The 57671-nt window shown below is 70.4% G+C and carries 52 protein-coding genes (1 of these 52 running past the window's edge); 26 read left to right on the top strand and 26 right to left on the bottom strand.

Annotated features, from left to right (window positions below):
* Positions 1-17, top strand: partial view of a hypothetical protein gene (locus VGN50_RS08560; protein ID WP_327444328.1) — the 3' end only. 169 nt of this gene lie to the left of the window's left edge; the window shows 17 of its 186 coding nt (coding positions 170-186); its start codon lies off the left edge, out of view; it ends in the stop codon at positions 15-17.
* Between the two features lie 18 nt (positions 18-35).
* Here VGN50_RS08560 and VGN50_RS08555 read toward each other — a convergent pair whose 3' ends face one another.
* Genes VGN50_RS08555 through VGN50_RS08545 form a run of 3 tightly spaced genes read right to left on the bottom strand, consistent with a single transcriptional unit; the run spans position 36 to position 2684 of the window.
* Entirely contained in the window at positions 36-914 is an 879-nt protein-coding gene (locus VGN50_RS08555; protein ID WP_327444326.1) for an inositol monophosphatase family protein, read from the bottom strand.
* Position 915: 1 nt separating this feature from the next.
* Positions 916-2052: a ferrochelatase gene (locus VGN50_RS08550; protein ID WP_327444325.1), complete on the bottom strand. Its 1137-nt coding sequence runs from the start codon at positions 2050-2052 to the stop codon at positions 916-918.
* A complete protein-coding gene (locus VGN50_RS08545; RefSeq protein WP_327444324.1) occupies positions 2049-2684 on the bottom strand; it encodes a trimeric intracellular cation channel family protein in 636 nt (211 codons plus the stop codon). The genes VGN50_RS08550 and VGN50_RS08545 overlap by 4 nt, the downstream gene beginning before the upstream one ends.
* 93 nt (positions 2685-2777) lie before the next feature.
* On the opposite strand from VGN50_RS08545, the gene sepH reads away from it, so the two are divergent.
* Positions 2778-4049, top strand: a complete 1272-nt coding sequence (gene sepH, locus VGN50_RS08540) for a septation protein SepH (protein WP_327444323.1) — start codon at positions 2778-2780, stop codon at positions 4047-4049.
* A 26-nt stretch (positions 4050-4075) separates the two neighbouring features.
* On the opposite strand, the gene VGN50_RS08535 is transcribed toward sepH, so the two are convergent.
* The 4 genes from VGN50_RS08535 to VGN50_RS08520 are packed head-to-tail and all read right to left on the bottom strand — an operon-like array spanning position 4076 to position 9258.
* Positions 4076-4750: a thymidine kinase gene (locus tag VGN50_RS08535; protein WP_327444322.1), complete on the bottom strand. Its 675-nt coding sequence runs from the start codon at positions 4748-4750 to the stop codon at positions 4076-4078.
* Between the two features lie 36 nt (positions 4751-4786).
* On the bottom strand, positions 4787-5935 hold the full coding sequence (locus VGN50_RS08530; protein ID WP_327444320.1) for an alkaline phosphatase family protein: 1149 nt from the start codon (positions 5933-5935) through the stop codon (positions 4787-4789).
* A 17-nt stretch (positions 5936-5952) separates the two neighbouring features.
* Positions 5953-6552 carry a DUF5998 family protein gene (locus VGN50_RS08525; RefSeq protein ID WP_327444319.1) on the bottom strand — a complete coding sequence of 200 codons (600 nt, stop codon included), beginning with the start codon at positions 6550-6552 and terminating at the stop codon, positions 5953-5955.
* Positions 6553-6594: 42 nt separating this feature from the next.
* Complete coding sequence (locus tag VGN50_RS08520; RefSeq protein WP_327444318.1) at positions 6595-9258, bottom strand: GNAT family N-acetyltransferase; 2664 nt, start codon at positions 9256-9258, stop codon at positions 6595-6597.
* Between the two features lie 64 nt (positions 9259-9322).
* Here VGN50_RS08520 and VGN50_RS08515 point away from each other — a divergent pair, with 64 nt between their 5' ends.
* The 8 genes from VGN50_RS08515 to VGN50_RS08480 all read left to right on the top strand — a co-directional run bounded on the left by VGN50_RS08515 (position 9323) and on the right by VGN50_RS08480 (position 18419).
* The gene (locus tag VGN50_RS08515; protein WP_327444317.1) at positions 9323-9946 is read left to right on the top strand and encodes a nitroreductase family protein; all 624 of its coding nucleotides are present in this window, start codon (positions 9323-9325) and stop codon (positions 9944-9946) included.
* A gap of 54 nt (positions 9947-10000) precedes the next feature.
* Positions 10001-12448, top strand: a complete 2448-nt coding sequence (locus VGN50_RS08510) for a DNA topoisomerase IV subunit A (protein WP_327444315.1) — start codon at positions 10001-10003, stop codon at positions 12446-12448.
* A gap of 19 nt (positions 12449-12467) precedes the next feature.
* A complete protein-coding gene (locus VGN50_RS08505) occupies positions 12468-13478 on the top strand; it encodes a sucrase ferredoxin (RefSeq protein WP_327444314.1) in 1011 nt (336 codons plus the stop codon).
* 193 nt (positions 13479-13671) lie between these two features.
* A complete protein-coding gene (locus tag VGN50_RS08500; protein ID WP_327444340.1) occupies positions 13672-14940 on the top strand; it encodes an ABC transporter substrate-binding protein in 1269 nt (422 codons plus the stop codon).
* Positions 14941-15084: 144 nt separating this feature from the next.
* Complete coding sequence (locus tag VGN50_RS08495; protein ID WP_327444313.1) at positions 15085-16143, top strand: sugar ABC transporter permease; 1059 nt, start codon at positions 15085-15087, stop codon at positions 16141-16143.
* A gap of 1 nt (position 16144) precedes the next feature.
* Positions 16145-17056, top strand: a complete 912-nt coding sequence (locus VGN50_RS08490; RefSeq protein ID WP_327444312.1) for a carbohydrate ABC transporter permease — start codon at positions 16145-16147, stop codon at positions 17054-17056.
* 24 nt (positions 17057-17080) lie between these two features.
* On the top strand, positions 17081-17305 hold the full coding sequence (locus VGN50_RS08485) for a hypothetical protein (protein ID WP_327444311.1): 225 nt from the start codon (positions 17081-17083) through the stop codon (positions 17303-17305).
* A gap of 40 nt (positions 17306-17345) precedes the next feature.
* Complete coding sequence (locus tag VGN50_RS08480) at positions 17346-18419, top strand: LacI family DNA-binding transcriptional regulator (RefSeq protein WP_327444310.1); 1074 nt, start codon at positions 17346-17348, stop codon at positions 18417-18419.
* Between the two features lie 43 nt (positions 18420-18462).
* Here VGN50_RS08480 and VGN50_RS08475 read toward each other — a convergent pair whose 3' ends face one another.
* A complete protein-coding gene (locus tag VGN50_RS08475) occupies positions 18463-20610 on the bottom strand; it encodes a DNA topoisomerase IV subunit B (protein WP_327444309.1) in 2148 nt (715 codons plus the stop codon).
* Positions 20611-20956: 346 nt separating this feature from the next.
* On the opposite strand from VGN50_RS08475, the gene VGN50_RS08470 reads away from it, so the two are divergent.
* Complete coding sequence (locus tag VGN50_RS08470; RefSeq protein WP_327444308.1) at positions 20957-21178, top strand: DUF7455 domain-containing protein; 222 nt, start codon at positions 20957-20959, stop codon at positions 21176-21178.
* Between the two features lie 34 nt (positions 21179-21212).
* Positions 21213-21698 carry a DUF456 domain-containing protein gene (locus VGN50_RS08465; RefSeq protein WP_327444307.1) on the top strand — a complete coding sequence of 162 codons (486 nt, stop codon included), beginning with the start codon at positions 21213-21215 and terminating at the stop codon, positions 21696-21698.
* A gap of 75 nt (positions 21699-21773) precedes the next feature.
* Here the strand turns inward: VGN50_RS08465 and VGN50_RS08460 are convergent, their stop codons facing one another.
* From VGN50_RS08460 to VGN50_RS08435, 6 genes are all read right to left on the bottom strand, one after another.
* On the bottom strand, positions 21774-22175 hold the full coding sequence (locus VGN50_RS08460; protein ID WP_327444306.1) for a DUF3040 domain-containing protein: 402 nt from the start codon (positions 22173-22175) through the stop codon (positions 21774-21776).
* Positions 22176-22324: 149 nt separating this feature from the next.
* Positions 22325-23608, bottom strand: a complete 1284-nt coding sequence (gene dinB / locus VGN50_RS08455; RefSeq protein WP_327444305.1) for a DNA polymerase IV — start codon at positions 23606-23608, stop codon at positions 22325-22327.
* Between the two features lie 9 nt (positions 23609-23617).
* Positions 23618-24391 (bottom strand): methyltransferase domain-containing protein, encoded by a 774-nt coding sequence (locus tag VGN50_RS08450; RefSeq protein WP_327444303.1) that lies wholly within the window; start codon positions 24389-24391, stop codon positions 23618-23620.
* A 101-nt stretch (positions 24392-24492) separates the two neighbouring features.
* Positions 24493-28371 carry a DNA polymerase III subunit alpha gene (locus tag VGN50_RS08445; RefSeq protein ID WP_327444302.1) on the bottom strand — a complete coding sequence of 1293 codons (3879 nt, stop codon included), beginning with the start codon at positions 28369-28371 and terminating at the stop codon, positions 24493-24495.
* The gene (locus tag VGN50_RS08440; protein WP_327444301.1) at positions 28358-28870 is read right to left on the bottom strand and encodes an SAV_6107 family HEPN domain-containing protein; all 513 of its coding nucleotides are present in this window, start codon (positions 28868-28870) and stop codon (positions 28358-28360) included. The genes VGN50_RS08445 and VGN50_RS08440 overlap by 14 nt, the downstream gene beginning before the upstream one ends.
* Positions 28871-28879: 9 nt before the next feature.
* Entirely contained in the window at positions 28880-29230 is a 351-nt protein-coding gene (locus tag VGN50_RS08435) for a DUF6504 family protein (RefSeq protein ID WP_327444300.1), read from the bottom strand.
* A 260-nt stretch (positions 29231-29490) separates the two neighbouring features.
* On the opposite strand from VGN50_RS08435, the gene VGN50_RS08430 reads away from it, so the two are divergent.
* On the top strand, positions 29491-30024 hold the full coding sequence (locus tag VGN50_RS08430) for a YbaK/EbsC family protein (RefSeq protein WP_327444299.1): 534 nt from the start codon (positions 29491-29493) through the stop codon (positions 30022-30024).
* 106 nt (positions 30025-30130) lie between these two features.
* On the opposite strand, the gene VGN50_RS08425 is transcribed toward VGN50_RS08430, so the two are convergent.
* A complete protein-coding gene (locus VGN50_RS08425; RefSeq protein ID WP_327444298.1) occupies positions 30131-30523 on the bottom strand; it encodes a VOC family protein in 393 nt (130 codons plus the stop codon).
* Between the two features lie 151 nt (positions 30524-30674).
* Here VGN50_RS08425 and VGN50_RS08420 point away from each other — a divergent pair, with 151 nt between their 5' ends.
* Positions 30675-31496 (top strand): HAD-IIA family hydrolase, encoded by an 822-nt coding sequence (locus tag VGN50_RS08420; RefSeq protein WP_327444297.1) that lies wholly within the window; start codon positions 30675-30677, stop codon positions 31494-31496.
* Here VGN50_RS08420 and metF read toward each other — a convergent pair.
* Positions 31452-32351 (bottom strand): methylenetetrahydrofolate reductase [NAD(P)H], encoded by a 900-nt coding sequence (gene metF / locus VGN50_RS08415; protein WP_327444296.1) that lies wholly within the window; start codon positions 32349-32351, stop codon positions 31452-31454. The two genes, VGN50_RS08420 and metF, sit on opposite strands and share 45 nt — an antisense overlap.
* A 176-nt stretch (positions 32352-32527) precedes the next feature.
* On the opposite strand from metF, the gene VGN50_RS08410 reads away from it, so the two are divergent.
* Positions 32528-33613, top strand: a complete 1086-nt coding sequence (locus VGN50_RS08410; RefSeq protein WP_327444295.1) for a polyprenyl synthetase family protein — start codon at positions 32528-32530, stop codon at positions 33611-33613.
* 29 nt (positions 33614-33642) lie between these two features.
* Here the strand turns inward: VGN50_RS08410 and VGN50_RS08405 are convergent, their stop codons facing one another.
* Positions 33643-34083: an Rv2175c family DNA-binding protein gene (locus VGN50_RS08405; protein WP_327444294.1), complete on the bottom strand. Its 441-nt coding sequence runs from the start codon at positions 34081-34083 to the stop codon at positions 33643-33645.
* Positions 34084-34262: 179 nt separating this feature from the next.
* Between VGN50_RS08405 and VGN50_RS08400 the strand changes: the two genes are divergently transcribed.
* The 3 genes from VGN50_RS08400 (at position 34263) to VGN50_RS08390 (ending at position 38545) form a co-directional block, all read left to right on the top strand.
* Complete coding sequence (locus tag VGN50_RS08400; RefSeq protein WP_327444293.1) at positions 34263-35636, top strand: LysM peptidoglycan-binding domain-containing protein; 1374 nt, start codon at positions 34263-34265, stop codon at positions 35634-35636.
* Positions 35637-35728: 92 nt separating this feature from the next.
* Positions 35729-37618, top strand: coding sequence for a Stk1 family PASTA domain-containing Ser/Thr kinase (pknB, locus tag VGN50_RS08395; protein WP_327444292.1), 1890 nt, complete (start codon positions 35729-35731; stop codon positions 37616-37618).
* Positions 37619-37630: 12 nt separating this feature from the next.
* Positions 37631-38545 carry a DMT family transporter gene (locus VGN50_RS08390; protein ID WP_327444290.1) on the top strand — a complete coding sequence of 305 codons (915 nt, stop codon included), beginning with the start codon at positions 37631-37633 and terminating at the stop codon, positions 38543-38545.
* On the opposite strand, the gene VGN50_RS08385 is transcribed toward VGN50_RS08390, so the two are convergent.
* On the bottom strand, positions 38533-39609 hold the full coding sequence (locus VGN50_RS08385) for a GntG family PLP-dependent aldolase (protein WP_327444289.1): 1077 nt from the start codon (positions 39607-39609) through the stop codon (positions 38533-38535). The two genes, VGN50_RS08390 and VGN50_RS08385, sit on opposite strands and share 13 nt — an antisense overlap.
* A 14-nt stretch (positions 39610-39623) precedes the next feature.
* The gene (locus tag VGN50_RS08380) at positions 39624-41030 is read right to left on the bottom strand and encodes a class II 3-deoxy-7-phosphoheptulonate synthase (RefSeq protein WP_327444338.1); all 1407 of its coding nucleotides are present in this window, start codon (positions 41028-41030) and stop codon (positions 39624-39626) included.
* Between the two features lie 466 nt (positions 41031-41496).
* On the opposite strand from VGN50_RS08380, the gene VGN50_RS08375 reads away from it, so the two are divergent.
* From VGN50_RS08375 to VGN50_RS08355, 5 genes are read left to right on the top strand one after another with little or no spacing between them, the layout of a single operon-like run.
* Positions 41497-42054: a hypothetical protein gene (locus VGN50_RS08375; RefSeq protein WP_327444288.1), complete on the top strand. Its 558-nt coding sequence runs from the start codon at positions 41497-41499 to the stop codon at positions 42052-42054.
* Complete coding sequence (locus tag VGN50_RS08370; RefSeq protein ID WP_327444287.1) at positions 42054-42566, top strand: hypothetical protein; 513 nt, start codon at positions 42054-42056, stop codon at positions 42564-42566. Before VGN50_RS08375 ends, VGN50_RS08370 begins: the two co-directional genes overlap by 1 nt.
* A 26-nt stretch (positions 42567-42592) precedes the next feature.
* Positions 42593-44653, top strand: a complete 2061-nt coding sequence (locus VGN50_RS08365) for a hypothetical protein (RefSeq protein ID WP_327444286.1) — start codon at positions 42593-42595, stop codon at positions 44651-44653.
* Positions 44654-44667: 14 nt separating this feature from the next.
* Complete coding sequence (locus tag VGN50_RS08360; protein WP_327444285.1) at positions 44668-46833, top strand: hypothetical protein; 2166 nt, start codon at positions 44668-44670, stop codon at positions 46831-46833.
* A 19-nt stretch (positions 46834-46852) separates the two neighbouring features.
* The gene (locus VGN50_RS08355; RefSeq protein ID WP_327444284.1) at positions 46853-50053 is read left to right on the top strand and encodes a patatin-like protein; all 3201 of its coding nucleotides are present in this window, start codon (positions 46853-46855) and stop codon (positions 50051-50053) included.
* A gap of 21 nt (positions 50054-50074) precedes the next feature.
* Here VGN50_RS08355 and VGN50_RS08350 read toward each other — a convergent pair whose 3' ends face one another.
* Entirely contained in the window at positions 50075-50980 is a 906-nt protein-coding gene (locus VGN50_RS08350) for a lysophospholipid acyltransferase family protein (RefSeq protein ID WP_327444283.1), read from the bottom strand.
* Positions 50981-51098: 118 nt separating this feature from the next.
* Between VGN50_RS08350 and VGN50_RS08345 the strand changes: the two genes are divergently transcribed.
* Both VGN50_RS08345 and VGN50_RS08340 read left to right on the top strand, forming a co-directional pair.
* Positions 51099-51842 (top strand): alpha/beta hydrolase, encoded by a 744-nt coding sequence (locus VGN50_RS08345; protein ID WP_327444282.1) that lies wholly within the window; start codon positions 51099-51101, stop codon positions 51840-51842.
* A 37-nt stretch (positions 51843-51879) separates the two neighbouring features.
* Positions 51880-52416: a hypothetical protein gene (locus VGN50_RS08340; protein ID WP_327444281.1), complete on the top strand. Its 537-nt coding sequence runs from the start codon at positions 51880-51882 to the stop codon at positions 52414-52416.
* On the opposite strand, the gene VGN50_RS08335 is transcribed toward VGN50_RS08340, so the two are convergent.
* Genes VGN50_RS08335 through VGN50_RS08310 form a run of 6 tightly spaced genes read right to left on the bottom strand, consistent with a single transcriptional unit; the run spans position 52413 to position 57248 of the window.
* A complete protein-coding gene (locus VGN50_RS08335) occupies positions 52413-53093 on the bottom strand; it encodes an endonuclease/exonuclease/phosphatase family protein (RefSeq protein WP_327444280.1) in 681 nt (226 codons plus the stop codon). The two genes, VGN50_RS08340 and VGN50_RS08335, sit on opposite strands and share 4 nt — an antisense overlap.
* Positions 53090-54082: an ROK family glucokinase gene (locus tag VGN50_RS08330; RefSeq protein ID WP_327444279.1), complete on the bottom strand. Its 993-nt coding sequence runs from the start codon at positions 54080-54082 to the stop codon at positions 53090-53092. The genes VGN50_RS08335 and VGN50_RS08330 overlap by 4 nt, the downstream gene beginning before the upstream one ends.
* Positions 54079-55035: an ROK family glucokinase gene (locus VGN50_RS08325; RefSeq protein WP_327444278.1), complete on the bottom strand. Its 957-nt coding sequence runs from the start codon at positions 55033-55035 to the stop codon at positions 54079-54081. The genes VGN50_RS08330 and VGN50_RS08325 overlap by 4 nt, the downstream gene beginning before the upstream one ends.
* Entirely contained in the window at positions 55032-55568 is a 537-nt protein-coding gene (locus VGN50_RS08320; RefSeq protein ID WP_327444277.1) for a hypothetical protein, read from the bottom strand. The genes VGN50_RS08325 and VGN50_RS08320 overlap by 4 nt, the downstream gene beginning before the upstream one ends.
* Complete coding sequence (locus VGN50_RS08315) at positions 55561-56790, bottom strand: ArsA family ATPase (protein ID WP_327444276.1); 1230 nt, start codon at positions 56788-56790, stop codon at positions 55561-55563. Before VGN50_RS08315 ends, VGN50_RS08320 begins: the two co-directional genes overlap by 8 nt.
* A 26-nt stretch (positions 56791-56816) precedes the next feature.
* On the bottom strand, positions 56817-57248 hold the full coding sequence (locus VGN50_RS08310; protein ID WP_327444275.1) for an SRPBCC family protein: 432 nt from the start codon (positions 57246-57248) through the stop codon (positions 56817-56819).
* Positions 57249-57325: 77 nt separating this feature from the next.
* Here VGN50_RS08310 and VGN50_RS08305 point away from each other — a divergent pair.
* Positions 57326-57671, top strand: a 346-nt coding sequence (locus tag VGN50_RS08305) for an AMP-binding protein (protein WP_327444274.1), incomplete at its 3' end; no start/stop codon positions are given.

Genomic DNA, 57671 nt, shown 5'->3' with positions numbered 1-57671 from the left:
GCTACACCGCCGCCTGAGCGCCCCCAGCCGATCGCCTAACCGATCTCTGCACCCACTGCCTCGACGGCAGCACGAAGCACCCTCTCTAGCGCACCGTGCAGCAGCGGTGCACCAGCCACGACCATGGCGCCCGAGGGCGGAGCTCCGGCGAGCCCGGTGACCGCGCCGCCTGCCTCGGTGACGACCAGCCAGGCAGCTGCCATGTCCCAGGCGTTCAGACCCCTCTCGAAGTAGCAGTCGAGACTGCCCGCCGCCACCGCGCAGAGGTCGAGGGCCGCGCTCCCGATCCGGCGGATGTCGCGCACCTGTCCGATCACCTCGGCCAGCACTCGCCCCTGCCAGACGCGTCGCCGCGCGTCGTACCCGAAGCCGGTCCCGACCAGTGCCTGGCCCAGCTCGGGCGGCTCCCCGAGGCGCAGCGCCTCGTCCGGACCCGAGGCCACGCGTCGCCAGGCCCCACCGCTCAGCCGGGCGTGGAACGACTCCGCGGTGACGGGGTTCACCACCGCTCCCGCCACCGGGCGCCAGGCGCCGGCCGTGGCGGGGTCGCCGACGACGGCCGCGACCGACACGGCATACGAGGGGATGCCGTAGAGGTAGTTGACGGTGCCGTCGATGGGGTCGACCACCCACGTGATCTGCGACCGGGTGTCGGCACCGCCCTCCTCCTCGCCCAGGAACCCGTCCTGCGGCCGGGCGGAGTGCAGCCGGGAGCGGAGCAGGTCCTGAGCCCGCTGGTCCATGACGGTCACGATGTCGGTGGCTGTGGACTTGGTGTGCGACACCCCGAGGTCGTCCGGTCGCTCGTCGACGATGAGCCGACCCGCCTCGAGGGCCAGCTCCAGGGCCAGCCCCTCGAGCTGCTCGAGCTCCTGCGCCGAAGGCACGGCGAGGTCGGCCGCTCCGGTCCCCATCTCAGCCCTCCCCGCACAAGGCGGGCTTCGCCTCGCGCAGGTTGGGGCAGCAGCCGACCGGACACCTGGACGGCAGGGCCCTGCCCTTCGGCCAGGCCGGACGGGACGGGTCCTCCCCCCTGGCCTCGGCGGCCCGCTCCTCGAGCAGGTCGACCAGACCGGACACGAACTCGTCGTCGACCCCCACCGTCGGCACGCGCGCCAGCCGCAGCCCCAGCCGCTCGGCCGTCGCGGCCGCCTCGGTGTCGAGGTCGTAGACGACCTCCATGTGGTCGGAGACGAAACCGATCGGGGCCAGCACCACCGCCACGGCACCCTCGGCGGCCAGCTCCTCGAGCCGGTCGTTGACGTCCGGCTCGAGCCAGGGCTGGCTGGGCGGACCGGACCGCGAGCAGAACACCAGCTCGCCGTCGAGGTCAGTGTCCAGCGTGGCGTTCACCTCGCCGGTGATCGCCGCACCCAGCGCGACGTGCTGGCGGGCGTACGCGTTGCCCTCGGAGTCGCCCGGCCCGGACGTGTCGTCCATCGCCGTGGGGATGGAGTGGGTCACGAACAGCAGCCGTATGCCGGACGGGTCGACTCCCTCGCGCAGCAGGCCGCGCACGGCGTCGGTGACCAGTCGGGTGTTGGCCCGCGCGAAGCCCGGGTGGCTGACATAGGGCCGCACCTTGTCGATCTCGACGCGGTGGCCCTGCTCTGCCGCCTGCTGCTGGGCCGAGGCGAGGTCCTCGCGGTACTGGCGGCACGAGGAGTAGGACGAGTAGGCGCTGGTGATGATGGTGACCAGCCGGCTCAGGCCCTGCTCGGATGCCTCGACCAGGGCGTCGACCGTGAACGGGGTGAAGTTGCGGTTTCCCCACACCACAGGCGTGTCGATCCCGCGGCGGTCGAGCTCGGCGCGCAGCGCGGCGATCAGGGCGCGGTTCTGGTCGTTGATCGGGCTGCGGCCCCCGAAGCCGTAGTAGTGCTCACCGACCTCCTCCAGACGCTCGTCCGGGATGCCCCGGCCCGCGGTCACCGTGCGCAGGAAGGGCAGGACGTCCTCCGGCTTCTCTGGGCCGCCGAAGGAGAGCAGCAGGATGCCGTCGTAGGGCTCGAGGGGGCGCTCGCCATCGTTGCTCGCGTCAGGGGTGCTCATCTGGCTTCTCCGGTTCGTAGAGGCTTGGGGGCGTGGACATCGAGGAGGACGGCCACCATCCGCAGGGCGAACACGAGCGCGACGCATCCCCACAGGACCAGCGGTGAGACAGGGCCGAAGTGATGGGCGGTGACGACCAGGGTCGATCCGAGCAGGGCCGGCAGCGCGTACATCTCACGGCGCAGCACCTCCGGCACCTGGCCCGCGAGGAGGTCGCGCACGATACCGCCGCCGACCGCTGTGATCCCACCGACGATCACCGAGGCGAGGGGGCCCATCCCCGCCGCGAGGGCCTTCAGGGACCCGCTGACCGCGAACACCGCCAGGCCCGCCGCGTCGAGCACGCGCACGAACCGGGAGATGCGCTCGACGCCCGGGTGGTAGACGAAGGTGACCAGGCCCGCGACGACGGCCGAGCAGATCAGCCGCCAGTCCGAGATACCCACGGGCGGTCGGGCCCCGATGAGGACGTCGCGCAGGACTCCCCCACCTAGAGCCGCCGCGCCGGCCAGCACCAGGACGCCGAAGAGGTCCAGCCGCTTCTTGACGGCGACAAGGCCGCCGGACAGCGCGAACACGAACACTCCGACCAGGTCGAAGGCCAGCTGGAGGTTCGAGTCGTAGGTGATCATCGCGAGTCAAAAGTACCGTCGCGGCGTGGTCGCTTTCGCGGGGAGGCCCGGGATGGCAGAGTCAAGGGCGATGTGGCGATACGGGAGAAGGCAATGCGCGATCTGCGGCTGATCGGTGTCCATGAGGACGGCCAGCACCTGCTGCTGTCCGATTCCGAGGGCGAGCGGTACCGCGTGCTTCTGGACGAACCGCTTCGGGCTGCGGCCCGACGCGACCGTCCGCGGCTCGGCCAGCTCCAGATAGAGATCGACGGGGGTATGCGGCCCCGCGACGTTCAGGCGCTGATCCGGGCCGGGCTATCGGCCGAGGAGGTCGCCGACCGGGCCGGGTGGACCGTCGAGAAGGTGCGGCGCTACGAGGGCCCCATCCTTGCCGAGCGCGAGCACGTCGCCGGCCTGGCGCGCGGGGTCCGTCTGCGTGGGCGCGGCGTGAGTGGCTCGAGCGCCCCCACCCTGTCGGCTCGGGTGAGCCAGCGCCTATCCGGGCGCGGGGTCGACCCCGCCAGCGCCGAGTGGGACTCGGCCCGCAGCGAGGGCGGGGACTGGACCGTGGTGCTGACGTTCCCCGCCGGTGGCAGGGAGCGGCAGGCGCGGTGGGCGTTCGACCTGCAGTCCCGCATGGTCTCGGCCGTGGACGACGAGGCTCGCTGGCTCAGTGAGGATGACACCGCGGCGGCCGCATCGCCCTTGCCCGCACCACACCTGGTCTCCGCTCCGGTGCGTGCCACGACCGTCTACGACGTCGAGGCCGAGGGCGGTGTCGAGGGCAGCGGCCGGCGGCGCCCCCCGGCCGTGCGGACCGAGGAGCCGGTCGACCTGATGACGGCCATGCGTGAGCGGGCCTCACACCGGGGCCGGCCACGGCGCCGCAGGGAGGCCGCTACGCACACGCCTCTGGACGCAGCACCCCGCGAGGATGCCCTGCCGCTGGAGGAGCTGGCCTACGACCCCGAGTCCATGCCCCCGCCTCCCGGCGCGCGCGGACCACACCCGCTCGATGACCCCTCAGCCGAGACCGACGCGGGTCCGGCGGAGCCCTCCGAGTCGGCTCAGCCTTCCGAGCCCTCCCAGGCGGTCGCGCCTGCGCCGGAGTCGGGAGGGACCGAGACCGACGACCCGGCCGCTCCCGACTTCGGCGACGACGTGCTGCCTGCGGCCGACGACCCGCGACCTGAGGATGCCTCACCACCGGCGGACCACCGCCGCGCCACTGAGTCGGCCGGCACTGCCGAGCCCTCCCCCACAGCCTCCCCAACACCCCCCGCGAGGCAGGGCGCTGCGACCAAGCGGCCCGCCAAGAAGAACGGCCGCCGTAGCGTGCCCAGCTGGGACGACGTCATGTTCGGGGCCAAACCCCAGGACTGACCCGACCCTGCGGAAGCCCGCGCCCGCTACTGCTGGGGCAGGGGGCAGACGTCCAGGTCGAACGGCAGCACCTCGGGCGAGGAGGCGGCAGCGCGGGCCGCCGCGGAGTTCATCCGGCGCATGAAGTGCCGACGGCACAGCACCTCGTACTCCACGACCGTCTTCGGGCCGGAGACCGTGTCTCCCACGACCACCTGCTCGCCCTCGACGACCATGGCACCGTCGACGATCCGAGCGTTGTGGGTCGCGCGGCGGCCGCACCAGCACAGTGCCTCCACCTGGAGCACCTGTACACGGTCGGCCAGCTCGATCATCCGGCGCGACCCGGGGAACAGCTGGGTGCGGAAGTCGGCGGTGATCCCGAAACAGAAGACATCGATGCCCATCTCGTCGACGAGCTTGGCCAGCTGCTCGACCTGCGCAGGCGCGTAGAACTGCACCTCGTCGCAGATCAGGTAGTCGACCCGGTGACCCGAGGTCGCATGGTCGACGACGGCGTCCCAGAAGTCGAGGTCGTCGGACACCTCACGGGCGGGTGTCGACAGACCCAGCCGCGAGGAGAGCACCTCGCTGCCCGCGCGGTCGAGCTTGGTGTAGATCAGCCCCGCACGACCCCGCGCCCGGTGGTTGTGGTCCATCTGGAGCGCCAAGGTGGACTTCCCGGAGTCCATCGTGCCGGAGAAGAAGACGAGCTCAGCCACGAGAGGACACCCTAGGCGCTGGCCGGTTCGACGCGGTCACCCGCTGTCTCGAGCCGCCACGTGGAACAGGGGGACGGCCGACTCCTCGGCGGTGAGCGACCCGTGCAGCCCCACGAGTGCCAGCAGCTGGGGCCGCGCCCGCCGCGAGTCGACGATGGCGAAGTTGTCGCGCATCGCCACGACCACGTCGCCGATGCGCGCCAGGTTGTCCGGACCGACAGGGCCGAACCAGCCCTGCGCGACGGCCTGGTCGCGGCTCCGGATCCAGGCGCGCTCGCCCACCCGCTCCCGCCAGGTCTGCTCGACATCGGCGGCGGCGCCGGGCTCGCAGTAGAGCTGCAGTGCCCGCGCCTCCCCGCCGGCGTGACGGATGCCGGCTGCGAGCTCCGCGTCATGGGCCAGGTCGATCCGCAGGGCGTGCGGGGCATCGACCATGCCGTGGTCGGCCGTCACGTAGACCGCGGTGTCGCTCGGCACCGAGCGCACGAGCCGCGCCAGCTCGCCGTCGATGGCGGCGAGCTCCTCACCCCACTCCCACGACTGGCAGCCGTGCACGTGCCCGACCTTGTCGAGGTCGCCCCAGTAGAGGTAGACGAGCGCGCGACGATCTGCCCTCAGGGCGGTCAGGGACGCGTCCACCCGGGCCGCGAGGCTGTCGGCCGCCCGGAACCGTCCGCCGCGCACGGCGGCCTGGGTCAAGCCGGAGCCGTCGAAGAACCCCGGCCCCACCCGGGTCACCGCCACCCCGTCGCTCTGCGCGACCTCGAACACGGTCGGATGGGGCTGCCACGCAAGGGGGTCGGGGCCGTCCTCCCACGAGAGCTCGTTGACGAGCCGGTCCTCCCCCGGCACCAGCACCTCGTAGCCGAGGAGCCCGTGACCACCAGGGGGAAGCCCGGTGCCGAACGTGCCCATCGACGTGGCCGTCGTCGACGGGAACCCCGCCGTGAGCCGGTATGCCGCGGGCAGCAGCGAACGCAGGAAGGGCGCGTGGCCGCCCCGGCGGCGGATCAGCTCGTAGCCAAGGCCGTCCACGAGCACCACCACCGCGCGTCGCGCCGAAGCGAGCGCCAGGCCGTCACCCTCGGCATACCTCGTGACCCCAAGGCTGGCCGCGATCGCCGGGAGGACGGCAGCCAGGCCCCACTGGTCGTAGCGCGGTGGCAGCAGGCCGTCGTGTGGCATCGAGCTCGGCACTGGCCCTAACGGCCGATGCTGGCGGACAGCTCGCGGGCGAAGTCGAGCGCCTGCCGGAAGGCGGCCTCTCCCTCGGCATCCGCGCTGATCCGCAGCGAGATGTCGTCGGAGGCGATGCTGCCCTCGTAGCCATGGTCGGCATCGCAGTCGGGGTCGGCGCACGACGCCGGCACGAGGTCGAGCCGGCTGACCGCTCCCCAGCCGAGGGTCAGGGTGATCTCACGGCCGAGCGACCCCGGACGGTAGTCCTGGGGGTTGGCGACGACATGGGTGAGCATGACGCCCCGGACCGCGCTCAACGGGACGCTTTCGGTCGTGGCGGTGGCGAGGTCCTCGTGCTCGGGACGGTCGTCGGTGTGGTCGTCGGCATGGGCGATGACGAGCCGCGTGCCGGTCACGGCCAGGACGGTGATGTGGCGGCGGACGGCGTCCTGGTCGAAGGTCGTCTCCTGGTGGACGAGGTGAGAGACGACCAGCTCGTCGCCCAGCGCGGCCTGCACGACATCGGTCACGAGCGCGGGGTAGTACCCGGCGCTGTCGATGGCGCGCAGCAGTTCGTCAGGCAGAGGCGCCAGTGACGCTCGGGCGGAGGAGGTGGAACCCATGGGTCCATCTTGCCCTAGGTCCTCGTCCCAAGCCGCCGACACCTAGGTCAGCGACCGCCGGCCCGGGTCCTTGCGCCGAGGCGCAGCGGACAGAACGATCTCGGCGTCGAGCACATCCACTCCGCCCGGATGCGCGTTGACCGGGTTGAGGACCAGGCTGGCGACATCGGGCAGGTTGTCGGCCAGCACCGAGGCGCGGGCGATCAGGTCGGCGAGCGCGGCCCGGTGCACTGGAGCGGCCCCGCGGTGACCATGGAGCAGGGGCGAAGCCTTGACTGACGAGATGAGGTCGGACACGTCGACGTCGGTCAGCGGGGGGATGCGGTGGCCGATGTCGCCCAGCAGCTCGGTCGGCGGCCCGGCGATGCTGAACGACACCACCGGCCCGAAGAGCGGGTCCTCGTCGGTGCGGACCACGCAGGAGACGCCGGGGTTGGCCATCCGCTGCACGACGAACTCGTTGGCGGCCAGGGGCGCCAGGCGGTCGTGGAGGGTGGCGTACGCCTCGCGCAGCTGGCCGGCCGAGCCCAGGTCCACGCGGATGCCGGACAGCCCGGGCTGGTGGCGCAGCGACGGTGCGACCGACTTCAGCACGACCGGATACCCGAGCCCGTCCGCAGCCCGGACAGCGTCCTCGACGCTGCCCACCGGCACGCTGGGCCACACCTCGATGCCGTACGCGCCGAGGAGCTCGGTCACCTCCGGCGGCTCGAGTCGACGGCCCTCAGGCGCCTCGGCGAGGACCCGTTCGACCACAGCCTCGGCGGCCTCACGGTCGATGCCCACCGGACGAACCGGAACGCCACGGTCGCGGGCCCGCCATTCGGCATACCGGGTGGCAGCCGCCAGCGCCCGCACCGCGTCCTCGGGCATGGCGTAGGCAGGGACCGCCCTGAGCTGACCGTCCTCGCGCGTCCCGGAGAGGCGCTCGACCACTCCGCGCATGCCGAGAAACGTTGCCAGACAAGGCTTCTGGCCGGCTGCCGCGGCGTCACGGACCGCGGAGGCGACCTCCTCATCGAGAGTCACCAACGGTGGGATGAAGCAGGTGACCACGCTGTCGACCTCGGGGTCGGCGAAGGCCGCTGCCAGGGCCTCGGCGAACTGCTCGCCGCGCGCCTCGCTGGGCAGCGAAACCGGGCCGTGCGCCACCTCGAGATCCCAGCTGATGCAGGCCTCAGCCGTCAGCGCACCCAGCGCGTCGGAGTTCCCGACGATGGCGACGCGGTTGCCCTTGGGGAGGTCCTGGTGGGCCAGGAGCTGGGCCACGTCGAACATCTGGTGGACGTTCTCGACGCGGATGACGCCCGCCTGGCGGAGCATCGCGTCGAACGCCTCGGGTCGCACCCGGGTGGGGCGAGCCCGGTGGCCGGGCGGCACTCCATAGGACGAGACCCCGGACTTGACCACGATCACCGGTTTGGTGGAGGCGAGGCGGCGGGCGATCCGCGAGAACTTGCGAGGGTTGCCCATGGACTCCAGATAGAGCCCGACGACATCGGTGTCCTGGTCGTCGATCCAGTACTGCATGAAGTCGTTGCCGGAGACGTCGACGCGGTTGCCCGCTGAGGCGAACACCGAGATGCCGAGACCGCGGCGGGCCGCCGACGCCAGCACGGCGATGCCCAGGGCGCCACTCTGCGCGAACAGCCCCATCCGGCCCGGCGGCGGCAGCTCGGGCGCGAGCGAGGCGTTGAGCCGCACCGCCGGGTGGTTGTTGATGACACCGAACGAGTTCGGACCGAGGACCCGCATGCCGGCCCCGCGGGCCGCCGCCAGCAGCCGGGTCTGCAGCTCCTGGCCGGCCGGTCCCGCCTCGGCGAAGCCCGCGCTGAGGACCAGGAGCGTCTTCACCCCGGCCCGGGCACAGTCCGCGACCACGTCGGGGACCTCCTCGGCGGGGACCGCCACGACGGCCAGGTCGACCTCCTCGGGGATCTCGCTGACCTTGGCGTAGGAATGCAGCCCCAGTACCTCCATCGCCTCCCGGTTGACGGCATAGACCGTGCCGTTGAAGCCACCAGCCTGGATGTTGGACAGGATGTGGTGCCCGATGGAGTCGGTGCGCCGACTGGCCCCGACGACCGCGATCGAGTCGGGGAAGAGCACCGAGTGCATGCTGACCGACTCGGCCCGGTGCTCCCGGGAGAGCCGCACTGCCTCGGACCGCTCGGTCGGCTGGATCTTGAACCGCAGGGTCACCACGCCGTCCTCGAAGCGGCGGTCGACCTCGTAGCCGGCATCGGAGAAGACCGAGATCATCTTGCGGTTCTGCGGGAGCACCTCGGCGGTGAACTCCTCGACGCCGGCCTCCCACGCGATGACCGCCAGATGCTCGAGCAGGACCGACCCGATCCCCTTGCCCTGGTAGGCGTCGGAGATGTTGAACGCCACCTCGGCGGTGGTCGGCGTGATGCGGTCGTAGCGCCCGATGCCGATGATCTGCCCGTGCACGGTCGCCACGAGGGCGACCCGGTCGTGGTAGTCCACGTTGGTGAACCGGGTGACGTCACGGTCGCTGAGGCGGCGCAACGGGGCGAAGAACCGCAGGTAGATGGACTCGTCCGACTGCCCTGCGTGGAACCGGTGGACCGCCTCTGCGTCAGCCGGGGTGATCGGCCGCAGGTGCGCCACGGACCCGTCCCGCAGCACGACGTCCGCCTCCCACCGTGCCGGGTAGCCGGGTGGGTGGGCCACCTGTGTCATGGGGAAACGATCTCATGGCCGGACCCTGCGACGCGCCGGGATCCCACTGCCGCAGGATGGGCCCATGGAGTTTCGGGAGGTCGTCCGCCGTCGGCGCATGGTGCGCAGGTTCGACGACTCGCGTCCGGTGCCTCCCGAGGTGCTCAGGCGGGCTCTGTATGCCGCCCAGCGGGCTCCCAGCGCGGGGTTCAGCCAGGGGTGGGACTTCGTCGTCCTGGCCGAGCAGGCCGGTCGCGAAAGGTTCTGGGTGGCGGCCACGGAGCCCGAGCGGCCGCCCGACGCGTGGCTTCGGGGCGTACGGGCGGCTCCCGTCCTCGTGCTGTGCCTGTCCGATCCCGACAGCTACCTCGACCGGTATGCCGAGCCGGACAAGGGCTGGTCCGATCGCGACCCGGGCCGGTGGCCGGTCCCGTACTGGGACGTCGACACCGGCATGGCCGCGATGCTCATGCTGCTCACTGCGGTGGACGAGGGGCTCGGCGGGCTGTTCTTCGGCGTGCCGGTCGAGCGGCACGAACCGGTCCGTGAGGCACTCGGCATACCGGCGAACCGCCGCCTCGTCGGTGTGGTCGCCCTGGGCTACGAACGAGAGCGGACCCTCTCGCCGAGCCTGCGGCGAGGTAGGCGAGCCGAGCGCGATGTCGTGCACTGGGGCCGGTTCGGCGAGTCGGAGCAGACCCCCTCCTAGGCGTGGGAGAGGATGAGGCGTTCGCCCGGCTCACACCAGGAGTTGCACCCACGTATGGCCCGCAAGACGCTCACGCCGCCCGCTGACGACGCCGACTTCGTCGAGCGCGTCGTCGACATCGACGTCCAGGAGGAGATGCAGGGGGCGTTCCTCGAGTACGCGGTGTCCGTGATCCACTCCCGTGCACTCCCGGACGCCCGCGACGGTCTGAAGCCGGTGCAACGGCGAATCCTCTACTCCATGAGCGAGATGGGCCTTCGCCCGGACCGCGGCCACGTGAAGTCCTCGCGCGTCGTCGGTGACGTGATGGGCAAGTACCACCCCCATGGCGACAGCGCCATCTACGACGCCCTGGTCCGGATGGCCCAGCCCTTCACGATGCGGCTGCCGCTCGTCGACGGCCATGGCAACTTCGGCTCCCTCGACGACGGGCCCGCCGCCTCCCGATACACGGAGGCGCGTCCGGCTCCTGCCGCGCTGCTCATGACGGCCGGTCTCGACGAGGACACCGTCGACTTCGTCCCGAACTACGACGACCAGCTCACCCAGCCCGGCGTGATGCCTGCGGCCTTCCCCAACCTGCTGGTCAACGGCGTCAGCGGAATCGCCGTCGGGTTCGCGACGAACATGCCGCCGCACAACCTGGTCGAGGTCATCGGCGCCGCACGGCACCTGCTCGCCAACCCGACCTGCTCCCTGGACGACCTCATGAAGTTCGTCCCGGGGCCCGACCTCCCGCTCGGTGGGCGCATCGTCGGTCTCGAGGGCATCCGCGACGCCTACCTGAACGGCAAGGGCAGCTTCCGGACCCGCGCCACGTCCCGCATCGAGAAGGTCACGCCTCGGCGCCAGGGCATCGTGGTGACCGAGCTGCCCTATCTCGTGGGCCCCGAGAAGGTCATCGAGAAGATCAAGGACGCCGTCCAGTCCAAGAAGCTCCAGGGCATCTCGGACGTCAAGGACCTCACCGACCGCAAGCACGGCCTGCGGCTGGTCATCGAGATCAAGAACGGCTTCAACCCCGAGGCGGTGCTCGAGCAGCTCTACAAGCTCACGCCGATGGAGGACTCGTTCGCCATCAACAACGTCGCGCTCGTCGACGGCCAGCCGCGCACGCTCGGTCTCAAGGACCTGCTGCGCGTCTATGTCGACTTCCGCACCGACGTCGTGCGCCGCCGCACCGAGTTCCGGCTCGGGAAGCGCAAGGACCGCCTCCACCTCGTCGAGGGGCTGCTCATCGCCATCCTCGACATCGACGAGGTCATCCAGGTGATCCGCACCTCCGACGACGCGGGCATCGCCAAGGCCAGGCTCATCGACGTCTTCGACCTCAGCGACGCCCAGGCGACCTACATCCTCGACCTCCAGCTGCGGCGGCTCACCAAGTTCAGCCGAGTCGAGCTCGAGAACGAGAAGGCCGAGCTGGAGCGCCAGATCGAGGAGCTCGAGGCGATCCTCGGAGACGAGAAGCTCCTGCTCAAGACGGTGTCGACCGAGCTGGCCGAGGTGGCCAAGGCGCACGGCACGCCCCGGCGCACCGTTCTGCTGGAGTCGGCCGGCGTGCCGGCGACGACGAGCACGCCGATGGAGGTCGCCGACGACCCCTGCTGGGTGCTGCTCTCCTCCACGGGGCTGATGGCCCGGACCACCACCGACGAGCCACCGGCCGCCGAGGGGTCGCGGAGCCGTCACGACGCCATCGTCGGCGCCGTCCGGACCACGGCGCGAGGGGAGGTCGGCCTGGTCACCTCGCGTGGCCGGCTGGTGCGCCTGTCCGTGCTGGAGCTGCCCACGCTGCCGCCCACCAACGGGGCCCCGAGCCTGTCGGGTGGCGCTCCCCTGGCGGCCTACGTGGACCTGCCACGAGGCGAGGAGCCACTGACCATCGTCTCGCTGTCGCCCGACTCCCCCGGCATCGCGCTGGGGACCGCACAAGGCGTCGTCAAGCGCGTGTCCACCGACTATCCGGCCCGCGCGGACTTCGAGCTGATCGGGCTCAAGGACGGCGACGAGGTCGTGGGCGCCGCGCAGCTCCAGACCGGCTCCGAGGACCTGGTCTTCATCACGTCGGACGCCCAGCTGCTCCGCTTCGGCGCGGGCTCCGTCCGGCCGCAGGGCAGGCCGGCCGGCGGGATGGCCGGGGTCAAGCTCGCGGCCGGCCAGCGGGTCGTGTTCTTCGGAGCGGTCGACCCGCAGGGAGATGCCGTCGTCGTCACCTCCAGCGGGTCCTCGGGCGCGTTGCCCGGCACCGAGCCCGGCTCGCTCAAGGTGACCCCGTATGCCGAGTACCCGGCCAAGGGGCGAGCGACCGGTGGGGTGCGGTGTCACCGGTTCCTGCGCGGGGAGGACACCCTCGTGCTCGCGTGGGCCGGAGCCACTCCGGCACGTGCGGCAGGCGCCAACGGCGTGGCGATCGAGCTGCCGGAGGCCACGGGCCGTCGCGACGGCTCTGGCACCCCGGCCGCCGCTCCCATCGCCCGGGTCGCCGGCCCACCGCGATGACCTCGGGCGTGCCCGCTCGATGACCACCGGCCACGGCATCCCAGCGGCCGGCTCCTGCTCCGTCGCGTTCGACGAGGCGGGCGTGAGCGCCTACGGCACGGCCGCCCTCGCCCGGTTCTTCGTCGCCGTGGAACAGCCCGGGCCATGGGGGCGGGACGCGGCGACGCAGTCACACCTCCCCGCCGAGCTGGGCCGCGCTCTCGGCCAGGCCTGCGGGGAGCGCGGTGGCCGGCTCACGCTGCTGCGGCGCCCGGGCCGCCACGCCGACGACCACGCCGCCCACACCCACGGGGCCAGCGCCGCAGACGCGGGTCGCATCACGGCATACGCCGCCTGGGCCGGGGCCACGCCCTGGCTGCTGGAAGCGCGCCTGGACGATCCGGCGGTCCTCCTGGACCTCGACTACGACGCACTGGCCGAGGGCGACCAGGACGCGGTCACGGCCTCGCTGCGCGGTGCGTCTCCTGCCGCGCCGGTGCTGCTGGTGTGCACCAACGGCCGCCGGGACGTGTGCTGCGCGGTGCGCGGGCGGCCGGTGGCGCTCGAGGCCTCGGCCCAGGCGCCCGGACGAGTCTGGGAGGCCTCGCACACCGGAGGCCACCGGTTCGCACCGACGGGCGTCCTGCTTCCCTTCGGGGCCACCCTCGCCCGCCTCGACCCCACCCTGTGCCTCGACGTGCTCTCCCGCGCCGACACCGGCGAGCTGCCCGAGCGCGCCCTAGGACCGCTCCACGACCGCGGCCGCAGCAGCCTGGAGCCCGGGGCGCAGGTGGCGGAGTCCCACCTGCGTCACGTGCTTTCAGAGACCTCCCTGACCGCGCTGTCCACGCGGCCGCTCGCCGCCTCGGACCAGCTCGGGCTCGACGCCTCGGCGACCACAGGCACCCACATCTACCTCGTGACCCACCGCGACGGGCGTTCCTGGCAGGTCCAGTGCACCTCTGTCGCTCAGGACCCGCTGCCCGAGTCGTGCGGCAAGGCTCCGGTCCCCGTCAAGGCCTGGTCCGTCACCGTCGCGGCCTCCTCCTGACCCTCGCCAAACCGGCACTTCGGGCACCAGGGCGTTCGCCAGCCCCGAGTTATGCAATCGTTACCGCGAACAGTCCACGTTCGGATTGCGGCGCAGGAGCGTAAACGTTTACATGAGGACGGTTACCCTCAGCGCTGAGGCACGTCCGCCTCAGCACTACGCGAGAAATGGAGGCGGGCGTATGGCCCTCCGAATGCACAAGCGCCGCACCCTCATGGTGATGGCAGGGGCAGTGTCCGTGGCGGTGAGCGTCGCGGCCTGTGGCGGTGGTGGCAGCAGCTCCGGCAGCTCTGGGTCCGCCGACAACGCCCGCGGCCCCATCACCTATGTCCAAGGCAAGGACAACAGCAACGTCTTGGCCCCCCAGGCGGCGCGTTGGAACGCTGCCCACCCCACCGAGAAGGTCACGGTCAAGGAGCAGTCCGACCAGGCCGACCAGCAGCACAGCGACCTCGTCCAGCACTTCCAGGCCAAGGACTCCGGCTACGACGTGGTCTCTGTCGACGTGGTGTGGACGGCCGAGTTCGCCGCCAAGGGCTGGCTGACGCCGCTCACGGGCAAGCTCGCTCTGCCGACCACCGGGTTCCTCGCTCCGACCGTCAAGGCAGCGACGTACAACAACACGTTGTTCGCCGCCCCGACGTCCTCGGACGGCGGCCTGCTCTACTACCGCAGCGACCTCGTCAAGACGCCGCCGAAGACCATCGACGAGATGTGGTCGATGTGCTCGATCGCCAAGGCGCACAACATGGGCTGCTTCGCCGGCCAGTTCGCCAAGTACGAGGGGCTGACCTGTAACGCCACCGAGTGGATGAACGCTTACGGCGCCAAGATGGTCGACTCGGCCGGCAAGCCGACCGCGGACTCCCCCGAGGCCGCCAAGGGTCTGCAGGCGCTCGCCGACCACTACAAGAACGGCGACATCCCCAAGGAAGCCATCACCTACCAGGAGGAGCAGAGCCGCGCAGCGTTCCAGAGCGGCAAGCTGCTGTTCCTGCGCAACTGGCCGTACGTCTACAACCTGGCCAGCACCGATGCCTCGTCGCAGGTCAAGGGCAAGTTCGCCGTCGCCCCGCTGCCTGGCCTGACCGGCCCGGGCACCTCGACGCTGGGTGGTCACATGGCCGCCATCAGCGCCTACTCCAAGCACAAGGCCACGGCTCTGGACTTCCTGAAGTTCCTCACCAGCCCGGCCGAGCAGAAGACCAACATGGAGAAGGCCTCCCTCGCCCCGGTCATCGAGTCGATCTACACCGACCCGGCACTGGTGTCGAAGTACCCCTACCTGCCGGTCCTCTTGACCTCGATCAAGAACGCGGTGTCGCGCCCGGTGACGCCGTTCTACCCTGGGATCACCAGCGCCATCCAGGAGAACGCCTACGCGGCCATCCAAGGTCAGAAGTCACCGCAGCAAGCCGTCAAGGACATGCAGGCGGCCATGGTGGCTGCCTCGGGCGGCTGATCGCCAGCACGATCGTCCCAAGCGCTGTGGGGGTGGCCCACACGGGCCACCCCCACAGCGCTAGTACGGATCTCCCCATGCAGGGCTGAACACCACCAACCCGAACCGATGTCGGGGGCGCATCCTTTTCGTCAAGGAGCAGGCATGAGCGCAGTCGCGGAAAGAACACCACAACCGGTCGACAACAAGCCGGCCAAGAAGAGCAAGGGACTCAACGCGGGTCAAGGGCGTCGCGGGCTGCTGCTGGTCACCCCGACGATCATCTTCCTCGGCGTCATCATCATCTTTCCGCTGCTGAAGGCCGTGCAGCTCTCCTTCTCCAAGGACCCCGGCCTGGACAAGGCGACGGGACTGTTCGTGCAAGGCGGCGCTGCCGGCATCTCGAACTACACCCACTGGCTACTGCAACAGTGTGGCAATGTCAGCTGCCCCCCGGGCACCCTCGGCAACCAGTTCTACAACGCCCTCTGGGTGACGCTCTTCTTCACCGTCACCAGCGTGATCATCGAGATCATCCTCGGCATCTGGTTCGCCATGATCATGAACCGCGAGTTCCGAGGGCGTGCCCTGGTGCGCGCAGCCATCCTCGTGCCGTGGGCCATTCCCACCGCGGTCACGGCCAAGCTCTTCTACTTCATGTTCGCCTACGACGGGATCGTCAACCACCTGATCGGCGTTGTCGGCATCAGCCCGCAGCTGTGGACCAGCGACCCGTGGGCCGCCAAGTTCGCGATCGTCATCGCCGACGTCTGGAAGACGACCCCCTTCATGGCGCTGCTCATCCTCGCCGGCCTGCAGCTCATCCCGGGTGACGTCTACGAGGCAGCGCAGATCGATGGCGCGAGCAAATGGCAGACCTTCACCAAGATCACCCTTCCGCTGGTCAAGACGCCGCTCATGGTCGCCGTGCTGTTCCGCACCCTCGACGTGCTCCGCATCTACGACCTGCCGGCCATCCTCACCGGCGGCGCAGGTGGCACCACCTCCCTGTCCATGCTGGTGATCAAGCAGAAGGACCAGGGTTTCGACAGTGCCTCCGCCCTGTCGACCATCGTCTTCCTGCTCATCGCGTTCACCGCGTTCTTGTTCATCAAGTTCGGCGGTGCGGACGTGATCAAGCGGCCGCCTTCGAGCGACAAGAAGGCCGTCGCCCCCGCACCCACCAACCCGGTCGCCGCGAACGCCACCACCCCGGGAGCCTGAGATGAGCACGACTACCACCGCCACCACGGCCCCTCCCGCCAGCGGCAGGACCGAGGCCCAGGAGATCCACTTCAAGAGCGACCGCAATGCCAAGCTCCGGATGTATATCGGCCTGGCTGTGCTCGTGATCTGGGGTCTCTCGCCGTTCTACTGGATGGTCGTCACGGCCTTCCGCGATGTCGGTTACACCTTCGACAGCACCCCGTGGCCCACCCACGTGACGTTGGACAACTTCAGGACGGCCTTCTCCACCGACCGAGGCAACCACTTCGGCGCGGCCCTCGTGCACTCGCTGATCATCGGTATCGCCGTGACCGCCGTGGCCATGCTCGTCGGCGTCTTCGCGTCCTATGCTCTGGCCCGCCTGGACTTCCCAGCCAAGTACGCCGTCCTCGGAGTCATCCTCGGCGCCTCGATGTTTCCCGGTGTCGCCCTGGTCTCGCCGCTGTTCCAGATGTTCACTGACTTCGGATGGATGAGCGGCGCGAACTACCAGGCGCTGATCATCCCCGACATCTCGTTCGCCTTGCCGTTGACGATCTACACCCTCACGGCGTTCCTCTCCGAGATGCCATGGGAGCTCGAGGAGTCGGCACGCATCGACGGCTGCACGCCCGGTCAGGCGTTCCGCAAGATCATGCTCCCGCTCGCGGCGCCCGGTCTGTTCACCACGGCGATCCTGGCGTTCATCGCCAGCTGGAACGAGTACCTGCTGGCCCAGCAGTTCTCGACCCCACAGACCCAGACCGTCACCGTGGCCATCGCCCAGTTCACGGGCGCACAGCCGCACCAGGAGCCCTACACCGCCGTCATGGCCGCCGGAACCATCGTCACCGTGCCGTTGATCATCATGGTGCTGATCTTCCAGCGTGCGATCGTCTCGGGCCTCACGGCGGGGGGTGTCAAGGGCTAGCCATCAGGCCAGCCCTGACCTCCCATGGGACTTTTCAACCCAGGGAGCGGCACCGGCGGTCAGCGGGCCAAGGCCCAAAGACTGGAGGTGCTGCTCGGCCTCATCGGGTTCTTCGCCTTCATGGCCATGATCCAGACGGTCGTGCTGGAGGTCCGCGGGAAGGCGGCGGGTGGGTCCGCTGCTCTCCTCGCGGTGCTCCTGGCCCTCGTCTGGCTGATCTGGAGAGCTCGACGCAACACCGGCGTCTGAGCCCATCGTCTGAGCCCATGCCGGTCACAACGAGGTGAACATGAGCACGATCAGCGATGTCGCCAAGGCAGCGGGAGTGTCCGTCGCGACCGTGTCCCGCGCCCTGCGAGGTGTCGGGCGGGTCAGCCCCGGCACGCGTGAGCGGGTTCTCGAAGCGGCCACGGAGCTGCACTACGTCGCCTCCCCCGCAGCGACCAGCCTGGTGTCCGGACGCTCGCGGGGCATCGCCGTGGTCGTCCCGTACTTCAACCGGTGGTTCTTCGCGACCGTGGTGAGCGGCATCGAGAAGGCTCTGCGCGAGGACGGTCACCACGTCCTGCTGATCGACCTCGAGGGCCACACCTTCGACACCCGGCTGCGCCTGACCCAGAACATGCTGTGGAAGCGCGCCGACGGCGTCATCATGCTCAACATCCCACCTGCCGTGGGCGAGCGAGCGATCCTCGACCGGCTCGGCATACCGGTCATCACCGTCGGGAACCGTCAGGTCGGCTGGCCGTCGGTCCGCATCGACGACGCGCAGGCCATGGCGCTCGCGACGCGCCATGTGATCGGGCTGGGTCACACGAGGATCGGGTATGCCGGCATGGTGCCTTCCTCGGTCACGCACCTCCAGACGCCGCTGGACCGGCGTGACGCGTTCGACCGGACCCTGGCCGAGCACAACCTCTCCTGTCCGCCCCGATGGGTGCTCGAGTGCGACTGGACGGCCCACGACGCCGCCGAGCACGCGCTGACGATGCTGGCAGACGACGACCGTCCCACCGCCATCGTGGCCGCCTCCGACGAGATCGCGTTCGGGGTGCTGAGCGCGGCCCGGCGTCTGGGGCTGGAGGTCCCCCGTGAGCTCTCCGTGATCGGGATCGACGACCACGTGCACGCGGAGATCTTCGACCTCACCACGGTGCGCCAGGACGTCGAGCAGCAGGGCCGCCGCGCGGGACGCCTCATGCTCGACACGCTGCGTGGCCACGAGGTCCCCCACGACCATGACGAGCTCCACGGGGTCGAGCTCGTGGTCCGCGGCTCGACCGCAGCCCCTGGCGCCTCCAGGCTGCCACCGCCCGTTCGTGCCGGATCGCACCAGCGCGCGCAGGTCCCCCAGCAGGCCTGAGGCTGCGGCTCAGGCGCCACCCGTAGGTCACGCAGCCTGCAGGTCAGGCGTCGATGCGCTCTCGGTCGAGCTCGGCGGCCGACTCCACGATGAAGTCCTTGCGCGGGCCTACGTCGTTGCCCATGAGCAGCTCGAAGACCCGCTCGGCCATCTCGGCGTCTTTGAGGGTGACCCGGCGCAGGGTGCGATGCCGGGGGTCCATGGTCGTCTCGGCGAGCTGGTCCGCGTCCATCTCACCCAGGCCCTTGTACCGCTGCAGGGGCTGCTTGATGTTCTTGCCCCGCTTGCCCAGGGAAGCCAGCGTCGTGCGCAGCTCCTTGTCGGAGTACGTGTAGATGAGCTCGTTCTTCTTGACGCCCGGGTTGACCACCTCGATGCGGTGCAGCGGCGGCACGGCGGCATAGACACGGCCGGCGTCGACGAGCGGCCGCATGTAGCGGAAGAACAGTGTCAGCAGCAGCGTGCGGATGTGTGCGCCGTCGACATCGGCATCCGTCATGATGACGATCTTGCCGTACCGCGCCGCATCGAGGTCGAAGGAGCGGCCGGAACCTGCACCGATCACCTGGATGATCGCCGCGCACTCGGCGTTCTTGAGCATGTCGGCGACGCTGGCCTTCTGGACGTTGAGGATCTTGCCTCGGATGGGCAGCAGGGCCTGGTAGTCGCTGGAGCGGGCGAGCTTCGCGGTGCCGAGGGCGCTGTCACCTTCGACGATGAAGAGCTCGGACCGCTCGACGTCGGTGGACCGGCAGTCCGCGAGCTTGGCCGGCAGGGACGAGGTCTCCAGGGCGTTCTTGCGACGCTGGGTCTCCTTGTGCAGCCGCGCGCTGATCCGCGACTTCATCTCGGAGACGACCTTCTCGAGCAGTAACGCCGCCTGGGCCTTCTCTCCCCTTTTGGCCGAGGTCAGGCAGGCGGTGAGCTCCTGCTCGACGACCTTGGCGACGATCGCCCGGACGGCGGAGGTCCCCAGCACCTCCTTGGTCTGTCCCTCGAACTGGGGCTCGGCCAGCCGAACGGTGACCACAGCGGTCAGGCCGGCCATGACGTCGTCCTTCTCGGCCTTGTCGCTGCCCACCTTGAGCCGGCGGCTGTTGAGCTCGAGCTGCTTGCGGAACACCTTCAGGAGCGCCTGCTCGAAGCCGGCCATATGGGTGCCGCCCTTGGGGGTGGCGATGATGTTGACGAACGAGCTCACCTTGGTCTCATAGCCGGTGCCCCAGCGGACCGCGATGTCGACGACGCACTCGCGCTCGACGTCAGTGGGCGACATGTGGCCCTGGCTGTCGAGCACGGGCACCGTCTCGGTGAACGTGCCAGTGCCCTGCAGCCTCCAGACGTCGGTGACGGCGGCATCGGGGGCCAGGAACTCGGCGAACTCGGAGATGCCACCGTCGTGAACGAAGGTCTCCTCGTGCGGGCCATTCTCCCCCGGTGTGCCCGGCAGGCCGCGCTCGTCGCGGATGACCAGCGTCAGGCCGGGGACGAGGAACGAGGTCTGACGGGCGCGGGCGACCAGCTGGTCGTAGTCGAACGCGGCGTCCTTGAGGAAGATCTGCCGGTCGGCCCAGTAGCGGACGCGGGTGCCGGTGACCCCTCGCTTCGCCTTGCCGATGACCGCCAGCTCGCTGCGCCGCTCGTAGGGCGTGAACTCGTGCTCCGGGTCCTTCTCGTGGCTCGCGACGTCGGGGAAGTAGCCGGGCTCACCCCGGCGGAAGCTCATGGCGTATGTCTTGCCGCCCCGGTCCACCTCGACGTCGAGTCGCGCCGAGAGCGCGTTGACCACCGACGCCCCGACGCCGTGAAGCCCACCAGAGGCGGTGTAGGAGCCGCCCCCGAACTTGCCGCCTGCGTGCAGCTTGGTGAAGACCACCTCGACACCCGTCAGCCCCGTGCGCGGCTCGATGTCGACCGGGATGCCGCGGGCGTTGTCGGCCACCTCGACCGAGCCGTCCCGGTGCAGGACGACGTCGATGCGCTCACCGTGGCCGGCGAGGGCCTCGTCGACGGCGTTGTCGATGATCTCCCAGAGGCAGTGCATGAGGCCGCGGCCGTCGGTCGACCCGATGTACATGCCCGGACGCTTGCGCACCGCCTCGAGCCCTTCGAGGACCTGGAGGTGGTGCGCGCTGTAGTCCGACGACGACTTGGTCGTCGCGGCCTTCTTGGCAGTGGTGGCTGCAGCCACGGCCTTCCCTTCTCGACTCGCCGTCCGGCGAGGTCGCCGGACGGTCCCAGCAGGCTATCCCGAGCACCCCGCGCACCCGGCGCAGGCACGCGGCATACGGCGGTGGTCGTCGAGGTCGTCCGCGCGCACCCATCCACCGGACGTCCGACCTACGAATCCCCCGATACGACATGAGGTGACCCACAACGTGGGCCAATGCGCGTCGGGAAGAACTGACCGTGCTTGACTGTTGTCACCGGCGCTGGTGTGGGTACGCACGAAGTCGTGACAGAAAGTCGCGGCAACGGACAACCCAAACCGGAGATGGAACGTCTCATCAGAGACACGAGAACGAAGGAAGGCTGACGTGACTACTGCACTGGCACCCACTTTGACCGCGGCGGACCGCTGCGACCGCTGCGGAGCCCAGGCCTACGTGCGCGCTCGCCTTCACGCGGGCGGCGAGCTGTTGTTCTGTGCTCACCACGGCCGCGAGCACCTCCCGAAGCTGCGCGAGTACGCCGAGATCGACGACCAGAGCGAGCGGCTCAACGAGACGCCCGGCACGGCTCCAGCCGAGGAGCGCTGAGGGCCACTACTGACGTCGAGGTCGACCACCACCGATGGAGGCCTCCCTCTGGGTCCCCGCCCTCCTGATCCTGGTCGGGATGGTGGGGATCGTCCTACCCATGGTGCCGGGACTGCTGCTCGTGGTCGCGGGAGTCCTGGTCTGGGCACTCGACACCGGCACTCCCCTGGCCTGGACCGTCTTCGCGGTGACCGTGGTCCTGTGGGCGGCCGGCTTCGGGCTGCGGTATGCCGTGCCCGAACGGCGGCTGCGGGCGGCGGGGGTACGGCGCTCCACCCTCGTCCTGGCCGTGCTGCTGGGGCTGGTGGGTTTCTTCGTGGTGCCCGTGGTCGGTGGCGCGCTCGGCTTCGTCCTCGGGGTCTACCTGGTCGAGCTCGGCCACTCGCGCTCCAGCCGTGAGGCCTGGTCGTCCACGCGCAGCGCGCTCGGGGCAGTGTTCACCTCGATGGGCATCGACCTACTGGCCGCACTGGCGATCGCCACGACGTGGGTGGCCGGCGTCCTGCTCAGCCGCGCCTAGCACGCCGACGTTGCTGCGCCAGCGCTTAGCTGCTGCGCCAGTCTCTGGGTGCTGCGCCACCCAGACGTTCCGAGCTCAGTACTGGTCGCGGCGGCGGTCCCAGCGCTCCTCGAGGCGGTGCATGAACGATCCCGTGGTCTTGGGCGACCTCGCCCGAGGAGATGAGGCGACGGGGCGCACGGAGCCATCGGCCTGGACGGTTCCGAGCTTGGCACGCCCACGCGGTGGGGTCAGCGCGAACGCCACCGACGCGACCATGATCGCGAACCCAGCCACCCCGATCCACATCGTGGTGTTGACACCCACGAGCACCAGGCCCAGTCCCAGGAGCACGCCGACGACGCCGATGACCCGGCGCCGACGCGCTGCGGCCCTCGCCCCGGCCCCCTGCATCTGGGACGCGAACTTGGGGTCCTCGGCATACAGCGCCTGCTCCATCTGCTCAAGCAGCTGCTGTTCGTGCTCGGAGAGCGGCACGTTGACCTCCTGGCTTTCGGCGCATTCAGCGTTCACCTGGACCAACGCCCGAACGCCGCCGACGGTTGCACCCGCGTCTTGCGTCTGCATCGGTGCCGGTCAGCGCCCTGTGATGGCAACTTCAGGATATGTCTCCCAGCGGTGATGCACTAGCCGTTGGGAGGTCTGACTGGACCCTGGCCGGGCTCGCGAGGCGGCCCCGCCCTCCGGTCGCCGTCGCTGATGAGACTCGCGGGACGCACGCTACCCGCCCCGAACCGCGCGCTGGCCCGGTCGACGGCTCGGTCGGCCTCACGCCACCCGTGGTCGGGCTCGTCCAACAGGCCCTGGATGGGCGCGCCCTCCGCCTCGACCAGCCCCTCCATGCGCACGCCGACCAGCCGGATTCGCGCCCGCTGCAGCCCGAGCGCGTCGAACAGTGCCTTGGCCGTGTCGAAGATCTCACGGCTGACGTCGGTGGGGTCGCGCAGCGTCTTGCTGCGGGTGATCGTCGTGAAGTCGGCGAAGCGCACCTTGATCGAGACCGTGCGACCCAGCATCGCCGCGGAGCGGACCCGCGCTGCGGTGCGGTCGCTGAGCTTGAGGAGCTGGCGGTGGATGTATGCCGGGTCGTCCACGTCGAACTCGAAGGTCTCGTCGGAGCCGATGCTGCGCTCGCGACGCACCGGCTCGACCGAGCGTGGGTCGCGCCCCCACGCCAGGTCGTAGAGGGCAGGACCCGCCCCGTCGCCCAAGGCCCGCTTCAGGGTGTCGAGGGGCGTATGGGCGATGTCTGCCACGGTGTGCAGGCCCAGCCGGACGAGCGTCTCCTCGGTCTTGTCGCCGACCCCCCAGAGCGCACCGACGGGCAGCTGCTGGACGAAGCCGACCACCTCGTCCCGGGGCACGACCACCATGCCGTCGGGCTTGGCCAGGCCCGAGGCGAGCTTGGCGACGAACTTGCTGGGAGCGACGCCGACCGAGCAGGTGATCCCCTGCTCGTCGTGGATGGTGTCGCGCAGCAGCTGGCCGATGCGCGCCGGGCTGCCGAGGCGGCGGACGGCCCCGGCCACGTCGAGGAAGGCCTCGTCGAGGGACAGCGGCTCCACGAGGGGGGTGATCGTCTCGAAGGTGGCCATCACGGCTGCCGAGATCCGACTGTAGAGGGCATGGTCGGGGGCGATGACCGTGGCCTGCGGGCAGAGGCGCCGAGCCCGCGACATCGGCATCGCCGAGGCCACCCCGAAGGCCCTGGCCTCGTAGGTCGCGGACAGCACCACGCCCCGGTTGCCGCCCCCGCCGATGATCACCGGCGTGCCGACCAGCTCAGGACGGCTGAGCAATGAGGCCGAGGCATAGAAGGCGTCCATGTCGGCGTGCAGGACCGTGCAGCCGGTGTCGTCAGGCGGCTGCTGGGCGTTGCGCGCCGGAAGGGTGAACTGGCGCCGGCTCACGGCAGGCTCTCAGTTCCGGGCGAGAACGTGCACTGCAGCGCCGAGCTGGCCCAGGAAGCCGAAGTCGGGGTGCCGGCTCGCGGCGTTCTCCAGGTCGAGCAGGGCGATGCGCTCCGCCTCGGTGTCGATCAGGGCGGAGGGCACTAGGTCGCTGAACAGGCGGACGCCATGCTCGTCCACCACCGTGAGGCCGGTCTGCTCCACCATGGCCCGCAGGTCGGAGGCGTCGAACCGGCGCGGGAGCGGGTCGGCGCTGCCCCAACGGCCGTCCGGGCTCGTCAAGGCGGCGTGCGCCTGGGTGAACTGGCCGGCGAGGACCCGGGCCAGGACCACGGCCAGCCGCTGGGCGGCCACCAGGCTGAGGTGCCCGCCCGGGGCCAGGACGGCCGCCAGGGCCGCCACAGTCGCCGGTGGGTCGTCGACGACCTCGAGGGTGCCATGGCAGCAGACGAGATCGACCGGCTGGTCGCCGGCGAGCTCGGCGAGGGAGTCGGCGTCGCCCTGGACCGCGGTGACCCGCTCGGCGACACCGCGCTCTGCGCTGCGCCGGGAGAGCGAGGCGAGCGCGTCTGGGCTGGGGTCGACGACGGTGACGTCGTGGCCGAGCTCGGCCAGGGGGACGGCCAGTCCACCTGTGCCACCGCCGAGGTCGATGACCCGCAGCGGCCGGCCGAGGTGAGTCTGCTGGCGCTCGGTCAGGTCACGCACCGACGCCCACACCGCGGAGGTCCGCAGCGCCGTCTCGACGCCACCGCGTCGGGTCCGCCACTGCTCGTCGGCCACGGTGCTCTCCTTGGGGTCGAAGGTGGGTGGAAACGCGTCAGTCGGAGCTGGGCGGTCGGCGGGATGCAGATCCCGCACTGCCACCCTCCTGCACTGCCACCCTAATGGCCGGAGCTGCCCGGGCTGGAGTGCCAGAGCTTTCGGGGTGGACGGAAGTCGTCCGGGTCGGGGACGACACCGCCTTGGCCGAGCCGGTGAGAGCTGCGCACGTCCTCGCCCGGGGGCCGGGTGTCGGCATAGGGGGACTGCCGGAACCCAGAGGCGTGCACGAGCACTCTCCTGCCCCTGGCGCCGGCCCCATCCGCAGCCGCCTGCTGGTGCGCCAGGTCGAGAGCCTGCGCCTGCTCGGTCGCGGCGCGCTCACCGGCCTCCATCGCGGCATACACAGCGTCGAGCCCACCCGCCCGCCAGGCCTCCCACAGCGGGGTGAGCTCCCACGCGCCGGTCGCTCGCAACGAGACCCCCCGGGCACCGGTGCGTCTCACCACGCCCCGCACCAGCAGCATCCACGAGTGGAAGACCGTGGCGGCATAGGGCCCTTGCACGTCCTCGAAGAAGGTGGCGTCGACCGGACCGGTGCCGTCATCGAGGGTGAGGAACACGACTCGCCGGCCCGAGCGGATCGGCGGAGTCTGCGTGGCGACCTTGACCCCACAGGCCCACACGGTCGAGCGGCTGCGAGCGGTCAACAGGTCGCGGCTACGGGTGACCCCCAAGGCATCGAGCATCGGGGCATAGAAGTCGACGACGTGAGCACTGGCATCCAGGCCCAGGATGTCGAGCTCGGCGCGCACCCGCTCTGGTCCACTCAGCTCAGGAAGCCCCGTACCGCTGGTGAGCTCGGGACGGTCTCCGAGGTCGAGGGCGAGCTGGGTCGGCTGCTCGGCCCGCACCGGCAGGGCGGCCTGTGACTGCGCCGCGGCCCGGCCTCGCACCTCGGCGCCCTCGATCGCCCCTGTGGCTGCCTGCGGGCCGCGGGACCGGGCCGGGGCGACCCGTCGGCTCGAGCGCGTGAGCGCACGGCTGTAGCGGTCGAGCTCGGCAACGTGGAGCAGCAGGTCGCGTCGGGTGGTGCGACCCCGGCGGCTCTGACCACTGATGCCGTAGAGGACGTCGAACGCGCCCGCGAGCACGAGTCGCTCGGCGATGGGCCGCGACACCTGGGCCCGATGCCAGAAGTCGGATAGCCCGGCATAGGGCTGACCGGCGACGATGCGCGCGACCTCGGCGTCGCTGATGCCGCGGACGTCGGCGAGGGACAACCGGATGCCGTAGTCATGGGCGTCGGGCAGGTCGGGGTGCGCCGGGGTGAAGGCTCCACTGTCAGCGGGGTCGAGCCGCTCGATGCGGTAGGTGCCCGTCGAGGCGTTGACGTCGAGCCCGAGGACGGCGATACCGAGCGAGCGGGCGTCGTCGAGGATGAGCCGCTTGGGGTACATGCCGGGGTCGTGGGTCAGGACGCCGGCGAGGAATGCCGCGGGATGGTGGGTCTTGAGCCACGCCGAATGGTAGGTGGGCAGCGCGAAGGCCGCCGCGTGGGCCTTGCAGAAGCCGAACGACGCGAACGCCTTGAGCACCTCCCAGATGCGGTCCACATCGGCGGGCGCATAGCCGCGGGCCAGGGCTGCCGGGCGCCACCAGGCCTCGGTCTCGAGCTGGCCCTTGGGTGTGCCGAGTGCCCGGCGGACCTCGTCGGCCTGGGCCAGGGACACCCCCGTGGTCTCGGCCACGATCATCAGGACCTGCTCGTGGAAGACCACCACACCCTCGGTCTGCTCCAGCGCCCTGACCAGGGTCGGGTGGAGATGGCTGACGGCCTTCCAGCCGTGGCGCGCCTCGAGGAACGGCGTGATCATGTCGGACTTCACCGGGCCGGGCCGGAACAGCGAGATGTCGATGATGAGGTCCTCGAACCGCTCCGGCCCGAACTTGCCGATCAGCTCACGTTGACCCGGGCTCTCGATCTGGAAGCAGCCGAGCGTGTGGCTGGTGCGGATGAGCCGGAACGTCGCGTCGTCGTCCAGGGGCACCTGGGTCTGGTCGTCGAGGTCGACCTCGACGCCGTCGACGCGGGCCACCTCCTGGACGGCATGGGCCATGGCCGACTGCATACGGATGCCGAGCACGTCGAGCTTGAGCAGCCCCAAGGTCTCGACGTCGTCCTTGTCGAACTGGCTCATCGGGAACCCCAGCCAGCTTGCCTCCACCGGGGTGCGGTCGAGCAGACCCCCATCGGACAGGATCACTCCGCAGGGATGCAGCGCGATGTGGCGAGGCAGGCCGTCGAGGCGCTCAACGAGGTCGAACAGCGCCCGCAACCGCGGGCTGTCCAGGCCCCTGGCCCGCAGCTCGGGCAGCTCGGCGATGGCGCTGCGGACGTCACGGGCGCGGATGTGCGGGAACGCCTTGGCGATCTCGTCGATCTCGCTCGGTGGGAGGCCGAGCGCTGCCCCGACATCGCGGATCGCGTGTCTGACCTTGTAGGTGTCCATCATCGAGACACAGGTGACCCGCTCGCCGCCGAACCGGTCGAGGATCCGCTGGTAGACCTCGGTGCGCCGGGCGGACTCGACGTCGATGTCGATGTCGGGCAGCTCGGCGCGCAGTGGCGAGCAGAACCGCTCCATGAGCAGGTCGTAGCGGATCGGGTCGACCCCACTGATCCCCAGCAGATAGTTGACCAAGGACCCGGCTCCGGAGCCGCGCGCAGCGACGCGCACGCCCAGGTCACGGATCAGGTCGACGACCTGGGCCACGGTGAGGAAGTACGTCGGATAGCCCAGCTCGGCGATGACCTTGAGCTCGTCGGTGAGCCGGCTCTCCACCGCCAGCAGGTCACGCTCGCTCACCCCGGGATACCGCCGGGCCACGGCCTCACGACACCGCTGCTCAAGCATCACCTGGGCACTCATGCCGGGCTCGACGCCCACGGTCTCGGGCTCGGGGAGGTGGACCGACCCGATACCGAGGTCATGCCGGGGGCTTTGGGCACACGCGAGCCCCAACGCCACCGTGCGCGCCAGCAGGGTGTCGGCCCTGGAGCGGTCGCCACCGGTGACGTCGAGGGCGATGGCGCGCATCGTGTCGGTCGTCGCGAGATGGGCGGCGTCCGTCACCCGGTCGAGGTGGCGGGTGTCGAGCGCGACCAGCCGGCGGGCTGCGTCGAGAACGTCGACCACGGCGGACTCGCCTGGGTCGACGTGGCGGACCGCCGCGGTGAGAACGGCGGGAAGGCCTTGCTCGTCGGCCAAGCCCAGCAGGCGCGCCGCATGGGTCCGCGATGCCGGCGTGCCGTCGGGGCCACCGTGGCAGACCACCTCGATGACCAGAGCGTCAGGAGGCAGTCGGCGACGCCACTCGGCCAACAGGTCACGCGCCCGGTCGAGACGACGGGCGCGCACGGCCCGTCCCACGTCGGAGTCCGGGCCGAGCAGCACCACCAGCGGAGCGGCGTGGTGCTCGGCTTCGCGGCCGCGCGGATCACGGCCAGCGCCCGCACATCGAGCCGCGATCAGGCTGACGGCGCTGACAGGCACGCCGCGCTCACCGCGCAGATGGGTGTCGGTGACCAGCCTGCACAGCGCCGCCCAGCCCACTCCTGCCGGAACGCCGGCGGACCGGCCTCGGGCCAGCACGGTCACGCGTGGGTGGCGTGGGTCGCGCTCGGCTCCACCCCGCACCGGAGTGCGTCCGCCATGCGGTCCATCGTCGGGGGCTCCGTTGTGGGGGCCTCGGTTGCCTTGTCTCGCAGCAGGATCGGGGCCGACGGCCAGGTCGACGCCCAGCACAGGAGAGATGCCTGCGGTGGCAGCTGCGGTGGCGAACCGCACCGCGCCGTAGAGGCCGTCTCGGTCAGTCAGAGCCAGGACCGGCTGCCGATGCTGGGCAGCCCGCTCGACCAGTGCCTCAGGGGTCGCCGTGCCGTATCGCATGGAGAACCCCGACGCGACGTGCAGGTGGACGAACTCAGGGCTGGACATCGATCCCTCCCCCGCCGCGGGCTCCTTGCACCAGGCATGGCACGGTCGGCACCAACACGTCGGCCTGCGCCTGACCCTGCGCGGGAAGGCCCAGGTGGCGACAGACGAGGTCCAGGAAGATCTCGGCCTGACGCAGCAGGTCGTCGGCCTCGCGAGCACTCACCGGTCCGGAGCGGGCCGTGACCGTCTCGAAGAAGCCCGCCCACTCAGCGAGCTCGGGTGCCAAGCTCGGCACGAGCTGCCAGAGACTGTGGGGCCCGGTGACGTCGGTCCGCAGCGAGGCGCGTCGCGGATGGCCCCGGGTCGCCAGCATCGACGCCGCAGCCCGCAGAGCAGCCAGCTGGGCATGCTGGTGCCGGGTTGCCGTGTCTGAGCTCTGACAGGCCATGAGCAAGGAGTGGCGTGACCGGTCGAGCAGGTCGAGCTGGCTCGAGACATCAGCGGTGGAGGTCGCCCGGTCTGAGCCCACCGCGTCTGGCTCCGTCGTCGTCGGCGTCATCACGCCCCCTCAGTCCGCGACTCGCAGAAGCTGCCACTGGCTGGCCGGCTGACCACCCGGCTGACCACCCGGCTCTGCGGAGTCTGGATGCGTCGCACCCAGGTCGTAGACCCCCACGCCCCCCAGGCGTCCAGGACTGGCTTCGACGCGCCAGACACGGCGTTCACGGGCGTCGGTCAGCACATCGCGGCCCTCGCGCGCATCGCGCCACCAGGGACGTCGCTCCTGCCACTGGTCGAGGATCGTGCGCACGACGTAGAGCCGGCCACGCCACACGAAGGCAGCCGGCCTGGCGTCACGGGGGGTCTCCTCGCGATGGGCTTCGCGAACCTCGATGGGCTCTTCGTACCGGCGGACCACCAGGGGCCTCCTTTGCGATGGCAGGACGGAACAGGGCAGGCAAGATGCAGCGCGTGATGGGATGTGCGCCCTGGCCCTACGAGGGGCGGGGTCGAGGCGCCTGATCGCAGGGCCAGAGCCGCACAGGTGGCCGGTGACCAGCCACATTTCGAACATGTGTTCGATGAGAAAGACCGTACACCGGTGCGCTGACAACCCGCAATCCTCTGGCCGCTGAGCACCCTCTAGTCGACACAGGGCGCCGCGCCTAGCATTCGTTCATGTCGCAGCCTGACGCCCTGAGCGCATCCTCCGCTGCGCCAGACCTGAGGACCCACCCCGGAGTGCAGCGCGTCCTCGCCGCACTGGCTGTCTACGACGTGTTCCCCCAGGTGGTCGCCCTCCCCGACGCCGTCCGCACGGCTGCCGCGGCAGCCGCGGCCCTCAACATCACCGCGGCCGAGATTGCGAACTCCCTGGTCTTTCGGGCTCATGTCGAGAACGGCCCCGCCGAGCCCCTCCTCGTGCTCACCTCGGGAGCTCACAGGGTCGACCTGGTCAAGGTGGCCGACCTGCTCGACGGAGTCGACTACGTCGACCGTGCCGACGCCGACTTCGTCCGCGACCACACGGGTTTCGCCATCGGCGGCGTCGCCCCAGTCGGGCACCTGCATCCCGTCACGACGGTCGTCGACGTCTCGCTGAGCCGCTACCGGCACGTCTGGGCCGCGGCGGGCCACAGCCACACCGTCTTCAGAACGACGTACGAGGAGCTGCTCCGCGTCACCGGCGGTCACGCCATCGAGGTCGCCTGAGCCACCGGGCGCACCGACGTGCTTAGACGAGTCACCCGCCGATGACCGAGCACGCGGAGCTGGCCAGCTCAGGGCCGGGTCACTGGCCGTCATACCTCCCGGACGCTCAGGTCCCTTGCAGCCCACCCTCGTGGACGCACAGCACGTTGCCGTCCGGGTCGAGGAACCACGCCGAGCGCATACCGCCCATCTCGGCGATGTGATCCACCGTCTTCAGGCCGGGCAGGTCGTAGTCCTCGAACCTCACTCCCCGGCCCTCCAGGTCCGCGACCTCGGCACGCACATCCGGGACCTCCCAGGTCAGCGCCGTGCTCGGGTTCTGCGTGCCTGCCTCGCGAGGGAGCAGCAGGAGCGCCGCGCCACCGCCGAGCTGGTACAGCAGGCTGCCCTCCTCGTTCTTCCCGAGATACGGCAGGTCGAGCCTGTCGTAGAACTCCTTGGCACGGTAGGTGTCCGTGACGGGCAGCACCGCGGCGATCGCGCTCGTGGCCAGTGGCATGTGAGTACCTCCTCGTCGACACGTCCCTGCACTCTTGGCGCCTCCAGCCTGCGCCCGGTCCAGCCGACGGCACTCCGCCAAACTGACGAGATCTGTCGTACACGACAGAGTCCTGCCCCCACGCTCGCCTCCATGCCCCGACAATGGCGTCATGACTCACACCAAGCCGGTCGAGTGCTGGCTGACCGACATGGACGGCGTCCTCGTCCACGAAGAGGCCGCGATCGCGGGAGCCGCGGACTTCATCGCGGCCCTGGTCGACCACGGCCGACCGTTCCTGGTCCTGACCAACAACTCCATCTTCACCCCTCGGGACCTGCGCGCCAGGCTGCTCACGAGCGGCATCGACGTCCCCGAGGAGGCGTTGTGGACCTCGGCTCTCGCCACGGCCCAGTTCCTGGACGACCAGCGCCCCAGAGGCAGCGCCTTCGTCGTCGGCGAAGCAGGGTTGACGACGGCGCTCTACGAGGTCGGCTACACGATGACCGAGCGCTCGCCCGACTATGTCGTGCTCGGCGAAACCCGGACCTACTCGTTCGAGGCGATCACCAAAGCGATCCGTCTGATCGAGGGTGGTGCGCGGTTCATCGCCACGAACCCAGACGTCAGCGGTCCAAGCAAGCACGGCACCCTGCCGGCGACCGGTTCCGTGGCGGCCTTGATCTCCGCTGCGACCGGCCACCAGCCGTACTACATCGGCAAGCCGAACCCGCTGATGATGCGCAGTGCCCTGAACCGCCTCGACGCGCACTCGGAGTCCACCGTGATGGTCGGCGACCGCATGGACACCGATGTCATCAGCGGGCTCGAGGCCGGTCTGCGCACGATCCTGGTGCTCACCGGCTCGACCCGGCCCGACCAGGTCGCACGCTTTCCGTACCAGCCGACCCGGGTGGTCGACTCCGTCGCCGACATCGTGCCGCTGGTGTCAGACCTCAGACCGCTCGACCAGCCCAGCCCGACCCGAGGGTGAGCCTGGCTGGAGGTTGAGGCTCTGGTAGACCTCGAGGGTCGCGGTCGAGCGGTTCATGGTGATGAAGTGCAGTCCCGGCGCGCCCTCGGCCAGCATCCGCTCGGCCAGCTCGATGGCGATCTGGACGCCGACCTCGCGGGTGGCCAGGGGGTCCTGCGAGACGGCCTCGAGCCGGCGCAGCACCGCCTCGGGCAGCGGGGTACCCATGAGCTGGGACATCCGGGCGACCTGCTTGAAGTTCGTCACCGGCATCAGGCCGGGAGTGATGGGCAGGTCACGCCGGGCGGCCACAGCGTCGCGCAGCCGCAGGTAGGTATCGGCGTCGAAGACCATCTGGGTGATCGCGAAGCTCGCCCCGGCGTCGGCCTTGCGGACGAGCACCTCGACGTCGTCCTCGAAGCCACCGGACTCCGGGTGGACGTCGGGAAAGGCCGCCACCCCGACGGTGAACTCCCCCAGGCCCCGCACCAGCCGCACGAGATCCTCGGCATGGTCGAGGCCTTCCGGGTGAGCGACCCACGCGCCGCCGACGTTGCCCGGCGGGTCCCCGCGCAGGGCCAGGACGTTGCGCACGCCGGACGCGGCATACAGCCCGACCACCTGGCGCAGCGCCGCCACGGACGCGCCCACACAGGTCAGGTGGGCCAGCGGAGTGAGGGTCGTCTCTCGGGCGATCCGCTCGGTGACGCGCACGGTGCGGTCCTGGCTCGTGCCACCGGCGCCGTAGGTCACCGAGACGAAGTCGGGCCGCAGTGACTCCAGCCGGCGGATGGCGTCCCAGAGGACTGCCTCACCGGCGTCGTCCTTGGGCGGGAAGAACTCGAAGCTGATCGAGGGGCTGGGTGCCGACAGCATGCCGGGAATGGAGCGGGTGAGCCGCTCCGGCCGCGCAAGTCTCGAAGGTTGACCCAGTGCCATGGCAGTGACACTAGCCGAGCACGGACACCGTAGGCTCAAGACGGCACCCGGTGAGACGACCCATGCGACGCCGGTCGCTGCGCCGGCCTGAGACCTTGTTGGAGGAGCCTGTGGTGGACAGCCCGCTCGACGCCGCGCAGCTGCGCGAGCGCGTCCAGCGCTGTGTCGACGAGTTCCTCGAGCGTCAGTCGCATGTCCTCGGCGAGGTCGGACCCGACGCCCAAGAGCTGCTCGGGGCGGTCGCCAGCCTCCTGACGGGGGGCAAGCGACTGCGCGCCGCCTTCCTCTACTGGGGCTACCGCGCCACCGGCCAGCCCGACTCCGACGCACTGGTGCGCGTGGCGACGGCGATGGAGTTCTTCCAGGCGGCGGCCCTGATCCATGACGACGTCATGGACGACAGCGACACGCGCAGAGGTATGCCGGCCGCGCACCGCTCGATCGCCGCTCGCCACGAGCGCGAGGCGTGGGCCGGCGACGCGGGGCGGTTCGGCATTGCCGGTGCGATCCTGGCCGGCAACCTGTGCCTCAACTGGACAGAGGAGCTGTACTCGACCTCGGGCCTCGAGCCGGAACACCTCACCCGAGGCCGCGCGGTCTTCGACCTCATGCGCACCCAGCTGATGGGCGGCCAGTTCCTCGACGTCGTCGAGTCCGCCCGCTCGTGGGACGGCGTGCCGAACAGCCAGCGGATCGAGCGCGCCCAGCGAGTGATCCGTTTCAAGAGCGCCAAGTACACGGTCGAGCATCCGCTGCTCGTGGGCGCCACGGCCGGTGGTGCCCACCCGGACGACCTGGAGGCCCTGTCCCGCTATGGGCTCGACCTCGGGCACGCCTTCCAGCTGCGCGACGACCTGCTCGGCGTGTTCGGCGACCCCGCGGCCACCGGCAAGCCGGCCGGCGACGACCTGCGCGAGGGCAAGCGCACGGTCCTCATCGCCCACGCGCTCGCCGGCACGGACGATGCGGGCCGCGCGACGGTCGACCGGCTTCTCGGCGAGGCGAGCCTGGGCGAGTCCGACATCGACGGGCTGCGCTCGCTCATCGCAGACAGCGGAGCCGTGGATGCGGTCGAGGCCGAGATCACCCGGCTCGCAGGGACAGCGCGGATGGCGCTCAAGTCGACCACGGGCCTGACCGCGCAGGGACTGGACGTGCTCGACGCTCTCATCGACAGCTCGACGGCCCGCGCGTACTGACCCGGGAGCACTGCGCCGCGCTCCAGCGGCTACCAGGCCGTCTCCATGGCGCGGCGACGCACCTCCGTCTTGAAGCCGGCGCCCAACGCCTCGACCGGCGAACCGCCCGCGGGCAGCGTGTGATCAGCGGTGAACAGCCACCGCAGCAGCTCCTCGTCGTTCATCCCACCGTCGGTCAGCACGGTGAAGGTGCCCGGCAGATGGGGCAGGACCGCCTCATCGAGGAACCGTTCGGGCACGGACACCACGCGCCGCTGCCCCACCCGCCACGCGACGAGCTGGCGGTCCTCGATCATGCGCCGGACAGCGGCCAGCGAGACGCCCAGGCGCTCGGCGACATCCGGAACGGTGAGCCACGACCCCACCAGCTGCTCGAGGGTGGGTGCCGTGGTCTCAGGGTCGGTGGCATCAGGCTCGGGGGCCTCGGGATGGGTCGGACGAGAGAGGCCGTCGGCAGGAGTGTCAGTCACCTGACCCAGCCTGCCAGCCAACGCACGCAAAGCAAATTACATAGATGTAAGTCGATATGACCATGCCCGAAATGGTGTACCTTCACACGAGTCACAGGCGCCCCATGGCTCACTCGAGTACCTGACTGCCTCCGTCACGACCCGCACTCACGACGTGGAACACCCGAAAGGTAGCCCCGATGTCTCCGGTGATCGCGCCCGCAGCGCTCCCTCCCGTCGCGACCGTCCAGCTGCGCGCCGTCCACGCCACAGTCCGGCAGGCCAAGCCGGCCCCGTACGGTTGGGTCGTCTACTCGGTCCGTGGCGGCGACACACTCGACGGCATCGCCGCCCGGACCGCCACCGCGCCCGGCGCCATCGCCAGCCGCAACCACCTCAGGGACGGCGGTAGTCTCCTGGCCATCGGCCAGCGGCTGTGGGTTCCCAAGACGGCCGCTCAGGCTCGCGCGGAGGCAGCCCGGGCCAAGGCGGTCTCCGCAGCACGGGCCGCCGCGCGGGCCGCAGAGGTCCGACGTGCCACCTACGTCGTGCGTGCAGGTGACACCCTGAGCGGGATCGCCGCGAGCAGGCACGTGACCCTGGCCGCCCTGCTCAAGGCCAACCGGCTCTCGATGCGCTCGGTGCTCCATATCGGCCAGAAGGTCATGATCCCGGGGGCGGCCAGGGCCGCCAGGCACTCCGCCCGCCCCGCGCCACGGCGCGCAGCGCGGCCTGCCGCGACGACCACCACCTACCGGGTGCGCAGTGGCGACACGCTGAGCGCCATCGCCGCCCGCACGAAGACCCCGCTGGCCAGCCTCTACTCATGGAACCGGCTCTCGCCTCGCAGCGTCATCCACCCCGGGCAGACCCTCAAGGTTCATGGCACCCCGCCACGAGCCACCGCGCGCGCTCACGCCGCGCCGTCGACGACGGCATACAGCGTGCGGTCCGGCGACACGCTCAGTGGCATCGCCGCGCACTACGGCCTCACCCTCGCTGCGCTGCTCAAGGCCAACAGGCTCCCGCATGGCTCCATGCTGCAGGTGGGCCAGAAGATCCGGATCCCCGCGACCGCCAAGCTCGAGCAGACCGGCCCGAACAGCTTCGCCGGACGCACCTACCCCTCAGGCGTCGTCGACGCCGCCACGGCCCATCGCAGGCTGCTGGCCGAGCGCCGCGTGCCGAGTCGTAGCGAGACGCGAGCAATGATCGTCGCCATCGCCCGCAGCCACGGCCTCGACCCGCGCCTGGCGTTGGCGATCGGCTGGCAGGAGTCAGGCTGGAACCAGCGCGAGGTCTCGGTCGCCGACGCGATCGGCGTCATGCAGGTCATCCCGTCATCGGGCAGCTGGGCCTCGGACATGGCCGGGCGCCACCTCGACCTGCTGGACACCCGAGACAACATCACGGCGGGCGTGGTCATCCTGCGCAGCCTGACCCGCTCGACGCCGGACCTGCGCAAGGCGATCGGCGGGTACTACCAGGGCCTGGCGTCAGTCGAGGCGAACGGGATGTATTCCGACACCAAGGCCTACGTGGCCTCCGTCCTGACCCACCGGGCCCGGCTCTAAGCCCCGTCGGGCGGCCGGCCTGAGCTCGCACCAGCCGTCCCGGCCGGGCCCGCCTGCGCGGTTTGACCCCTGACACCTCCTACACTTTGCAGGTGTCTTCCGGTGTGACCGAGTCCTTGCTGGGCCGTGTGGTCGACGGGCGCTACCGCGTCCTGTCGCACATCGCCGACGGCGGGATGGCCTCGGTCTACCTGGCCCTCGACACCCGTCTGGACCGCGACATCGCCCTCAAGGTGCTGCGCCGCGACCTGGCTCAGGACACGGCCTTCGCGAGCCGGTTCCGGCGCGAGGCCCGGTCCGCGGCACGGTTGTCCCACCCCAACGTCGTCTCCGTCTTCGACCAGGGCGAGGATGACGGCCACATGTTCCTGGCCATGGAGTACGTCCCGGGCCAGACGCTCCGAGAGGTGATGCGCGCCGAGGGGCCTCTCACCCCGCGAGCCGCGCTCGACATCATGGCTCCCGTGCTCCAGGCACTGGGTGCCGCTCATCGAGCCGGCCTCATCCATCGCGACGTCAAGCCCGAGAACATCATCCTGCGCGAGGACGACGGCACCGTGAAGGTCGCTGACTTCGGGCTCGCTCGCGCAGTGAGCACGCAGACCACCACCTCCCAGACCGGCGTGCTCCTCGGCACCGTGGCCTACCTGTCCCCCGAGCAGGTCGAGCGAGGGATCGCCGACGCCCGCAGCGACGTCTATGCCGCCGGACTGATCCTTTTCGAGATGCTCACCGGCACCAAGGCCTTCACCGGCGACACGCCCATCCACATCGCCTACCAGCACGTCCACGGCTCGGTCCCGGCCCCGTCCTCGCGGGTCAGCTCCGTGCCACCGGAGCTCGACGCCCTCGTCGCACTGGCCACTGCTCGCGACCCCGACCAGCGCCCCAGCGACGCGGCGGACTTCCTCACCGAGGTCCTGCGCTCGCGGGCCATGCTGACCCTCACCGAGCTCGACCGGCGACCAGAGGGTACCCGCGCCGAGGCGGCAGGCGTGAGCACCGTCGCGGTCGAGCGGACCAGCGCTCTGCCCCTGGCCGAACCCCGAGACACCGACGAGGTCCCGTATGCCAGTGAGGCTCGGCACCGAGCGCCGGCAGGCGCCCCGTGGCGCTGGGCAGCCGCCGCCCTGGGCGTCGTGCTCCTCGGGGGTCTGGTGGCCTGGTGGTTCCTCGCCGGACCCGGCTCCCCCACCGTGGTCCCGCAGACCACCCGCCTGACCTATGCGCGGGCCCTGGCTCGGCTCGAGCAGGCCCACCTGGGCGCAGAGCGCATCGACAGCTTCGACGAGACAGTCCCCAAGGGGGTCGTCATGTCGACCGACCCCGGCGCCGGGACCAAGGTGGGCCGTGGCACCGACGTCAAGGTCACCGTCTCCAAGGGCCCCGAGCGCTACGCCGTCCCCACGGTTCTCAACAAGTCACAGGCGGAAGCCACCGATGAGATCACGGCTGCCAAGCTCACCGTCGGCAAGGTCAGCCAGGCCTTCAGCGACACCGTGACCCAGGGCCTGGTGATCTCGGTCGATCCCGCGCCAGGCACGCAGCTCAAGCGGGGTGCGCCCGTCGATATGGTCGTCAGCGAGGGCCGCCAGCCGATCCCGGTCACCGACTTCACCGGGCAGCCCGCCGCTCAGGCGGTCGACACCCTCACCAAGGCCGGTCTCCTGGTTGACGCCACCCAGCAGGAGAACAGCGACACCGTCCCCAAGGGCAACGTCATCCGACAGTCCCCGTCGGGCGGAACGCTCTTCAAGGGTGGGCAGGTCACCCTCGTGGTGTCCAAGGGCCCGGTGATGGTCACGGTGCCCAACGTCGAGGGCAGCCAGGAGGCTGACGCCACCAAGGTCCTGACCGCTGCGGGGTTCAAGGTGAGCGTGCAGCGGTTCATGGGCGGCATCTTCGGGACGGTCCGTAGCCAGGACCCCCCGGCGGGCTCTCAGCAGCCCAAGGGATCGACCATCACGCTGGTCGTGGTCTGAACCGTCGTCTCCGTGCGTTCGTCCATCGCCACGCCGCGGCTGGCTACCATGCTGCTGGTCTCCGTCACTGCGGTCTGGGGCTCGACGTTCTTCCTCATCCACGACCTGGTGGCCCATGTGCCGTCGGCCGACTTCCTGGCGGTGCGGTTCGGGATCGCGGCCGTCGTCATGGCAGCGGTCTTCCGGCGGCAGACGCTCGCCCTGACCCGGCGCCAGGTCCTCGTCGGTGTGGCACTCGGAGCGCTCTACGGGCTCGCCCAGCTGCTCCAGACGATCGGCCTGGAGCACACCGACGCATCCGTGTCCGGGTTCGTGACGGGCACCTACGTCGTCCTGACCCCGGTGCTCGGGGCCGTGCTGTTGCGTGACCGCCTGCCGCTGTCGACCTGGCTGGCCGTTGCGTTGGCGACCGCCGGCCTGGCCGTGCTGTCCCTGCGAGGGCTGTCGGTGGGGGTCGGCGAGGCCCTGACGCTGGCCGCCGCGGCGCTCTACGCCCTGCACATCATCGGGCTGGGCCGATACTCGACGGCGGGCTCGGCCACCGGACTGGCGACTGTGCAGGCTTTCGTCATCACCGCCATCACCGGGGTCGCCGCGATTCCGGGTGGGATCACGCTGCCCAGCACCGGCGGTCAGTGGGCCTCCCTGCTGTACATGGCCCTGGTCGCCGGAGCGGTGGCGCTCTGGGCGCAGACCTGGGCCCAGTCGCACCTGCCTGCCACCCGGGCAGCCATCGTCATGACCATGGAGCCCGTCTTCGCGGCGTTCTTCGCCGTGCTGTTCGGCGGCGAGCCACTGACCGCCCGCATGGTCGTGGGCGGCGCCCTGGTGCTCGCCGCGATGTACGTCGTCGAGCTGCTCGGACGCCGCTCAGGCGCCTCGGCCGAACAGGATCCGCCGGCCGAGCTGCTCCATCACGAAGTCTGAGGACCCTTCTCCAGCAAGGGAACCAGCACCTCGGTCGCCCGGTCCGTGCCGGCGTCGTCCACGTCGAGGTGCCAGACCAGGCGCACGGCAGTCGGGCTCACGGCATACAGGCGTATGCCGTGGCGCCCGGCCTCCGTCACGAAGGCACCCGAGGTCCATCCGGCCCTCGCGACGTCGAGGATGACGATGTTGGTCTGGACCCGCGCAGGGTCGACGGAGCCGGGCGCGGCCACCGCCGCGGCACCGGCGAACCGGTGCGCCCGGGCGTGGTCGTCCGCGAGCCGTTCGACGTGGTGGTCCAACGCATAGAGGCCGGCCGCGGCGAGGATGCCGATCTGGCGCATGCCGCCGCCAAAACGCTTGCGCCAGATGCGCGCCTGCGCCATGAGGTCGTGGGACCCGGCGATGACGGAGCCCACTGGCGCGCCCAGGCCCTTGGACAGGCACACGCTCACGGTGTCGAAGAGCCGACCGTAGGTGTCCAGCGGCACCCCTGTGGCGACATGGGCGTTCCAGAGCCGAGCACCGTCGAGGTGCATCGCGACCCGGTGCGGCTGGGTGCCCGCGCGCAGCTGCTGGATCTGGTCGAGGGGCTGGACGGTGCCGCCCCCGAAGTTGTGGGTGTTCTCGACCACCACCAGCCGGGTGTTGACCTGGTAGGCACCGCCGTCAGGGATCATCAGAGCAAGCGGCTGGGCAGCGTCGAGCAGACCGTGGTCGGCGACCCACGACCGGGCCGACAGGCCCGACAGCACTGCCGCGGCCCCCATCTCGGCGCGCAGCACATGCGCCAGGGAGTCGGCGACGAGCTCCTCGCCGGGACCGACATGCAGCCGCAGGCACAGCTGGTTGGCCATCGAGCCGGTGGGGGTGAACAAGGCGTCCTCGTGGCCGAGCAGGCTGGCGACGCGCTCCTCGAGCTCGCGGACGGTGGGGTCCTCGCCGAACACGTCATCGCCGACGGGCGCCCGAACCATGGCGTCGCGCATGGCCTGGGTCGGCTTGGTGACGGTGTCGGACAACAGGTCGACGGCAGGGGGCAGGGCAGCCGGGCTCGCGCTCATCGCTCGGGTCGCCCTCAGTCCTTGGCCAGCATCTCGGCGACGAGGAAGGCGAGCTCGAGACTCTGCTGGTGGTTGAGCCGCGGGTCGCACACCGTCTCGTAGCGCTTGTTGAGGTCGGCGTCGAGGATCTTCTCGGCACCACCGATGCACTCGGTGACGTCGTTGCCGGTCAGCTCGACGTGGATGCCTCCCGGCACCGTGCCGAGGCCCTGATGCACCTCGAAGAACCCGCGCACCTCCTCGACGACGTCCTCGAAGTCACGCGTCTTGTAGCCGCTGGCCGACTCGAAGGTGTTGCCGTGCATCGGGTCGCAGATCCAGGTCACCTGGGCCCCGGAGGCGGTGATCTTGTCGACCAGCGTCGGCAGCGCGTCACGCACTGTCTTGGCGCCCATCCGGGTGATGAAGGTCAGCCGGCCGGGCTCGCGGTCCGGGTCGACCTTCTCGATGAGGCGGAGCACGTCGTCGACGTCGGCCTTCGCGGAGAGCTTGATGCCGATCGGGTTGCGGACCCTGGACACGAAGTCGACGTGGGCGCCGTCAAGGTCGCGGGTGCGCTCGCCGACCCAGATGAAGTGCCCGCTGGTGTCGTAGAGCTGACCCGTGCGGCTGTCCACTCGCGTCAGAGGTCGCTCGTAGTCGAGCAGGAGCGCCTCGTGGGCCGAGAAGAACTCGGTCGTCTTCATCGCGTCGAAGTCCGCTCCACACGCGTGCATGAACTTCATCGCCTTGTCGATGTCCTTGGCCAGCCGCTCGTAGCGGCTGTTGGCGGCATTGGCGACGAAGCCCTTGTTCCAGTCGTGGACGTGGCGCAGGTCGGCGAAGCCACCGTGGGTAAAGGCCCTGACGAGGTTCAGGGTCGCGGTGCTCGCATGGTAGGCGCGGACCAGGCGCTGGGGGTCGGGGATGCGCGACTGCGGGGTGAACTCGAAGTCGTTGACCATGTCACCGCGGTATGCCGGCAGGGACACCCCCTCACGGGTCTCCGATCCGCTGCTGCGCGGCTTGGCGTACTGGCCGGCCATGCGGCCGACCTTGACCACGGGGACGGAGGCGCCGTAGGTCAGGACCGCCGCCATCTGAAGGATGGTCTTGACCCGGTCGCGGATGTTGTCCGCGGTCGCCGCGGCGAAGGTCTCCGCACAGTCCCCGCCCTGCAGGACGAAGGCCTCACCGCGGGCGGCGGCGGCCATGCGGGACTTCAGGACGTCACACTCGCCCGCGAACACCAGGGGGGGATATGAGGCGAGCTCGGCCACGGCACTCCCCAGACGAGCGGCGTCGGGCCACTCCGGCTGCTGGGCAGCGGGAAGGTCGGCGCCGGCGGCCAGGCCGGCGAGGGCGTCATGGTGCGCGGTACTCACCGCACAAGGATAGGTGTCGCTCGCGGTGGCCGGGCATGCGGCTCGGATGACGGTCATCCGGCGGTGAGACACGGCGACGCCCCGCGTCGGCAACGGGGTGGACGCCATAGACGACGTATGGTGCGCATCAGGCGCGAACGGTCGTGAGACGCTCTCGGTCTCACCCGTCACATCCCTAGTGCCACAAGAAAGTTCGTCCCCAGGCAAATGGGCGAATAGCTGAGATTCTCTGGCGGAGCGCTACGTACCGGAGTAGCGTCAACGCCAACCACTCGAGGTGGTCGACACGGGCTTCGTGTTCGCTCGAGTGGCGGGAAAGACGGGGTTCAGGCCAGGTCGGCGCAGGGACGATCCAAGCCATCAGACTCGCCTCGGCACGCGGTTCAGATTCCCAGGTGCCGGGGCGGTCATCACAACTTGGACGCGCAGCGATACCGGGGACGGCTGGCGGGCGGTTCCACCGACGTGCCATCACGGGGCTGTCGCTGCGCGCGTTGTCTTGCATCAATCCAGGAGATGCGGCATGAGCATGAACGACGGAGTGGATCCGAGCACGGACACCAGCGGTGGGGACACCAGCGGCGGCGACACCAGCGGTGGCGGTAGTGGGGACACCAGCGGCGGCGACACCAGCGGTGGCGGTAGTGGCGACACCAGCGGGGGTAGCAGCGACACCAGCGGTGGCAGTGGCGACACCAGCGGGGGTAGCAGCGACACCAGCGGTGGCAGCGGTGGCAGCGGCGACACCAGCAGTGGCGACACCAGCGGCGGCAGTAGCGACACCAGCGGCGGCAGCGGCGACACCAGCGGCGGTAGCAGCGACACCAGCGGCGGCAGTGGCGACACCAGCGGCGGCAGTGGCGACACCAGCGGTGGCAGCGGTGGCAGCGGCCAAGCGAGTGGTGGCCAAGCGAGCACGGGTGGCACCGGCGGTGGGACCCAGGGTGCCGACCACGCAGACGCCCAGGTGCGCAGCAACCCGAAGCTGGACACGTCCCAGGCCAGCGTCGGCACGCTCCCGAGCGACCCCCAAGTCGCCATGGCCGAATATCCCAAGGACTTCGGGACGGCGGTGGCGTGATGACTGACCTCAAGGACATCGTCAACGCGACGACAGGCGTCATCGAGATCCTCAAGTCCAACGAGACCGAGTCCATGCCGAGCCTCGCCAGCGCGCTTCCGCGCGGCATCGACCCGCTCAGCACGGATCCCACCTGGTCCAACACCCCGCAGGTGATGAAGCTCAAGCTGGTCTACCCACCGAGGGTCAGGATTCCCGTCATCACCGAGGACGACGATATGACCCTCGGCGTGCGGTGGAACTACAACGGGCAGGTCGGTGGCCACGGCCGCTTCATCAAGGACCTCGAGGCCTTCGTCATTCTGGGTCACACCAGCGTCACCGTCCGGTATGACGTGCTGGTCAAGTTCTCCGAGACAGGCACACCGATCGGCCCAGAGCCCATCGCCATGCTGACCGGGTCCCTCAACGTCCGGGTCGGCAGCTCGGTCTACGGGTCGACGTTCTCGCAGTTCTTCGGCGTCCGGGTCTTCGGCAACGGCGCCGGCGACATCACCCAGATCACGGCCTGACCCGGCGACGGCAGAAGGAGCCTTCGATGGATGACTTTGCGGCAGGGGTCGGGCCACTGTTCGGGCCCGACTTCGTCGAGGTGGTCGTCAACGACGACACCGGCGTGCAGTACTCCCTGCAGGTGTATCCCGACGCGCACAACCCCCAGCTCAAGGACGCCGGGTTGCCCATGCAGTTCTACTTCCAGCCCCAACGGGTCTACCTCGCCAAGAAGCAGGACAGCCCGGCCGACTTCGACTTCGGGATGACGGTCTTCAAGGGTCTGATGACCGGCGAGACGACGCTAGGTGTCACGGCCGCCGAGTCGACCGACGGGAGTGTGGAGACCGGCGGCGGGTTCTGCTCGTTCTCGACGACGTTCGCCATCCCCGACAGCGTCATCGCCAACGCGATCCAGAAGCTGAAGGCCGCTGACCACCCCGCGCCGGTCGACCGGCTCGCGATGTTCTTCGGCCGCGCTGCGGATGGCGCCCCCGACCCGCGTCTGGGGGTCGTCCCGATCACGGACAACTCGGTGTCGATCTTCGTGCCAGAGGTCGCCGCGGCCAGCGCGGGCACCAAGACACCCATGTACCTGCACGCCCAGACGACCGGGAAGGGCAGCATCGAGGAGCACGGGATCTCCGCGTTCCTGGTGACGTGCAACCAGCTCGCTGCCGGCGCGATCGCGGGCAGCCTGCAGGCAGGCGTGTCGCCGTTCACCGTGACCAACCAGCTCAAAGAGGCGTTCTACGTCAACGGCATCACCGCGACGGTCCACGTGGACGTCGACAAGGTCTACGACTCGTTCTCGGCGGCGGTCTCAACCGGCGGCTTCCTCGGGATCGACTCGCTGTCGGCCAGCGCGGCATACAGCAACTCGTTGGTGAGCGGTGGCATCACCACCCAGATCGACGAGAACGGCTCGGCACTGGACCCCAAGCTCAAGGACTGGGTCGAGCAGAAGGTCGAGGAGATGCGCAAGTCGGCCATGGACCTGGTCAAGGAGGAGATCTTCGACTGGGACCCCAGCAAGACCGACTCCCAGGCCAGCACGGACCGGGGCTGGTTCGGCAGCATCTTCGGCGGGTCCTCGGTGTCGATCAAGTCGGACTACCAGAAGCGCAGTATCAAGCTGGACACCTCGATCGTGCTCAACGAGACCATCTCGGTGGACCAGGCGGTGTCGGGCGACCTGAGCGACCTGATGCCGGCCGTCCAGGCGAACGTGGGCAAGTACCTGGCCATCGTCGACATCGGCAAGTGGTTCCAGAAGGTCCAGATCGCCGGGACCTGCGCAGTCAACTTCGGCGAGACCCTCGCCGACGGGACCCAGCTGAAGGACCCGCTCGTGTCGGTGCAGCTCGAAGCCGGCTACCCGGACTACAACGCGCCCGTCGGGGCCGACGGCAAGCCAAGCCTGCGGATCCTGGGTGAGGGCTTCCACTACACGATCGGCTCGGTGGACCCGAACGGTCAGGTGCAGCCGGCGATCTGGACGGCGGAGAACCCGAAGGACATCATCAACCTGTCCTGGCTGAGACTGGATGCCGATATCCCCGGATGGCCGCGGGACCAGGTCATGATCCGGCGCCGCCTCGTGTTCGACGGCAACGACCCACGCGTCAACCTGTCCACGACCGCGGCACCGGCCGGGGACGCGGGCGTGGTCGTCGAGTTCGTCGACCCGGCCTCGATGGACCACGCACCGGTGCTGACGGCGGCTCAGGTCGGCTACCTGTTCGCGCGGTTCCTGCCGAACCGGCAGCTGCCCAAGTCCAACATCACCGTCACCATCACCCCGACCATCGCGGGCGACACCTACCCACCGATCGTGGTGTCGAACACCAACCAGCGCAACGCTCTCTGGGAGGTGTTCTCCGACAAGTACGTGATGACGACCTCGTTCAGCTACACGGTCGACGTCAACATCTCGGGACCGAACTTCACCGACGACCCGGTGGCGTACTCCTCCCCCGCTCCCGTCACGGTGGCGATTCCGGCGGGGCGCATCAAGTACCTCAACCCGTTGCCGGTGGCCCTGCCGGCGCCCCCGGCCGACAAGATCGACATCATCAACGGCTACATCCGCAACACCCCGAGCTGACCGGGCCCGTCGCGATGCGGCAGATCCAGCTCAACCAGCTGATGCTCCAGCCGAACATCAGCGTCGGCCTGTCCATCCTGACCGCGACACCCGCGGCCGGGGTGGACGGCGGGGCCAGCCTTCCCCTCGAGGGGACCCGGTCCGGGTCCATCTTCGAGGACCGCTTCGACCCCGGCCTGCGTTGGTACGTACCCACCGTCAGCCTGGCACCCATGCCCGACGCCGAGTTCTCTTTCGCCGCAACACGACTCGGCGTCGGGTCAGGGGGCGACCCGTTCGACACAGTCACGCTGACCCTTGGCCTGTCGGTGTCGGAGCCCCCTGATGTCACGGCTGCCCGGACCGCCAACGCGGCCCTGGCTTTCAAGCCCGTCTCGACGGTCGACCAGCTCGACGCGACCCTGAGCGTCTCGTCGGTCGCCGCTGACGGCACCACGACCCAGTCCACCTATCCCATGTCCGTCACCGTCCTCGACACCGGGGCCAGCTCGGGCGCCACCTCTACCGAGCCGGCGAAGGCGAGCGCGACCCTGCAGGGTCCCGCCGTGATCGTCCTGTTCGAGAACCTTCGCGCCACTGGTTCGGCGACGGTCACCATCACGCAGACCTACGGCGTATGGCGCGAGGTCCGCACCGTGCCGTGGCGCTTCCCCCACCCATTCCCCGGACGCATCCCCGCCCCGGTCGACGAACGTGTCCCGGAACGCGCGCCGCAGGTCGTGGACGCCGTACCCGCAGCGACGCCGTTGGTCGCGCTGGCGGGAGTCCGAAGATCCGTGAGCGACCTGGCCGAGGTGGGTACGGTCCCCGAGCGCCTCCCCCCCGTCGACCTGCCGCCTACCACCACGTCATACGTCCAGGTCGACGACACGGACACCTCGGTCCTCGCCCTCGGCTCGGCGTTCACGACGGACACGTTCCGGCCGAGGTACACCCTCACGGACGGGGATACCACCAGACCCATCGTCGACGTCAACGACCTGCAGGACTTCCAGGTCGTCCGAAGTGAGTTCCGCGAGCTGACCTCCCTCGGCCCGGTCAGGGCCCGGTACCCCTCGATCCGTTCGCTGTACCTCGGTCAGGTCAGCGGCACCGTCATCGTGCTGCCAGCGCAGTACGCCATCGTCCGGGGTAGCACCGGTTGTGCGGCGCGGTGCCAGGCCGTCGTGGACGACTCCCCCACCACCCTGAGCGGATGCCGGTTCGAGCTGACGTTCACGATGGTCGCCAACATCGACCCGGCTGACCTGGCCCAGCTCACCACGGACCTCGCGAGCACCCCCGAAGCGCAGAGCTTCCAGCTGCACGTGGCGCTACCCTCGGGTCTCGACACCCGGACCGCCCCCACCTTCGCGGGGATCTCAGCCACCACCCCCACCGTGGTGGACGGTGTCGCCGGCGCCATGGTCGTGGGGATCGCCCTGACCGACCAGGGCCCGACCCCGGCCATCACCAACGTCAACCTGCTCCTGCACGCTCTCAGCGCCACCTCGGCCCCGGTCACGGGAGAGATCGCCGTCCGGCTCGACGACGCGTACCCCAGCGCCGTCACGACCAGCATGGTCCTGTCCCTCAGAACCACGACGGGCACCGACGACCTGTCCGTGACCATCGGGCAGCCTGACGCCAGCCACCTCTCGGTGACCAACACCGGGCCCCTCGACGAGCACCTCACGGCGCTCACCGGAATCGGCGGCGGAGCGCCCGCTCGCGAGGACCTTGACGTGGTGCTGGTCTCGGGGGCCAATGCGACCGTCGAGCTGCCGTCCGGCCAGCCCAACGGCATCGTGCACAGCCAGCTCGTGGTGCCTGACCCTATGCCCGCCGGACAGATCTTCTCGTTCGTCCCTCTGGACCTGCAGACGGTCTCGCAGCTGCAGCACCCGCTGGGGTTCAATGCGACGGCCATCGACTTCAGCGCCTCAGGGCTCACCCAGATCGACCTGCAGCCCGCACTGACCGGCCTGCCCGACCTCAGCGTGTCCGCGCTGACCCTGACCCCCCAGCACCGGGTCGACTCGGTCAACGTCGCCGTCCCGATCGCGGCCGCCCTCGCGGGCCTCGACGCGACCGTGGCATTGACCATCACCCACTCCGACGGGACGACGACGCAGGCCGAGGTCACCCATGACTTCCTTGACGACCCCATCCTCATCCTGACCTCCGCACAGCTCGCGTGACGCCGACGAGGAGACCCCGATGACGACGACCACGAACGGTTCACCGGCCCCCTCACCGGCCCCCTCACCGACCACCTCACCAGCCCCCCCACCCGCAGGCCAGCCCTCAGATCCGGGGCAGGGCCGATGGCCCGTCAGCCCACAGACCCAAGAGGTCCGGTTCGCGATGACGTTCACCGGCGGCGTCAGCCTCGCGATCTGGATGGGTGGGGTCGCCCGCGAGGTCGACCTGCTCATCAAGGCCAGCAACCTGCGCGACCAGACCCCATCTGCCGCCGGTGGGCCGGCTGCCCCCGACGACGGCGTACGGGAGTTCTACCACCACCTGCTCGACCTGCTCGACCAGCAGGTTCGCGTCGACATCCTGTCCGGGACCAGCGCCGGCGGGATCAACGCCGCGCTGCTGGGCCTGGCCGCAACGCGCGGCGTCGAGCTCGACCGCCTTCGTCAGCTGTGGCTGACCGCGGGGTCCTTCACCACGTTGCTCCGCGACCCCCGGATCGACGACCCACCCTCGCTGTTGAAGGGTGACGGGCACATGCTGGCGGCGCTCTCGGCCGGGATCGAGGACATCCGCAAACAGCCGGCTGCGCCCGGGACGGTCACCCTGCCGACCGACGTGTTCATCACCACGACGCTGCTCTCTCCCGAACACAGCCGGTTCACCGACGACTACGGCACCGAGCTCGAGGACCTGGACCACCACGGCCAGTTCCACTTCACCGAAACCTCCCTGCCACCTCAGGGCACCGGCGAGCCCAGCGGCGCGGCTCTCGCGCTCGCGGCGCGCAGCAGCGCCTCCTTCCCCGTGGCCTTCGAGCCGTCATACGTGCCCTTCACGGCCGCTGACGCCGACTCGAGCCATGTCGACATGAGCGACTTCGCCAACACCACCCGCTCGCACTGGGCGGCCGACGGCGGTCTGCTGGTCAACCGCCCCCTGGGCCCGATCCTCCAGACCACCTTCGACCGTCCCGCCGAGCGGCAGGTACGCCGGTGCCTGCTCTACGTCACCCCCACGACAGGCAGTCCGGCGGTCGCCGAGACAGCCTCGCTGTCCACACCGCTCGGCCTGGCGGGCGCGCTGCTCCGCGACGCGGCTGCCGTCCTCAACCAGTCGATCGCGGCGGACTTGGCCGCGATCCAGGACCACAACGACCGCGCCCAGGCCGCCTCCGACACCAGGCTGCTCATGGCTCGGCTCGGCAGCAGGCTGGCCCCCGGGCAGACCCTCGTCGATGCCGACACCTGGACGGCGTTCACCACCAAAGAGGCCACCTCCATTGCCGGACCGCTCGTGGCCGAGGTCATCCGCTTCCTCACCACGGTGCCGGACCTCCCGGCGGACTGGGCCTACACCCCAGCCCAGAACCAGGACAACGACCTGCGGATGGTGGCCAGGCGCCAGGTCGCGCACGGGTGGCCCGGCGAGCCGCCGAGCCCCGCTGAGGCTCTCGACGCTGCCGCCCGGCTGGGTCAACCCGCGTACGACGGGGCCAAGGCCATGGCCTTGCGGATGATCCGGCTCGGCTACACCCTTGCCACCACCGGCGAGCAGCGGCAGACGCTCGCGGCTCAAGGCAAGTCCGTGCACGACTCGCGTCATGCCGCCGAGCGCCCCGACCTGCGCGCGCTGGTCAAGGACCAGCTCACCCCCGCAGCGGCCGCGACCACCTCCCTGCGCGACGCCGTGGCAGCCGCCGTCGACGCCTACCTGGGGGAGCTCAACACCGGTGGCGACGCCGGGCCCGACGCCGGGTCGAACGCCAGCAGCCTGACCGACGCCTGGACGAGCCTGTCCACGGTGGTGGTCGACATCGTCAAGGTCCTCGAGCTGCTCACCCAGCCGGCGCAGCCCTTGCCACCATGGAAGCGGCCTGCGCTCGACGAGGCCCGGGCCTACCTCGACTACCTGAAGCCACCCACCGGTGCACCGGCCTCCGAGCCGGAGGCCACCACGGCCGCACTGTTGGCGCTGTACGTCTCGACCCGCGCCGTGCTGCCGGTCGTGGCGGAGGTCGAGCAGAAGGTCGAGCTCATCCAGGTCAGCGCCGACACGCGCACGCTCCTGAGCCCGGCCCGGCATACGGCCGACGACAAGCTCACCGGCACCCAGGTCCACAACTTCGGCGCCTTCTACAAGACCTCGTGGCGGGCGAACGACTGGATGTGGGGGCGGCTCGACGGCTGCGGCTGGCTGGTCCATGTGCTGCTCGACCCGCGGCGCATCCTCGCCATGCTCGAGAACGACCCAGGCGTCACGCCGGATGCGTTCCTCGCGACCTTCGTCGACCGCTTGGCGGCGCTCGTGGGTGTCGACGCCGCGGCCGTGCCCGACGAGGTGCGTGCCGAGCTGGGCTATCTCTCCGACCTCACCAGCACGGTGCCGACGAGCCTGCCCGCCGTCTCGACCTGGGTCGCCCGCTCGGCCCAGCTGCTCATCACTCAACGGGAGCTGCCCATCGTGGCCGCCTTCATGCGGGACACCAGCGAGGGTGTCCCCGCTCCGGCGGCTCGGCGGTGGCTGGCGGACTACGACAGGAAGTACGGCACCCGCGACACCCCGGCCACTGACATCTCCATGGACGACGCGCCCACGCTCCTGGACGGATTACCCGTTCCCAGCGAGACGCTCGTCCAGGAGCGCGCCAGCATGACCCCGCTCTTCATGCGCACGCTGACCCAGACCGGCGCCGTCGCCACCGCCGCGGCGACGGCCTTCCGGCAACCCCCTGCCGCCCTGCGGCCCACCTTCGCAACCGCCAGGTCGGTGACCCGGACCGCCTACCTCGCCACCAGGGCGGCCGGCGGGGTCAGGTCCACGATGGTCTGGCTCAGCGGCCTGTTGATCGCGGTCGGCATCGCGGGCATGGTGACCAACAACGTCGTCCTCGGCATCGGCGGGCTGGTCGCGACCCTGACCGGCATGCTGCTGCTCGCCATCTGCCTGGGGCCGACGGTGGTGAAGGTCGCACAGACGCTGCTCGCCCTTGCCGTCCTGCTCTTGGCCGCACTGCCCTGGCTCCCCCGCATCGGCGAGCCGTTCTTCTCGTGGCTCTCCGCCCGGGCGTCCTGGTCGGGCGTGAGCTCCGCTCGTTGGCTGTGGGTGGCGCTGCTCCTGCTGGTGCTGCTGCCCCCGGTCACGACGGTCGTCGACCTGCTCCGTAGGCGCCGCAGACAGGCGGTCACCGACCCGGCCCAGCGCTCCCCTCACCCCTAGAGCGGCGGGGTCGCAGACACGTCAGCTGGCCGCGCGCCGCCCGCGAGGCAGCTCCTCGACGGGCTCGTCCGCAGAGGGCGTCGCCGTGTCGTCCATGTCCTCGTCGATGTCGGCAGCCGCGTCGTCGACCGCATGGCGTCCCGCGGCGCGCGGAGTGTCATCCGCCGCGTCGAGTGCCTCCTCGAGCTCCTTGGCGGCGGTACCCGGCAGGGCCGCCTCCTGGAGCTCGCGAGCCTTGGTGCGGGCTGCTGCGACGATGCGGTCCTTCATGGAGGTGGCGTAGATGTCGACGTACTCCTGCCCGGACAGCAGCATGAGCTCGTACATGATCTCGTCGGTGATCGAGCGCAGGACGAACCGGTCGTCCTCCATGCCCTCGTAGCGCGAGAAGTCCAGGGGGGCGCCGATCTTGATGCCGATCCGCATCAGCTTGGGGATCTTCTTCCCCGTGGGCTGGGCCTTGTCGGTGCCGATCATCGCGACCGGCAGCACGGGCACCCCAGCCTCCAGAGCCATGCGTGCCACTCCGGTGCGGCCTCGGTACAGGCGGCCGTCGGGGCTGCGGGTGCCCTCGGGATAGATGCCGAGCAGGTCACCACGCCGCAGCACCCGAAGGCCGGAGCGCAGCGCTGCCTCGCCGGCGCGTCCGCCGGAGCGGTCCACGGGCAGCTGGCCGACGCCGCGGAAGAAGGCGGCCGTGAGCCGACCCTTGATCCCGCGGCCGGTGAAGTAGTCCGACTTCGCGAGGAAGGTCATCCGGCGTGGTACCGACAGGGGGAGGAAGATCGAGTCGGAGAAGGAGAGGTGGTTGCTGGCGAAGATCGCCGCCCCCTCGTCCGGGATGTTCTCCTCGCCCTCCACCCATGGGCGGAACAGCAGCTTGAGGATCGGGCCAAGCACGACAGTCTTGAGCACCCAGTAGAACATCGGCACACCTCCCTTGTGACGCGGTGAACTCTACGGCACTCTCGACGGACCAGCCGCCCCATGCGAGGATGCGGCCGGGCGGGCGACGCCCACTCCCTCACTTCTCGCAGGAGTCACGTTGTCCGTCATCCCCGGTGCCGAGCCCTTCTCCCATGACGGCTCACGGGTCGGTGTCCTGCTGTCGCACGGCTTCACCGGCAGCCCCAAGAGCATGCGCCCATGGGCGGAGCACCTCGCCACGGCCGGCTTCACCGTCCGCCTGCCGCGCCTGCCCGGCCACGGGACCACGTGGCAGGAGATGAACCGCACCAGGTGGGAGGACTGGTATGCCGTGCTCGACCAGGCCTTCCTCGAGCTCCACGAACGGTGCGACCAGGTGTTCGTGGGAGGCCTGTCCATGGGCGGCACCCTGGTGACCCGGCTGGCCCAGGTCCACGGTCCACAGGTCAGCGGGCTCCTGCTGGTCAACCCGGCCTACACGGTGGACGACCCACGCCTTCGGGTGCTCCCGGCCCTGCAGGCTGTGGTGCCCTCTCTCGCGGGGATCGGCAACGACATCAAGAAGCCTGGACAGGATGAGGGCTGCTACTCCCGCATCCCGCTCAAGGCTCTGCACTCGCAGACCAAGCTCTGGGGGATCGTCGCGCGGGATCTCGCCGAGGTGACCCAGCCCGTCATCGTGTGGCACTCCGCCGAGGACCACGTGGTCCCGGCCTCGAGCACGGAGCTGCTCCTCGCCCGGATCAGCAGCGCCGATGTCACCGAACATGTCCTCCACGACAGCTACCACGTGGCTACCCTCGACAACGACGCGCCGCGTATCTTTGACGAGTCGGTGCAGTTCCTCGAGCGGCTCAGCTAGTCGCCCGCCGCACGACGACGAGATCCCGAGGGGACCCATGAGCGACAAGGACGTGGACGCCCAGTTCGCCGACATCGTCGCCCATTGGGATGACGTCCCCGCTCTCCCCGACCTCGCAGCCCGCGCCGAGGCCGTGGAGGCCTCCGACAGCACCGCCGACCGCGCAGCCGACAGTGGCGCTGAGCGTGCCTCTGTCGACGACCCGCCCAAGCCGCAGCCCAGCCCCGTGAACCCCCCACCGACCGGACCCTTCGTCGTGTGGCGCGGCGCCGACCAGGCCCCGGCAGAGGACCATGCGGAGGCCGCCGAGCTCCGCGACGACCCGGACGAGCATTTCGAGCCCGGGCCCACCGCTCCCCTGCCACCCCAGGAGGACGTCCAGTTCTGGGGCATCATCGCGGGGCTCGTGGGAGGCCCGTTGCTGCTGCTGTGGCTGGTGCTGTTCCGGCCGTCGGTGAGCGGTTGGTGGACCCTGGCCGCACTCGGCCTGACGGTGGGCGGGTTCGTGCTGCTGGTGCTGCGTCAGCCGGACAGGCGTGACGAGGACGACCCCGACGACGGAGCCCGTCTCTAGCGCTCGGGCCCGAGCTCCACGTCGACCCAGACCGGTCGATGGTCGCTGGCTGCGACGATGTCCCCCTCGTCGAGCACCACCTCGTCGCCCCTGCGTGTCGTCAGTCCGGGCGAAGCGAAGATGACGTCGAGGACGGCGTTGGGGGCAGCTGCCGGAAAGGTGGGCCGGTCCGGGGAGACCAGCCGAAGCGGCCCAGCGAGGCGTTGCCAAGCCGCCCCCGACGCGCCTTCGTTGAGGTCGCCTGCCAGCACCACGCGCTCACCCTCCGCCAGCGAACCCAGGATCTGCTCGGTGTGTCGCAGCCGCTCAGCAGCGTCCAGGCTGAGGTGCACGGACGCGACCACGACGGGCAGGCGCCCTGGGACCGCGACCCGCGCGACGGCATACCCGCGGGTGCGCTGCCACGGCGCCACCCTGAGCCGCCGGTGCGACGAATACTCCACCTGCACCCGCAACGAGGTGAGGACCGTCGTGCCGCCGCTGCCGTGGTGGGCGCCGGACCACACCAGGTCACACTCGGCCGCGAAGGCGCTGACACGCCACGCCGACAGCATCCGTCGTGGCACCTCCTGGAGACACAAGACGTCGGGGTCGAGCCGGCGGATCACGCGGGCCGCTGCGTGCCGGTCCTGGGTGAGGTCCTTGAGGTTGTAGGACACGACCCGCAGCGTCGTCACGGCGTCTCGGCCGGGGCCCGTTCCACCACGTCTCGGCGGGCCAGGTCGGCAGCGCCGATCAGCCCCGCCTCGTTGCCGAGGGCGGCCCCCACGATGGCGGCCTCCGGTCGGTAGCCCCGGCCGGTGAGCTGGCGGCGGAAGGTGATGCGCGCCGGCTCGAGCAGCAGGTCGCCGGCCGCGCTCACACCACCGCCGATGACGAACAGGCCGGGGTCGAACGCGGCGGCCAGGTTCGCGATCCCGACGCCGAGCCAGTGGCCGATCTCGGTGAACAGCTCGATCGCCGTCGTGTCGCCGTCGCGCGCGGCGTCGGTGATCATCGGCCCCGTCAGGGCCAGCGGGTCGCCGTCGACGCGGGCGAGCAGGTCGGTGGCCATGGGACTGTTCGCGGTCATCAGCGAGCGCGCCTCACGGACCAGCGCGTTGCCCGAGGCGTACTGCTCCCAACAGCCCTTGTTGCCGCACTCGCAGCGCTGGCCCCCAGGCACCACCTGCATGTGGCCGAACTCGCCCGCGATACCGAAGCGCCCCCGCATGATCTGCCCGTCGAGCACCAGCGCGCCGCCGATGCCGGTGCCGAGGTTGACCATCACGACGTGGGACTGGCCCTGCGCCGCACCGAACCGCCACTCGGCCCAGGCTGCGGCATTCGCGTCGTTGTCGACCGAGATCGGGACGGGGACGCGGCGCTGGAGGTTGTGCTCCAGGGGCTCGTCGCGCCACGACAGGTGGGGGGCGAACGCCACGGTGGCCCGATCCGCCGCGACGAAGCCCGCCGCGCCGATCCCCACGGCAGCGACCTCGTCGACCGTGCCGCTCAACAGCTCGGCGACCACCTCGACGATGGTGTCCTCGACGACCGCGGGGCTCGTGGAGCGGTGGGGCGTGTCGCGCCGGGCGCGGGCGAGCACCTGACCGTCTGCGTCGACCAGGCCTCCGGCGACCTTCGTGCCGCCGATGTCGATGCCGACAGCGAGGGCCCGGCTCACCGCCCGACCCCCTCCGCCGCGAGCGCTGCGGCGCCGATCATCCCGGCGTCGTTGCCCAGGGCAGCGGGCACGATCTGCGCGACCGGGCGGTGCCCCCGCCCCGAGAGCTGGCGCCCGTATGCCGCGCGCGCCGGGCCCAGGAGCAGCTCGCCTGCAGCGATGACCCCGCCTCCGATGACGATCAGCTCTGGATCGAGCACCGCCGCCATGGAGGCAGCCCCCTCGCCCAGCCAGCGGCCGAGGTCGGCGAGCAGCTCGGCGGCGGCAGGGTCGCCGGCCTGCGCCACGGTGGTGACGTGGTGCCCCATCAGCTTGGACGGGTCGCCTCCGCACGCGTCTGAGAGGGCCACGCCGTTCAGGGCTCCGGAGCCGACCAGCTCGCGCGCCTCGCGGACCAACGCGTTGCCGGAGGCGTACACCTCCCAGCACCCCCGGTTGCCGCAGCCACAGCGGATGCCGTCCGGCACGACGCGCATGTGGCCGAGCTCTCCCGCGATGCCGTAGGCCCCGCGCATCAGCTGTGAGTCGACGACCACCCCGCCACCGATGCCAGTGCCCACGGTGACCAGCAGCATGTCGTCCGCCTCGGTGGCAGCGCCGTAGCGGAACTCACCCCAGGCGGCGGCATTGGCGTCGTTCTCGATGATGACCGGCAGGTCGAGGAGCGCCTCGAGGCGCATCTTCATGGGCTCGTCGCGCCATGCGAGGTTGGGTGCGAACAGGACGGTCGAGCCGGTGCGGTCGACGAACCCGGCACAGGCCACCCCGACCGCCCGGACGTCGTCCCGTCCTCGCCCGAGGTCCGTGACCAGGGCGGCAACGTCGCGCGCGATCTGGTCGGGGTCATGGGCCGGGGTGTCGCGCCGGGCGCAGGCCAGGATCTCACCGGTCGCGGAGACGACAGCGCCCGCGATCTTGGTGCCGCCGATGTCCACACCGATCGTCACGCTCATGAGGTCGCGCTCCCTGTCTGGGCGGGGTGAGGCTGGTCGGTGCCAGGCTGGTGCGGGTGAGGCTCGTCGGTGCGAGGCTGGTCGTCGTCCTCGATGCGGATGTCCTGCACCCGGCTGCCTCCCGAGGGGGGCTGATGCCGGGACGCGTGGGACTCGGCGTGGTGTGCGGCGAGGTCGCGTAGGGCTGTCGCGACCGCGCCGGCCAGGTCGGCCAGCCGGTCCACCGTCTCCGGGCGCACGGTGCGGAGCAGCCCGATGCCCTGGCACAGCGGGCACAGGTGGCACACCACGGCCCGGCCCGCGCCGTTCTCGGCCCCGCAGGACTCGCAGCGACCCTGAGTCGCGGTCCCCGGGCCGCGAGCATCGGCAGGTCCGTCGGCGGCATCTGCGGCGCCATCATCTCCGGCCGCATGGGCAGCCGCCCTCGCGGCATACGCGTCCTGGGCCGTGCTGGCCCACCCGCCCAGGGCCTCGAGCAGCCGCGCCGCCTCCTCTGTCACGGAGCCCACCACGGGGCCTTCCTGCTCACCCACGTGGCCACACCTCCTCGTCGGGTACGAAGCGCACCCTCAGCAGTCCGTCGCGCACGGAGGCGCCCTCGACCACGCATCGTTGCAGAGCCGCCGGCAGGGTGAGCACCCGACGGTGCTCCCCGACGGCCACGAGCAGCTCGTCGTCGCGCCGCTGCAGACCGAGGTCCGAGGCATGCGCCAGCGGCAGGGGCAGGGTCAGCCGGAAGCCGGCGTCGGTGCGTTCGACGGTCATGCCCCGGTGGGTCACCGGTGCCAGCACGTCATGGTCGGCGGGCATCGCACCGTCCTGTGCGGCGGCGAGCTCGGCCAGGGCGGTCAGACCGATCGGCTCGGACGCCAGATAGGGCGTCACCACGACGGGCAGCCCGGCGAACGACTCACGCACCTCTGCCAGACCGGTCTGCTGCGCCGTGTTCCAGGCGCTGCGCCAGGTATCCGGAGCAGCTCCGGCCACGGCGTGCGCGGCAGCGTCGGGGAACACCCGGTTCACCACCACCGCATCGACGACGAACCCGTAGAGGGACAGGGACGTCCAGGTGCGACGGGACTCGGCGATGACCACCCGCTCGGGCGTGAGCACCAGCCGAACGGAGGTCTGCTCCCCGGTGAGCAGGCGGTGCACGTCGCGCAGGCGCCGTTGCCACCCCGTGACGGCCTCGATGACAGCAGCATCGGGCAGGGGCATGCCCGATGCGGCCGCAGCGGCCGGGCGCAACGTCTTGAGCAGCCCGCGCTGGGCCGGCAGCAGCCGCTCGAGGTGCCAGGCCAGCGCCTCGGGCAGGGCCAGCAGCCGCAGCGTCTCGGCTGTCGGGGCGCAGTCCACGACGACGAGGTCCCAGCGCTCGGACTCGACCTGGGTGCTCAGCTCGAGCAGTGCTGCGATCTCCTCCGCGCCCGGCAGCCGGGTCAGCTCCTCGGCCACGACCGTGTCGATGCCGAGGGTCCCCAGCGCCGCCAGGAGGTAGTCCTGGACGACCCGCCAGGACTCACCGAGCCGCTGCGGCGAGGTGACCTGCAGCGCGCACAGGTGGTCCGCGACCTCGACCGGGGTCCCGGCAGCGGCCCCACCCAGGCGCACCGCGAGCGCGTCACCGAGCGAGTGCGCGGCATCGGTCGACATCACCAGAGTGCGCACGCCCGCTCGTGCGGCGCTCACCGCCGTGGCGGCAGCCGTGGTCGTCTTGCCGACCCCACCCTTGCCGGTGAAGAGAATGACGCGCATGGGTGAGCCGACCCGCGGGCCGAGACCTAACCCTCCACGCGCTTCTTCAGGGACTTCAGGGCGGTGTCGATGATGACCTTCTCGGCCTTGCGCTTGAGCAGGCCGATCATCGGGATGCTGACGTCGACGGCGAGCCGGTAGGTGACCTCGGTGCCGCTGCCGCTGGGCCGGAGCACGTAGGCGCCGTCCATCGACTTCAGCATCTTGCCCTCGACCAGGGTCCAGGTCACCTGCCGGTCGCCCTGCCAGGTGTAGGACAGCGTGTAGGCGTCCTTGATCGGCGTCGCCTCGAGCTCGAACCAGACCTCCTTGCCGCGACCGTCGGGCCCCGTGCGGCGCACCTCGGCCTGCTTCATCCCCTGCGCCCACTCGGGGTACGCCGGGAAGTCGGCGATCACAGCCATCACGGAGGACGCCGGCGCGTCGATGACGATGCTCGAGGTGGTCTGCTCAGCCATGCCGAGCAGGCTAGCCGACCGCGTCTCCGAGTAACGTGCTCGTGTCATCGAGCCCGGGGCCGTCGAGGAGGATCAGCGTGCGCGAGTACTCCACCGCCCAGCAGGTCAGTGTCCCGACGACCGGGAACCTCACCGACGACGTGGTGGTCAACGGCACCCAGCACCCCGCCGACGTGGTCTTCTCCCTCCGGGTCGGCAACGGCGAGGGCTGGGCCGAGGTCAGCGCCGAGGAGTTCCTCGAGGAGGTCCAGGCCGTCGCCAAGGGGCTCCTGGCCGCCGGCATCGAGGCGGGCGACCGGGTCGCGATCATCTCCCGCACACGGTACGAGTGGACTCTCCTCGACTACGCGATCTGGTTCGCGGGGGCCGTCACCGTGCCGGTCTACGAGACCGCCAGCGCCGAGCAGGTCGAGTGGATCCTCA

It is taken from the genome of Pedococcus sp. (assembly GCF_036000045.1).
In the GTDB taxonomy this organism is placed as follows: Bacteria; Actinomycetota; Actinomycetes; order Actinomycetales; family Dermatophilaceae; genus Pedococcus.
This window is presented reverse-complemented; position numbering and strand designations above follow the sequence as displayed.

What these genes read in the sequence shown, in the direction of transcription:
- VGN50_RS08425 (WP_327444298.1), bottom strand. Translation starts at nt 30,523, where the DNA reads ATGCCACTGGCCACGAGCGCGATCGCCGCGGTGCTGCCCGTCACGGAC.
- metF (WP_327444296.1), bottom strand. Translation starts at nt 32,351, where the DNA reads ATGCTGTCGGCACCCAGCCCCTCGATCAGCTTCGAGTTCTTCCCGCCC.
- VGN50_RS08350 (WP_327444283.1), bottom strand. Translation starts at nt 50,980, where the DNA reads ATGTTCTACTGGGTGCTCAAGACTGTCGTGCTTGGCCCGATCCTCAAG.
- VGN50_RS08515 (WP_327444317.1), top strand. Translation starts at nt 9,323, where the DNA reads ATGGAGTTTCGGGAGGTCGTCCGCCGTCGGCGCATGGTGCGCAGGTTC.
- VGN50_RS08325 (WP_327444278.1), bottom strand. Translation starts at nt 55,035, where the DNA reads ATGAGCGTGACGATCGGTGTGGACATCGGCGGCACCAAGATCGCGGGC.
- VGN50_RS08355 (WP_327444284.1), top strand. Translation starts at nt 46,853, where the DNA reads ATGACGACGACCACGAACGGTTCACCGGCCCCCTCACCGGCCCCCTCA.
- VGN50_RS08480 (WP_327444310.1), top strand. Translation starts at nt 17,346, where the DNA reads ATGAGCACGATCAGCGATGTCGCCAAGGCAGCGGGAGTGTCCGTCGCG.
- VGN50_RS08465 (WP_327444307.1), top strand. Translation starts at nt 21,213, where the DNA reads ATGGAGGCCTCCCTCTGGGTCCCCGCCCTCCTGATCCTGGTCGGGATG.
- VGN50_RS08360 (WP_327444285.1), top strand. Translation starts at nt 44,668, where the DNA reads ATGCGGCAGATCCAGCTCAACCAGCTGATGCTCCAGCCGAACATCAGC.
- VGN50_RS08340 (WP_327444281.1), top strand. Translation starts at nt 51,880, where the DNA reads ATGAGCGACAAGGACGTGGACGCCCAGTTCGCCGACATCGTCGCCCAT.
- VGN50_RS08520 (WP_327444318.1), bottom strand. Translation starts at nt 9,258, where the DNA reads ATGACACAGGTGGCCCACCCACCCGGCTACCCGGCACGGTGGGAGGCG.
- VGN50_RS08510 (WP_327444315.1), top strand. Translation starts at nt 10,001, where the DNA reads ATGGCCCGCAAGACGCTCACGCCGCCCGCTGACGACGCCGACTTCGTC.
- VGN50_RS08315 (WP_327444276.1), bottom strand. Translation starts at nt 56,790, where the DNA reads ATGCGCGTCATTCTCTTCACCGGCAAGGGTGGGGTCGGCAAGACGACC.
- VGN50_RS08365 (WP_327444286.1), top strand. Translation starts at nt 42,593, where the DNA reads ATGGATGACTTTGCGGCAGGGGTCGGGCCACTGTTCGGGCCCGACTTC.
- VGN50_RS08370 (WP_327444287.1), top strand. Translation starts at nt 42,054, where the DNA reads ATGACTGACCTCAAGGACATCGTCAACGCGACGACAGGCGTCATCGAG.
- VGN50_RS08485 (WP_327444311.1), top strand. Translation starts at nt 17,081, where the DNA reads ATGGGACTTTTCAACCCAGGGAGCGGCACCGGCGGTCAGCGGGCCAAG.
- VGN50_RS08495 (WP_327444313.1), top strand. Translation starts at nt 15,085, where the DNA reads ATGAGCGCAGTCGCGGAAAGAACACCACAACCGGTCGACAACAAGCCG.
- VGN50_RS08555 (WP_327444326.1), bottom strand. Translation starts at nt 914, where the DNA reads ATGGGGACCGGAGCGGCCGACCTCGCCGTGCCTTCGGCGCAGGAGCTC.
- sepH (WP_327444323.1), top strand. Translation starts at nt 2,778, where the DNA reads ATGCGCGATCTGCGGCTGATCGGTGTCCATGAGGACGGCCAGCACCTG.
- VGN50_RS08430 (WP_327444299.1), top strand. Translation starts at nt 29,491, where the DNA reads ATGTCGCAGCCTGACGCCCTGAGCGCATCCTCCGCTGCGCCAGACCTG.
- VGN50_RS08445 (WP_327444302.1), bottom strand. Translation starts at nt 28,371, where the DNA reads ATGTCCAGCCCTGAGTTCGTCCACCTGCACGTCGCGTCGGGGTTCTCC.
- VGN50_RS08490 (WP_327444312.1), top strand. Translation starts at nt 16,145, where the DNA reads ATGAGCACGACTACCACCGCCACCACGGCCCCTCCCGCCAGCGGCAGG.
- VGN50_RS08400 (WP_327444293.1), top strand. Translation starts at nt 34,263, where the DNA reads ATGTCTCCGGTGATCGCGCCCGCAGCGCTCCCTCCCGTCGCGACCGTC.
- VGN50_RS08440 (WP_327444301.1), bottom strand. Translation starts at nt 28,870, where the DNA reads ATGACGCCGACGACGACGGAGCCAGACGCGGTGGGCTCAGACCGGGCG.
- VGN50_RS08385 (WP_327444289.1), bottom strand. Translation starts at nt 39,609, where the DNA reads ATGAGCGCGAGCCCGGCTGCCCTGCCCCCTGCCGTCGACCTGTTGTCC.
- VGN50_RS08420 (WP_327444297.1), top strand. Translation starts at nt 30,675, where the DNA reads ATGACTCACACCAAGCCGGTCGAGTGCTGGCTGACCGACATGGACGGC.
- VGN50_RS08505 (WP_327444314.1), top strand. Translation starts at nt 12,468, where the DNA reads ATGACCACCGGCCACGGCATCCCAGCGGCCGGCTCCTGCTCCGTCGCG.
- VGN50_RS08525 (WP_327444319.1), bottom strand. Translation starts at nt 6,552, where the DNA reads ATGGGTTCCACCTCCTCCGCCCGAGCGTCACTGGCGCCTCTGCCTGAC.
- VGN50_RS08380 (WP_327444338.1), bottom strand. Translation starts at nt 41,030, where the DNA reads ATGACCGTCATCCGAGCCGCATGCCCGGCCACCGCGAGCGACACCTAT.
- VGN50_RS08550 (WP_327444325.1), bottom strand. Translation starts at nt 2,052, where the DNA reads ATGAGCACCCCTGACGCGAGCAACGATGGCGAGCGCCCCCTCGAGCCC.
- VGN50_RS08375 (WP_327444288.1), top strand. Translation starts at nt 41,497, where the DNA reads ATGAGCATGAACGACGGAGTGGATCCGAGCACGGACACCAGCGGTGGG.
- VGN50_RS08500 (WP_327444340.1), top strand. Translation starts at nt 13,672, where the DNA reads ATGCACAAGCGCCGCACCCTCATGGTGATGGCAGGGGCAGTGTCCGTG.
- VGN50_RS08530 (WP_327444320.1), bottom strand. Translation starts at nt 5,935, where the DNA reads ATGCCACACGACGGCCTGCTGCCACCGCGCTACGACCAGTGGGGCCTG.
- VGN50_RS08545 (WP_327444324.1), bottom strand. Translation starts at nt 2,684, where the DNA reads ATGATCACCTACGACTCGAACCTCCAGCTGGCCTTCGACCTGGTCGGA.
- VGN50_RS08310 (WP_327444275.1), bottom strand. Translation starts at nt 57,248, where the DNA reads ATGGCTGAGCAGACCACCTCGAGCATCGTCATCGACGCGCCGGCGTCC.